A 54,351-nucleotide genomic window follows, 5' to 3' on the forward strand; every position below is an offset into this window, starting at 1 on the left:
AACATGGTTTCACACTCCTTTCCGCTGCGACAACGGTGCAATCATTGTGAACGAATGGCTCGCCAACGCCATCGATTCCTGTGGCTCCCACGCATCGAAGAAGCGTTCTGTTTCACTTGAGTCAGCCAGAATCGGCGGCGAAGAGAGAGGGTTCGATCACCGATGCACAAAGAGGTTCGCTTTTGTCTGGAATACCGGCTTGCCGCCGATGGCCCTGCGCATGCCGTGCAGACCGCCTGGATGGTGGATTCGCCGGCCACGCGCGCGCAGATCGACGAGATGATCGCCAACGCGCGCGCCATGAACGCCTTCGCGTCGAAGTGGTGGATCGAGGAGCGGCAGGGCGGCGAGGCCCCGCGCTGAAGCGGGAGGAAGTCAGTCGCGCATGTTCGCGAACTTCACCAGCGTTGCGTACTTCGCCGTGTCCTCGCGCATGATCTGACCGAGGTCTTCCCTGCCCGTGGCGGGAATGGAGCCGCCTTCTTCCAGCCGGCGGCGGATCGCCGGGTCGGCCAGGCCGGCCTGCAGTGCCGCGCGCAGGCTCTGCACGATAGGCGCAGGCAGGTCTTTCGGGCCTGCGAGCGCGAACCAGCCGCTCAGCTCATAGCCTTTCAGCTGCGGGTGTTCCCCGAGCGCCGGCACCTGCGGCAGGCCGGGAAAGCGCTTGGCCGACGAAACACCCAGCGGCACGATCCGCCCACCCTGGAGAAACGGCGCCGCGGCGGTGGGCGACACGATCGCGAAGTCGAGCGTGCCACCGACCAGGTCGCTCGTGAGTGGCGCGGTGCCGCGGTACGGAATGTGCGTGAGAAAGAGCCCCGCGCGCTGCTTGATCTGTTCGCCGACGAAGTGCAGCGTCGAGCCCACGCCCGAACTGCCGTAGCTGAACTTGCCGGGGTTGCGCTTGGCCAGGGCGATGAACTCGTCGAGGTTCTTCACGCCAGCCTTCGGGCTTGCCACCAGCAGCACGGGCGCGACGGCAAGCAGGCTGACCGGGGTCAGGTCTTTCACCGGGTCGTAGCGCTGCGCCGGGTTGACCAGCACCGTGGCCGCCATCTCGTTGCTGGAGCCGGCCAGCAGCGTGTAGCCGTCGGCCGGGCTGCTTACCGCGCGCTGCGCTGCGACCACGCCTGCGGCGCCGGTCACGTTCTCGACCACCACCGTCGCGCCGAGTTTGGCGGAGAGGATGTCCGCCGCCACGCGCGCGGCCATGTCGACCGAACCGCCCGGCGCGTAGCCGACCAGCAGCTTGATCGGCTTGGCCGGGTAGCTGCCCTGCGCGAACGTGGGTGCGGCAGCACAGAGGGCGGCGGCGCCGAGCGCGCTCCAGACCACGCGGCGCGAAACGGAAGAGGGAAGACGGGTCATCGCGGCTCCAGTAGAGGAAAGTGGAAAAGAGAAGGCCCGCTCAGGCCTGTGCGCTCAGGAAGCGCCGCACCAGCTGCACCCAGTAGCTGGCCGCGATCGGCAGGATCGCGTCGTTGAAGTCGTAGCCGGGGTTGTGGACCATGCAGCCGCCGGTGCGGTGGTGTTCGCCTTCGCCGTTGCCCACGATCAGGTAGCTGCCCGGGCAGCGCTCCAGCATGAAGGAGAAGTCTTCGCTGCCCGTGAGCGGGGCCAACGGCGGCAGCAGGCCGTCGTCGCCCAGCCAGTCGCGCGCGACCTGCCGCGCGAAGCGGGTGGATTCCTCGTCGTTGACCAGCGCGGGGTAGCGCCAGTGGTAGTCCACCTCGGCCTTCACGCCGAGCGTGGCGGCCTGTGCCTGCGCCAGCTGGGTGATGCGCTCGCGCAGCATGGCGCGGATCTCCGGGCGGTAGGCGCGCACCGTGAGGCGCATCTGCACGCTGTCGGCAATCACGTTGGGAGCGTCGCCGCCGTGGATCGCGCCCACCGAGACCACCGCCATCTCGCGCGGGTCCACGTTGCGCGACACGATGGTCTGCAGCGCCACGACGATGTGTGCCGCAGCCACCACCGGGTCCGCCGACAGATGGGGCGCCGAACCGTGCCCGCCGCGTCCTGTCACCGTGATCGTGACCGAGTCGGACGAGGCCATGAACGAGCCTTCCTTGAAGCCGAACTTGCCCGCGGGAAAGCCCGGCATGTTGTGCAGCGCAAAGATGGCATCGCACGGAAAGCGGTCGAACAGGCCTTCCTCCACCATGCGGCGCCCGCCGCCCAGGCCTTCCTCGGCCGGCTGGAAGATCAGGTGCAGCGTGCCGTCGAAGCTGCGCTCTTGCGCGATGACGCGCGCGGCGGCCAGCAGGATGCTGGTGTGGCCGTCGTGACCGCACGCGTGCATCTTGCCCGGCACCTGGCTGGCGTAGGGCAGGCCGGTCGCTTCCTGGATCGGCAGCGCGTCCATGTCGGCGCGCAGGCCGAGGCGCCGCGTGCCGCTGCCGCGTTTCAGCGTGCCGACCACGCCGGTGCCGGCCAGGCCGCGGTGCACCTCGTAGCCCCATTCGGCCAGGCGCGTGGCCACCAGCTCGCTGGTGACGTGCTCTTCGTAGGCCAGCTCGGGGTGCGCGTGGATCTGGTGGCGCAGGCCGACCATCTCGGGCGCGACCTCTCGCACGGCGGGCACCACGCTTTCGAGGGCGGCGGCGTTCTCGACAGTGAATGTCGTCATGGGGGATCTGTCTCCTTGCTTTCTTGCGGCGAGTCTAGGAAGTCCCCGTGCGCCGCGGCAGACAGGCGCCGCCATGCGGGGGCGGGCGGTGCCTGTCGCCGGTGGCGACTGCGGATAATCGGCCGCCATGAAGCTGCACCAGCTCCGCTATCTCGCCGCTGTCGCCTCGGAGGGCAGCATCCGCGCCGCCGCGCGGGCGCTGGGCGTCACCCAGGCCACGGTCACGCAGGGCCTGCGCGAGCTGGAGGCGCATGCGCAGGTGGCGCTGTTCACGCGCCACGGCGGCGGCATCGCCTTCACGCCGGCCGGCCAGGAGTTGCTGGTGCATGCGCGGCAGATGCTGGCCCAGTTGCGCCGGGCCGAAGACACGCTCTCGCGCCACCGCGATACCGGCGCGCAGCAGCGCCTGACCGTGGCCATCACGCCCTGGATCACGCAGACCCTGCTGCCGCGCGTGGTGTCGCTGTTTCGCGAAGAGCTGCCGCATGTGCAGCTGGAGATGTTCGACGGCCTTTCGGCGCTCAGCTATCCGCGGCTGCGCGAAGGCAGTCTCGACCTGATGATCGGCCGCATCGGTCCCGACGAGGCCATGCAGGGGCTGCAGGCGCAGCCGCTGTTCCGCTACGACATGACGGTGGTGGCACGCCGTGGCCATCCGCGGGCTGGCGCGCAGTCGATGGCCGAACTGCTGCAGGACGACTGGGTGCTCAACTTCACGCCGGGCGAGGGCGCGAGCTTTCTGGACAACCTGTTTCGCCAGCACGGCCTGGCCGCTCCCGTGCAGCGCATCCAGCTGGCCCATTCGCCCTCGATGATGCTCGGCCTCGTGCGCAAGAGCGACATGCTCACCTTCTGCCCCTGGCCGTTGGTGGAGACCGAGAGCCTGCGCCATGCGCTGGTGACGCTGCAGCTGCGCGAGCGCTTCCACAGCAACGTCGTGGGCATCGTACGCCGCGCCCAGGAAGCGCCGTCACATGCGGCGGCGCGCTTCATCGCGCACTTCCTGGCGCAGCTGCCCGCGTGGCAGGCTTCGGACGATCCGGAGATGCGGCGGGTGCTGCACTCGGTGGATTTCATCGAGGCCGTGCCGGACGCCTCGCCACCTCAGCCGTGATAGTCGCCCCACGACATCCGCACCATGCCCGGCGGCGTCGGCGCATCGGCTGAAGCCAGCGTCACCGGCGGGTCGTCGTCGACGCGGCTCCTGGCGCGCGAGTCCCAGTCGTCGAGAAAGACCTGCTGGTAGTACTGCGCCACTTCCTCGTTGTGGATGATCAGCCCGGCATCGCGGTTGCGCAGCACGCCATCGCCGGACCAGTTGGTGCTGCTCACGAGCACCGTGTGGCCGTCCGCGATGATCCCCTTGTTGTGGATGCTGCCCTGCACGCGGAACACGTCCTGGTTGCAGCCCGCCTCGACCAGCTTGCGGATGTTCTCGGCCGCGCTGGTGCTGCCCAGGATGATGCGCAGGTCGAGGTCCGGCTCGGTGCTGCGCTCGGCAACCTTGCGCAGCAGCGCGCGGAAGTCCGCGTCTTTTTCCGCATCGCTCCAGGTCATGTAGGCGAACTGCAGGTACAGCGAGGTCTGCGCGCTGTCGATGAGCGCGTTGATGTGCGGCAGGTAGTTGTCCGGCGTGAGCACGGGCTGGACCTTGACCGTGGTCTTCACCGACGGCAGCCGCGCCGGTTCGACCGGCACGACAGGCCCCGCGAAGGCCACGGCCTGTTCCAGCAGGCTGTCGAGCGGAACGAACACATCGGGCAGCGTGGGCCTGGCCGCCACGGCCAGCGCCGCATCGGCGGCGCCGTCGGCGTCTTCCTTCTCGGAGGCCCTGAGGTCGTGCCGGATGTACTTCTCGAAGACCTTCGAGAGCACGGCGTCGGTGCAGATCACATGCCATTCGCGGTTGCCCTTGCTGAACATGCCCTTGGCCTGCGCGGGCGTGGCCACGGGGTCGATGTCGGGCTGGCTGCGCCGGCTCCAGTTGCCACTGGAAAGCCAGAAGGCCTTGCCGTCGCGCACCGCCACCTTCTCGTGGTACGCGCTGGCGAAGCGGCGTCCCTTGCCGCACTGCACGAGCCAGGCCGTCAGGCCGCCTTCCTGCTGCAGCTTGCGCAGCTTCTTGCGGATGACCTGTTCTTCCTGCGTCATGCCGTCGTCCCAGCTCAGCGACGCCTGGATGCCGCCATCGCGCACGAGGTCGATGAAGACCTGGGCGATGTGGTCGGCATTGAAGTCGTACATCGCCACGGACAGCGATTTCGTCGTTCCTTCGAGAAAGGGCCGCAGCACCGGCCATCCGGCATCGGGGCCGACGTGGCACAGGAAGGGCTGCTTCACGTTGTAGGGCTTGTCGATGGGCTGGCCCGTGGGCGGTTTGTAGACGAGGTTGACGGCGGCTTCGGCGAGTGCGTCCACCGTGTCCTCGAAGTCCGCGCTGGCGGCCAGCTGTCGCTCGGGGGCGGCCTGCATCACACAGACGCGATAGGGCCCGAGCTGCCGGGGCACACGATCGGCCGTGGCCACTTCCGACAGGGGGCGCTTGCGGTCGACCAGCACGATCACGGCGGGTTCGCGCAGGAACCGGCCGTCGACCAGCGGAAAGCCCGGCTCCGCCGCCACAAAGCCGGGCAGGGCCGCCAGTTGCGCCTGGTGAGCCGCGATCACCGAACGGACCGCCGCGCGCGCGGCATCGTCGAGCACTTTCATGGATGTTCCTCAGGGCGGGTGGTGCACACGCACGCCGGCGCCTGCCGGTTCGGCGCGCGCGAAGGAGGGCGCCCCAGGGGGCGGCGTGTCAGGAGATGTTGGGCAGCCGGCGCGACAGCTCGACCGATTCGACGGCCGGGTCGGCTTCGAGCTGCTGGAGCTTGTCGAGCGGGATCTCCGCCGAGAACAGGCCCGGCGAGATGTCGGCGCGCGCGGCGATGTAGTCCGGGCGCTCGGCGCCCTCGCACAGCTTGACCAGCACGACGACCCGCTCGCCCGACACCGGCGCGGGGGCGGCCGAAAAGTCGAGCTTCTTGAGCGAGCGCAGGTCGATGGGCATGAGAGGGCAGATGGGGGTCGAAGCACAGATTACACCCCCCGTTCAGGTTCGGCACAACCGCGCCGGGTGTGGGGGACATGGCGCGTGCGTCGGGTCGAGTGTCAGATCGCGCCGCTGCCGGCACGGCCGTCACCGCGCTGCGGGTCCCAACCGGCCGGCCCTGCGCCGGGCTTGACGCCCGCCTTGAGCCTGGCGCGGATGTCGGCGATGGACAGGTTCTTGCCTTGCTTCCTGGCCTTGGCGAGCATCAGCGCGACCAGCCCGGTCACCGCCGGCGCCGCCATGCTGGTGCCCGACTTCTTCACCATGCCGTCCTTCGTGCGCGACTGCGCGGCCTTCACCTGCACGCCCGGCGCGCTGACCTCGGGCTTGGGCCGGCCGTCTCGGGTGGGGCCCGCGCTGGAGAAGCTGGCGGCCGGCTCGCCCGTCTTGCGGGCGTCGTACGCGCCGACCACGATCGACAGCTTCCCCGTCGACAGCGAGCCCAGCAGGTGCGACTTCACCGGGTTGCCGAAGTACGACTGGCCGCTGTCCAGGCGTTCGAGCCACGCATGGAACGGCACCTCGTCGGCGGCCAGGGCGTGCAGGCGCACCTTGAACTCGCCGTCGGGCCAGTTGGGGGCCAGCCAGATGCCGATCACGTTGTCCTTGTTGTTCGGGTCGGTGATGCGGCTGCTGAGGAACGCGGCGATCTCGCCGTTGCCTGCGCCGAGCGGAAAGTTTTCGCCCGGCGCCACGCTCGCGAGCACCTCGTTGTCGGGGCCCAGCAGTTCGGCGCGCAGGCGCTGGCTGCCGCCGTACCAGAGTTCGAACTCGCCGCCCTTGCCGTTGACCAGGGTCCACGACACGTCGAGGTGCCCGTTGCCGGGCACGGTGCCTGCCGTGTGGGTGTTGTCTTCCTGCGAGTTGCCGGCGGCCAGGACGATCGCGCGGTTGGGCTTTTGCGACACGAGCGCGTCGAAGCCTTGCTCGACCAGCGAGGTGCCGTCGTGCGGACCGCCGTTCGTGCCCAGGCTCAGGTTGACGACGCAAGGCTTGTCGCCCGCACGATCGAAGATGAACTTCACGGCCTCGAGCATCTGCACCGAATCGCCGAAGGAACTGAACACCGCGTTGTGCCCGGTCCATGCGATGTCCCGGGCCGACATCTCGACGAAGATCAGGTCGGCCTTGGGCGCCACGCCGGGTTGCAGCGAACCCCGGCCGTTGCCGCCCGCAATGTCCATGACGTGCGTGCCATGCGAGCCGGGGCTTCCGGGCTGGCCCGCGCCGGGGTCGTAGCCCAGCGCCTTGTACGGGTCGGCCTTCTTCAGTGCCTTGTCGATCTCGGCCGCTTCGAACAGCCGGCCGTAGCCATAGGGACTGTTGGCCTTGGCCGGCGCACCTTGCTGCCAGAGCGCCAGCAGGCGCGTCTTGCCGTTGGCCTTCAGGAAGTTCTGGTGCGCGAAGTCGCCGCCCGAATCGACCACGCCGATCACCACGCCGGTGCCGCCGGCCGTGCCGGCCAGCGCGGGGCTGTCGGCCTGCACGCCCATCGAGGCGATGGTATTGTTCAGGGCCGGCAGCACCGGCTGCGAGGCCTTCATGCTGAGCACGGCCGGATGCTGGCGAATGGCCTCGGCCTTGCCGAGCGGAATGCGGCCCGTGACGAGCACCGTGCCGTCGGGCAGGGTGCCGATGTCGGAGCCCGCATCGACATCGGGGATGTCCGCCCACTCGGCATGGCTGGTCACGCGCGCCACGACCGGCACCGAATCGCCGTCGGCGGACGAGATCGGCATGCTCTGCTTGCCCGCGCGCCGGTTCATCACCGCCAGCTGCAGCCGCGGGTCCATCGAGGTTTCCACATCCATCGGCAGGCGCTGGAGCTGCGCGAGCCCGAAGGCGGACACCGGCGAGAGCCGCGTGCACAGCGCATCGGCGGTGCCGGCGAGCGCGGCGGTCAGGGCAGGGGAGACTTCGCCCGGCAGGTGGCCCGCGGCGGGAGGATCGGCTTGCGTCGATGGGGCCACCATCGCGGCGGCCATCTCGGGCGGAAGGTCGACCCAGCTGTTGAGCAGCTTGATCTGCCCGCTCACGTGAAGCCGCACGTTGCCCGACGACAGCGCCGGTGTCAGCACCCCATGCGGCATCCTGGGGACTTTCGTATCAGCAGGCGATTGCTTCTTCGCGGCGACGCGCTTCTTGGCTGTGGCCATCTGTCGGATCTCCTTCCGCACGGGGTGCTGGGCGAGTACCGCGAGGTGTAGCAGATTGGCATGTCATCTGTCACCTCGGCCAGGAGGAAGGGCAGTCAGAATGGCCGCATGAAAGTCGTGTTCAAGCTCCTGCTCGCCTACCTGGTGGCGAGTTTCCTGGCAACGGGCCTCGCGCTGGTGCTCTATCCGTCGCACGCGCATGTGCCTGCGGTGGTGGTGCTGCTCGCATTCCCGCTGCTGCCGTGGACGCTGCTTGGCAATCTGGTGAGCGGAGGCGCCAGGGCGAGGGATGTGTGGCCGCTGGTCGTCTTCGTGCTGGCGTTTGCGGGTGTGGCCTGGCTGGCGTTTCGAAGGTCAGGAGCGCCGTCGAAGGAGACGGCGCGGCCGTAGCGACGCCGGACTTACTTCGCCACGATCTCGAAGACATCGCCGTTCGTCGGCGTCGCGTTCTCGTGATAGATGTCGTAGAGGTACTGCGCGAGGTCGGCCGGCGCCACGTCCGGCGGAATCGCGAGCTGGGCGGGGCCCAGTTTCCCATCGGCGCCGACCCAGAGGCCGCGCCAGCGGGCATCGGCCTTTTCGACACGAAGGGTTCGGCCGAACACATTGAAGAGGTAGCGCATCGTCGGGGCTCCGGTCGTGACGGGAACGAAAAAAGCGGGGAGAGGGTGGCTCCACTGTAGCGTTCCCGTCGTGTGCACAATGAACCGGATTCATCGCTCACAGCCTTCCGATCGACGCATGACGAGCCCTGACGTACGCAAGACCTACGAGTCGGCCGTGGCCGCACTCGGGCCCGCCGCCGAGCGCATGCTGGCCGAGGGGGCGAGTGAGGAACAGGTGGCGCGGTGGATCTTCGCCAAGCGGGACGATCTCAAGCTGCACTACCGCGCGCTGACGCCCCCGGACGAACTGGAGGCGCTCGAAGCGAGGTCGCACAGCCGCTATGGCAATACGTTGGGCCCGTCGATCGAGCAGCTGCGAAGCGCCGGAAAGTCGTGGCGGGACATCATCGATTCGGCAGCGCGGCCGGGAAATCACTACCACCAGGGCAGTCCGGGCGATTGATCGCGCATCAACCGCCGATGCGCCAGCGACCGGAGTTCGGGCAGACCTCGGCCTGCTCTCCGTTCACCCGGACCTGTTCCTCATCGAGCTGCGATGCGCCGATGGGATCGACATCGAAGCCGATGCCGAGCAGGCCCGCCACCTGCGCATCCTCGAGGGACAGCTCCCAGGTCAGGAACAGCTGCGAGTGGTCCTGCCCGTCCGGGAAATCGGCGGCGTCGAAGCCGTGGTGGCTGCCGCGCGGCACGACGGCGTGCGGCTGGCCGGTGTCGAACAGCAGCGCCGTGCCGCGCGTGAGCGCGACGCGGTGGCCCGTGACGGGGAAGTGCACGTCCAGGCCCTTGTCCTCGCTGAGGAAGAGATTGCAGAAGGCCGCGCCGCCGTACTGCGCGCCGTCGTGGTGGTAGCGGGCCCCGCGGCAGGCCATCAGGGCGACATCGCTGGCGGGCAGCAGCGTCGCGGGCAGGCCCAGCGCGCCCAGCCAGTCGGACATCGCCTGCACGCACTGCGCGTAGTCGGGCCAGCGCGTGCGCGCACGGGCCAGGGGCATGGTTTCGACATCGCCGGGTTCCAGGGGCACGTTCGTGGCGATTTCACGTTGCCAATCGGCCACGAGGCGCGCCGGAGGCTCGGGCACGTCGAGCAGGGCCGAGTGCACGACGCCGCTCACGCTGCGGCTGCGCAGCGTGTCGCCATGCCAGAAATAGGAGGTCAGCAGGTCTTGCATGCGGGTGGCTTTCAGGTCACGGAGGGTACACGCGGAGGTGCGCGCCATCCCCCGGGGGGCATGCCCGATGCGGCATACTCCCACCCCCTCCCAACTCGCCAGAATTCCGCTGAATGGACAAGGAAGTCGAACCCTCCGTGCTCACCGCCATCGATGAGATGCGGCTCTCCGGACCGCGCCTCACGCCGGTCGAAATCGTCGCCAAGATGGGGGTGTTCGACGCACGCGACAAGCCGTTCGAGCACGCCTGGCTCGCCACGGGCGACAACGTCATCGCCACCATCTGGGGCGAGTTCGTGAGCGTCGGGGCCGGCGGCCGCTGGTTCTACCTGGAGTCGCTCGACGCCCAGCGCCGCCCCGGCGGCGGCGTGCGCAGCGCCCAGCAGGCGCAGCGCGCCAAGGACCGCCTGGCCCTGCTCAAGCGCACCTTCGATGCCGGCCAGGGCTTTCGCGCCGTGCTGCAGACCAACCGCATCGCCATCGCCGAACTGGAGAGCAACAAGAACGCCAAGGTGTCGACGCGCGTGCGCGACGACGCCGAGTGGCATGTCGCGACCTGGGAACCCGAGCAGCAGCTCGCGGTGCTGGTGCGCGGCCCGCGCGGCTGGGTGCCCACCGAGGCCGACATCGCGGCCGCCAAGGCCCGTGGCGGCGTGGCGGCGGATGGCGAAGCAGATGCAGCCCCGGCCGGCCCTGTCACGGAAGACGCGGTGCAAGACGCCGCCATGGCCTACGTCATGGGCCACTTCAAGGGCTACGGCTACAACGCGGAAGACGTGACCAGCAAGGCGCTGGGCTTCGACATCGAAGTCTCGAACGCCAAGGGCGCGATGCTGCTCAAGGTGGTCGTGAAGGGCACCGCCCCGGCGCTGCCGACCTTCGCGCTCACGCCCGAGCAAAGCATGGCCGCCGTGCGCGAGCCGCTGTGGCGCTTGCTCGTGGTGTCCGATGCGGGCAGCGGAACCGCGGCGCACAAGATCTACAAGCCGACCGAAGTCGACCAGGCCCCGGGCTTCCAGCGGAAGGGCTGAGGCCCGAAGGGGAGGACGGCGCCCCTGCGCCGCGTCTTCGCCCGTCAGCCGCCGCGCGCGACGATGTGCGCGATGTTGCGCTCCGCCAGCGCGGCGATCGTGAGCGAGGGGTTGACCGAGCCCGTCGAGCCCGGCACCAGCGCGCCGTCCATCACGTAGAGGCCGGGGTGCCCGATCACGCGGCCATGGGCATCCGTTGCGCGCCCGATCACCGCGCCGCCCAGCGGGTGAGCGGTCCAGTTGCGGCCGTTCACCGATTCCACGAAGGGCCACGCGCCCGGCACCGTGCCCGAGGCGTGCGCGATGCGCTGGTTGATGCTCTGCATCGCCGTGAACGCGTCGCCGTTGCCGTTGGCGGCCCAGTCCAGCACCACCGCGCCCTTGCTGTGGTCGTAGACGAAGCGGCCCCGGTTCGTGTCGTCGTAGACCATGCCCAGGGTGCCGAGGATGCCGACATCGACGGGCACGCCCGGGACGTACCAGTTCTCGAAAGTCACCGGCATGCCGGTGCGGGTGTCGTGGATCTTGCTGGCACTCGGCGCGCCCTGGATGATTCCGCCGGGCTGCGAGAAGCTGCGTACCACGATCGCATCGCCGTTCGAACCCCAGCCCTCGCCCACGTGCTCGTTGAGGTTGCGCAGGCTGCCCTCGGCGCGCGCCTTCACCAGCAGCGACGAGCTGCCGACCGATCCCGCCGCCAGGTAGAGGCGATCGCAGCTCAGCACGTAGCGGCCGATCGTGGCGCCGGTGACGCTGCGCTGGATCACGTCGACCGTGTAGCGGCTGCCGTCCCAGCCGATGCCTTGTACTTCCTGTCCCGCGAAGACCCGGGCCTTGCCGCTGGCCTGGGCCCACTTGAGGTAGTTCTGGTTGAGGTCGAACTTGGCGCCGTTGCTGTTGCCGTGGTTGGTCAGGCCCGCGATGGCCGACTTGCGTGAGCGGCCGCTCAACTCGTCGCGGATCACGTTCCAGTTGAACAGCGAGTCGATGCGTGTCGGCTGGTAGCCGGCCTTGATCGCCTGCTGGTCCCACGCGCGCGAATGGCCGAAGGGGTGGCTGCGGTAGATGTCCTCCGGCATGGGGCTCAGGCGCAGCATCTGGCGCACGCGCGGGAAGTAGGTGCTGTTCATCTCCGCGAAGTCGACCGAGCCCTTGAAGATGTCCTCGAAGTAGCGCTGCTCGGGCTGGATCATCACGCCCGTGAAGATCACCGAGCCGTCGCCCACGCAGGCGCCGCGCCAGACGGTCATGTGCTCGAACTCGGTGGCGTCCATCACGCCGCCGAAGGAATCCATGTGCGCGGTCAGGCCGGTGATCATCCGGGCCTTGTTCTTGAACCAGAAGGTGCGTCCGTCCGGGAGCGTGTCGTTGCCGAAGATCTGGCGCGTCGGCGAGCTGGGCCAGGCGAAGCCGCGCTCGAGTACGGTGACCTGCTGTCCCGCTTCAGCCAGGCGGTGCGCCGTGATCGCGCCCCCGAAGCCGGAGCCGATCACCAGATGCGGGGTGTAGGTGGGAGGCCGTGGGCTGTTGACGAACACCTCGGGAACCAGGCTTCGGTAGTACAGCGCGCGCAGCAGCGGCGTTTCGCGCGAGGCATGGGCGGCGCCTGCACCGCCCGCCAGGGTTCCCATCGCCAGGCTCTGCTTGAGCCAGGTCCTGCGGTTCACATCGTTCGACACTGCCAATCGTTCCATCAAATTGCTTGCAAGAAATACCTCCCCGGGGGATGTCTGCATGGATTTCAAGGTGCGCAGAAACTCGATGCACGAATGAAGGAGCCATGAGGGGGACTTAGAGGTATATCGCTTCCTTGTATTTGCACCCAACGAAGCGCGATGGAAGGGCCTTGAAATCGGTTGAATACTTGCGCGGGAAAAAGTCCGATGTTCAAAAGGAGAACCTGGAGGGAATTGCCGTCTTCAACGTCGCACGTTTCGCGAAAACAAGGGTGCTTCCCGGCGGTGGTTAAGGCTTCGTCCTATTTCTTGATGAATCGAATTCCGGATGGCCACAGCGTCACCTGCAGGTGACCTCGAGGACATCGCCTTCGCCGGCGTCGCGCCCTTGTTGCAGATGTCATACAGGTCTGCGCAAGCTCCTCGCGCGGAACGGCTGGCAGGCGTGGGGAATCCGCCTCGGTACGCGAGGCGCCCTGTTGGATGCTGGGGGCGCCAAGGTCGGCACGGGCGCGATACGCCACAGGGCGGTAAAGGCTCGAACTCTTTCTTACAAGTCTCCCCACGGATTCCCGGTGTTTCCAACGGTAAAGTCCGCCGTCCGGCGCGAGTGGTTCGTGCCCGTTGCCCGTCTTTCCCCCGTTTTCATGTCCAACCTCATCGTGCACGGCGGTACGCCCCTTCGCGGCCGCATCATTCCCTCCGCCAACAAGAACGCGGTGCTGCCGGTGCTCTGCGCCACCTTGCTCACCGGCGAACCGCTGCGGCTGCACGGGGTGCCCGACATCACCGACGTGCGCAAGATCCTGGACATCTTCCGCACGCTGGGCAGCGAGGTGCGCATGGACCACGAGAGCGGCACGCTCGAGTTGCACCACCGCGAGACCGCCTTCGACGCGGCCCGCCACCGGCTGCCCGAGGAAATGCGCTCGTCGATCATGCTGGTGCCGCCGCTGCTGGCGCGCTTCGGCGTGGCGCGGCTGGAAGACAACGTCAAGGGCTGCACGCTGGGCGTGCGCGAGATCGATCCGCACGTCGAGGTGTTCCAGCGCTTCGGCGGCGAGGTGGAGCGCACCGAGGGTTCGCTGCTGGTGTACGCCCCCGGCCGGCTCACGCCCACCGACCACTGGCTCGACTACGCCTCGGTGACGACCACCGAGAACTTCGTGTTGTGCGCCGCTGCCGCAGGCGGCACCTCGACGCTCACCAACGCGGCCTCGGAGCCGCACGTGCAGGAGTTCTGCCGCTTCATGGCCATGATCGGCGTGCGCATCGAGGGCATGGGCACTTCGCGGCTCACGGTGCATGGCGGCGGCACGCTGGGCGGTGGCGAGTTCCGCTTCGACGAAGACTTCCACGAGATCACCACCTTCCTGGCGCTGGGCGCGATCACGGGCGGCGACGTGGTGGTGCGCAACACCGCGCCCGGCAACTTCCCGCTGATCGACCGCACCTTCGCCAAGTTCGGCGTGCAGATCGTGCACGAAGACGGCTGGTCGCGCGCCATCCGCAACGGCCCGCTGAAGGTGCAGACGCCCTTCACGAGCAACGTGCTGACCAAGGTGGAGGCCGCGCCGTGGCCGTACTTCCCGGTCGACCTGCTGCCGATCTTCATTGCGCTGGGCGTGCGCGCGCAGGGCAATGCGATGTTCTGGAACAAGGTCTACGACGGCGCGCTGGGCTGGACCGGCGAGCTGTCGAAGTTCGGCGCGCACGTGTTCTCGTCCGACCCGCATCGGCTCATCACCTTCGGCGGCCACGCGCTCACGCCGGCGGTGGTCGAGAGCCCGTACATCATCCGCGTGGCGATCGCGCTCTTCATGGTGGCCGCGAGCACCGAGGGCAAGTCCGAGATCCGCAACGCGACGCCGATCCGGCGCGCGCACCCGCGCTTCGTGGAGAACCTGCGCAGCCTGGGCGTGCAGGTGGAGTGGACCAGCGAGGAGTGATCACCCCGTGATCGTTTCCGTCTCGAACCGGGCCAAGTGGCTGCTGCAGCAGGTCGGGCAACTGGTGCTGATGGTCGGCCTGACCTCGCTGGTGTTCAACTACGCCTACCGTTTCACGGTCGACCGCACGATCAACACGCCGATGTTCTATGCGGTGACGCTGCTGCTGGCGCTGGCGACCATCGTCGCGTTGCGGCGCGATTACCTCTTCGTGTCGGCCTTCGAGTTCACGCCCGAGGCCATCGTCGTGCGCACGGCGCTCGGCTTCTCCAAGCGCTTCGAGACGCAAGACTTTCAGTTCGTGCCCAGCCTGCACAAGACGATCAACCTGCCGGAGCCGAAGGCCTCGCTGTCCTTCGATGTGCAGAACCGCAAGACGGGCCGCCGCGCCCGCAACTACGCCTGGACCGGCTTCCCGGTCGAAGACTTCCGCACGGTGTGCCGCCTGTACGGCTACAAGGACGACACCGATTTCAAGCTGAAGGATTTCGGCAAGTCGCGTTGAGCTTGCGGGCAGCCGCGCCCGCGATGACCCCGCAGCCGCAGCGCCCACCGGCTTGGCCGGAGAATGCCGTCATTCGACACACGGACACAGGAGCGCACCCCGAATGACCACGCTGCAACAGATCCTCGGCACCGAACTTCCATTGATCCAGGCGCCGATGGCCGGCGCGCAGGGCAGTGCGATGGCGATCGCGGTGTGCAACGAAGGCGCTCTGGGCTCGCTGCCATGCGCGATGCTCAGCCCTGATGCGATGCGCAGCGAGCTCGCGGCCATCCGCGCGGGCACCGACAAGCCCTTCAACGTCAACTTCTTCGCTCACACGCCGCCCACGCCGAGCGAGGCGCGCGAGGCGACCTGGCGCGCGGCGCTGGCGCCTTACTACGCGGAGTTCGGCATCGATCCGGCGGGCATCCCGACCGGACCGGGACGCAATCCCTTCAGCGCCGAGGTGGCCGACCTGCTGGCCGAATTCAAGCCGCCGGTGGTGAGCTTCCATTTCGGCCTACCGCCCGAGCCGCTGCTGGCCAAGGTGCGCGGCTGGGGCGCCAAGGTACTGGCCTCGGCCACGACGGTCGAGGAGGCGCTGTGGCTCGAGGCGCACGGCGTCGACGCGGTGATCGCGCAGGGGCTCGAGGCCGGCGGCCATCGCGGGCATTTCCTCTCTCACGACCTGACGAAGCAGCTCGGCACCTTCGCGCTGCTGCCGCAGCTGGTGCGCGCGCTGAAGGTGCCGGTGATCGCGGCCGGCGGCATCGTGGATGCCGACGGCGTGGCCGCGGCCATGGCACTGGGCGCGGCGGGCGTGCAGATCGGCACGGCCTACCTGCTGACGCCCGAGGCGACGATCAGCGCGCTGCATCGCGCGGCGCTGAAGAGCGAAGGCGCGCGCCACACGGCGCTGACCAACCTGTTCACTGGCCGGCCGGCGCGTGGCATCGTCAACCGCGTGATGCGCGAGCTGGGGCCCATCGGGCCGGCGCCGGAGTTTCCGCTCGCCACCTCGGGCATCGCGCCGCTGCGCGCCAAGGCCGAGGCGCAGGGCAGCGGCGATTTTTCTCCGCTGTGGTCGGGGCAGAACGCCACCGGCTGCCGCGAGGTGTCGTCGGCCGAGGTCACGCGGGCGCTGGCCCGGGGATTTCGCTGAACAGGGCGTGCGCTCCATCCATCTCATCTCGATCGACCCATGACCTCTCTTCATCTCCCCCTCCAGTTCCTGCATCACCCTGCGCAGCAGAGTGCGGGCGATCCGTGGCTGCTCGTGCTGATGCACGGCGTGGGCAGCAATGAGCAGGACCTGTTCGGTCTGGCGCGCATGATGCCGCCGCAGTTCCATGTGCTGAGCCTGCGCGCGCCGTATGTGCTGTCGCCCGGCGCCTACGCGTGGTTCGAGTTCCAGGTGCTGGCCGACGGCACGCGCCGCATCGACGAAGAGCAGGAACGTGAAAGCCGCTTTCTCATCGGCGAGATGGTCACGTCGGCGTCGCAGCAACTGGGCGTGCCGCCCGAGCGCGTGGTGGTCGGCGGCTTCAGCCAGGGCGGGATCATGTCGCTGTCGCTGCTGCTCACGCAGCCCGACAAGCTGCGCGCCGCGATGGTGTGGCACAGCCGGCTGCTGCCCGAGGTGGTGCCGCACATCGCACCGCCCGAGGCCTTCGCGGGCAAGGCGCTGTGGGTGAGCCACGGCAGCGCCGACAACGTGATTCCGCCAAGCGCCGCGCAGGCCACGCGCGAACTGGCGCGCGGGCTGCCGCTGGCGCTGTCGGGCTCGGACTTCCCGGGCGCGCACGAGATCCGCCCGGCCGAGCTGCAGGGCACGCTGGCGTGGCTGCAGGCGCTCAGCGCGCAGCCAACCGCGCCATGACCATCGCTTCCATCTCGCCGACCCACGCGTCATTTGCGTCGTCGGGCTGCACCAGCAGCCGGTAGCGGCGAGCGCCCCAGGCGGCGGTCAGCAGCGCCTGCACGGTGGCGGGCGAGGGCGGCGGTTGCAGGTCGCGGCAGGCTGCGAAGGCCTGCGCCCATCGCGCGAGCAGTTCGTCGTACACGCGCCGGTGGTGCTTGGGCTCCGCCACGCGGTGCTCGAGCATCAGCATCTCGTGGTCGAACGCGGGCAGTTCGGCCAGGCGCGTGTCGCAGGTGAGGCGCACGAGGCGCTGCGTGCGTTCGCGCCAGTCGATGCCTGAAGGCGCGATCACGTCCTCGTCGAGCCGCGCGAGCAGCGCCTCCACGCAGTGGCGCACATAGCCCGAAAGCAGGGCTTCCTTGTCGGGAAAGTAGTCGTAGAAGGTGCCGACGGCGATGCCGGTTTCGAGCGCCACGGCGCGCGTGGTCACGCCCTCCCAGCCCTGTGCGCGCCAAATCCGAACAAAGGCGTCGTAGATGGCCTGCACGGTGAACTTGCTGCGCGCCTGCGTGGGGCGTTTCAGGGGCTTGGAGCGGGGTGCTGCGGGCATGGACCGGGTTTCCGAACCCGCGGCAAGGCGGGCCGTCCTACAGTTTGCGAATGAACAACGCATTCACTTTAACCCGCCTCGAAACGCGCAAGAACGCGCTCGGGACCACCCGCATCGTCACCTCGCAGGAGACCGTCGAACTGCCCCCGGGCGAGGTGCTTGTGAAGATCGAGCGCTTCTCGCTGACCACCAACAACATCACCTACGCGGCCTTCGGCGATGCGGTGATGAAGTACTGGCAGTTCTTTCCCACCGGCGATGCCGACTGGGGCCACATGCCAGCCTGGGGCTTTGCCGACGTGGTGGCCTCGAACGTGGAGGGTGTGGCGGTGGGCGAGCGCTTCTATGGCTACTTTCCGATCGCGAGCCACCTGCGCATGCAGCCGGTGCGCGTGACGCCGCGCGGCTTCTACGACGGCGCGGCGCACCGCAGCGAGCTGGTGTCGGCCTACAACCAGTACATGCGCTGCAGCCACGATGCCGGCTACGTCGCCGCGCTGGAGGACTACCAGATGCTGGTGCGCCCGCTGTTCATCACCTCGTTCATGCTGGCCGACTTCCTGGAAGACAACGCCTTCTTCGGCGCGACACAGGTGGTGGTGTCGAGCGCGTCGAGCAAGACGGCGTTCGGCACGGCCTTCTGCCTCGGCCGTCGCGAGGGCGTGCAGCTGGTGGCGGCCACCTCGCAGGGCAACCGCGCCTTCGTCGACGCGCTGGGCTGCTACGACCGCACGGTGGCCTACGGCGAGATCGCCACGCTGGCGGCCGACGTGCCCACGCTGTACGTCGACTTCGCGGGCCACGACGACCTGCGCGCCACCGTGCACCACCACTTCGGCGAATCGCTGGTGTACGACTGCTATGCGGGCTCGGCGCAGAAGACCGAATTCCTCGGCGACACGAGCGCGCTGCCCGGCCCGACGCCCCAGCTGTACTTCGCGCCCGTGCAGATTCGCAAGCGCAATGCCGACTGGGGCCCGCAGGAGGTCAATCGCCGCTTCAACGAAGCGCAAGGCCGCTTCATCGCCGAGCTGAGCCGCCCGGGCAATCGCTGGATGACGCTGGCGCAGGGCCGGGGCTTCGCGCATGCGCAGGCGGTGATCGCCGATCTGCATGCGGGCCGCGTCGATCCGCGCGCAGCGCACGTGGTGCGCATCGGCACCGAATGACGCACTGACCGACTGAACTTCGGCGCGGTCGGGGCGTCACAGGGGGTTACGAGAACGTGGGCATCGTGAGGGTCTTGAAGGCCATCCTGGTGCACCATTGCTTTTCGTCTCCCCAATGCCACCCGCAAAAGGAAACCGCCCATGTCCGATGCCGACACCCCCCGCGACAACCCCGAGTTCCGACCCCGCCGGGAGGCCCCGATGGGCACCATCGTCGGCCTCGTGCTGGTGGTGCTCGCGGCTGCTTTCTTCGGCTGGCGCTGGTACCAGCAGCAACAGGCGCTGAAGGCGCCCGAGCCCGTGCCGGTGGCCGCGGCCCCGAACGACGCGCCCCCTGAGCCGCCCAAGGCCGAGGAGCCGAAGGGCCCGCAGAACCCGGTCGAGGCGCTGGCCCCGCCCGATGGTGCGTTGCCCGCGCTGGGCAATTCCGATTCCCGCGTGCTGAAGGCGCTCACCGACCTGCTGGGCGGCAAGGCCGTGGCCACCTATCTGCATTCGGAGGGCATGGTGCGGCGCTTCGTCGCCACGGTCGACAACCTGCCGCGCGAGCAGGCGCCCGCGAGCAAGTGGCCGGTGCAGCCCGCGCCGCAGCGCTTCATCACCGAAGGGCCGCAGCAGGGCGTGCAGACCATCGCGGCGAACAATTCGGCGCGCTACAACGGCCTGGTGCTGCTGGCCGAGTCGGTCGATCCCGCCAAGGCGGCTGCCGTGTATGCGCGCCTCTATCCACTGTTCCAGCAGGCGTATGAAGAGCTGGGCTATCCGGGCCGCTACTTCAACGACCGTTTCGTCGCCGTGATCGACCACCTGCTGCAGGCCCCGGAGCCGGCCGGGCCGGTGCAGGTGAGGCTGGTCGAGGTGAAGGGCGAGATTCCTTCGCAGCGCCCGTGGGTGCGCTATGAATACGTCGACCCCAAGCTCGAATCGCTCTCGGCCGGCCAGAAGATCCTGGTGCGCATGGGCCCCGAGAACGAGCGCCGCATGAAGGCCAGCCTGCGTGGGCTGCGCGCGCAGATCGCCACCGGCGAGATCGCGAAGAAGAAGCAACCGTAATCCGTAGGTGGCCCTCCCGGCCGCTTGGGCCACCTTTGTTCCTGCGGGGACAGTTCGCCGCCGCCTTCGTTCCTAGAGTTGCGTGCTTCGAGACACGCAACCTTGAGGAACCCGTACATGAAGGCCATCATTCGCGCCGCCGCATTGAGCGCGGCGGCATGCCTGGGCGCCGCGCTCTGCGCGCAGGCCGCCACAATCCAGCAACTGTCGACGCAGTCACCGGTGGCCGACCCGCTGGTGTCAGGTGCTGCAAGCACGACGGGCACGAAGGTCGCCTTCACGCTCTTCCTGCCCGACACCCAACCCGAAGGCGGCTACCCGCTGGTGCTGCACGCGAGCGGCTTCGGGCTCGGCCGGCTGCAGGCGATGCCGCCGAACGACACCGACCCCGGCGCGAACTACTGGACGCGACTCGACCGCCTCGTGCCCACGCTGGTGTCGCGTGGCTACGCGGTCATCAGCTTCGACCACCGCGGCCATGGCGACAGCGGCGGCGACAGCCGCATCATGGACCCGCAGGCCGAGATCGCCGACATCCGCAGCCTGATCGACTGGGCCGAGCGCGAGCTGCCACTGCGCAAGGGCGCCGACGGCAAGCCGCGCATCGGCAGCATCGGCGGTTCGTACGGCGGCGGCTACCAGATGCAACTGGCGCAGCGCGAGCCGCGCATCACCACCGTGATCCCGTCGATGACCTGGTACGACCTGCAGCACGCGCTGGCGCCGCAGGGTGTGCTGAAGCAGGGCTTCGTGCAGTTCGAATGCTTCATGGCCCAGCGCGGCAAGGTGCGCGACGGCGGCCTGCTGCGGCCGTTGTGCGAGCAGGCGCCCAAGCCCGGCGCCTGGGCATGGTCCGATCTCGGCGCCGACGCACCGCGCCTGCGCGATGCGTACCAGACGCACGGCCCCTCGGGCGCGAGCTGGGCCGGGCAACCGATGCGACGCGTCGATGCGCTCGTGGTGCAAGCCAGCGAAGACGTGCTGTTCGACATGGGCGACGGCCTGCGCAACTGGCGCCAGCTGGCTTCGGGTGGCGGCGACGTGCGGTTGATGGTGCTGCGCGCGGGCCACGTGAACCCGCGCGCCGGCCAGCGCGACAAGCCGGCACGCTGCGGCGACCTCGATGCGATGGACACGATGGCGCGCTGGCTCGATGCCAAGCTGCGCGACGAGACGGCCGGACTGTCGTCGGTGCCGGCCACGTGCGTCGCGCTGGACGACGGCACGGCGTATCGCGGCGCGATGCCGATCGCGCTGAACGCAAGCGCCGCATTGCCGCGCACCGAAGTGCCTGCCGGCACGGCGGCGCCGCGCTTCGTCGCATTGGCGTCCGTGCCAGCCGGCGCCGTGCTGGCCGGCGTGCCCGAAGCCGAACTCGACGTGCAGGGGCAGGCCGGGCCGGGCGTCGCGCTGGTGGGTCTGGCGCTGCGCAAGCGTGGCGGCGAGGTGGCGTTGCTGTCCGACCAGGTGGTGCCCGTGCCCACGGGTCGTCAGCGTGTGGCGCTCGGCGGCGTGGCCGCCCGCGTGCAGCCGGGTGACGAACTGGGCGTGGCACTGTTCGCGACGCATCCGCAGTACGTCTGGGCCCCGGCCTCGGGCGCACCCGCGGCTGGCATCACCGCCGTCAACGCCTATGCGGTTTCGGGCCGCGTGTGGCTGCCGCTGGCCGCCGACGCCGCGCCGCAGTAACTGCGCAGCGCGTCGAGCCGGGTCAGCGTGACGACCTGGTAGCCGAGGGTGAGCAGGCCCTCGGCTTCGAGCTGCTTCAGCGCCGCGTTCAGGCGCGGGCGCGACATGTTGCAGTAGATCGCCAGCTCCGCCTGCGACACCTGCAGCTCCAGCGAGCGCGGCGGAAAAGCCGACGGGCTGAACAGCGAGGCCAGGCTCTGCGCCACCTTGGCCACGGGATCGAGCGTGCGGTCCGACAGCGTGAGCACCATCGATTGCGTGAGCCGTTCGCTCAGCAGCGTCAGCACGAAGCGATTGAAGGCGGGGTTCGTGCCCAGCAGGTGGAAGAACGCGGCCTTGGGCATCTTGATGATCACCGCGTCGGACAGCGCGACGGCGTCGCACAGGCGCGGGATGTCGCGGATCAGCTCGATCTCGCCGACCCAGCTGAAGGCCTGCCCCATGAAGGTCACGGGCTTGCCCGAGGCCGAGGTGGTGCACAGCTTCATGCTGCCGCGCCCCATGCCGACCCAGTGGTCGGCCGCATCGCCCCGGTGCCAGATGGGCTGGCCCGCGGCCAGCTCGGCAAAGCGCAACTGCGGCAGCAGCGCCGCGCCTTCGGCATCGCTCAGCGTGTGGGCCCAGACGCAGCCGCGCCAGCGCGCCTTGAGCGATGCGACTTCGTCCGGGTTCATGCGCCGGGCACGACTGCCGCTGTCGTCAGGCCGTTTCGGTTTCCTGGTAGTCGCCCACCGGCACGCAGCTGCAGAACAGGTTGCGGTCGCCGTAGACGTTGTCGACGCGGCCGATCGGCGGCCAGTACTTGGCCTGCTTGAGTTCGGCCAGCGGGAACGCGCCGAGTTCGCGCGAGTACGGGTGGCTCCACTCGCTGCCCAGCAGGCTCGCGGCGGTGTGCGGCGCGTGCTTGAGCGGGTTGTCGTCCTTCGACCAGACGCCTTCTTCCACGCGGCGGATCTCGCCGCGGATGGCGATCATCGCGTCGACGAAGCGGTCGAGCTCGGCCAGCGGCTCGCTTTCGGTCGGCTCGACCATCAGCGTGCCGGGCACGGGGAAGCTCAGCGTGGGTGCGTGGAATCCGTAGTCGATGAGGCGCTTGGCCACGTCTTCCGCGGTGACACCGCTGGTGTCCTTGAGCGGGCGCAGGTCCAGGATGCACTCGTGCGCGACGTGGCCGTTGGGGCTCGCGTACAGCGTGGGGTAGTGGTCCTTCAGGCGGGCGCTGATGTAGTTGGCGCTCAGGATGGCCGTCTCGGTCGCGGCCTGCAGGCCCTTGGCGCCCATCATGCGGCAGTACATCCAGCTGATGGGCAGCACGGCTGCATTGCCCAGCGGCGCTGCAGAAACGGCGCCGACGCCGTTCGAGGGCACGCCGGCCGTCGCATGGCCCGGCAGGTAGGGCACGAGGTCTTCCACCACGCAGACCGGACCGACGCCCGGACCGCCGCCGCCGTGCGGAATGCAGAAGGTCTTGTGCAGGTTCAGGTGGCTCACGTCGCCGCCGAACTCGCCCGGCGCGGCCACGCCGACCAGCGCGTTCATGTTGGCGCCATCGACGTACACGCGGCCGCCGTGCTCATGCACGAGCTCGCACAGTTCCTTCACGCGGGTCTCGAACACGCCGTGCGTGCTGGGGTAGGTGATCATCACGGCGGCCAGGTGCTCGCTGTGCTTTTCGCAGGCGCGCTTGAGGTCGTCCATGTCGACGTTGCCTTGCGCGTCGCAGGCCGTCACCACCACCTGCAGGCCCACCATCTGGGCGCTGGCCGGGTTGGTGCCGTGGGCCGACGAGGGAATGAGGCAGATGTTGCGATGGCCCTGGCCTTTGGCTTCGTGGAAGGACTTGATGGCCAGCAGGCCTGCGTACTCGCCCTGCGAGCCCGCGTTGGGCTGCAGGCTGATGCCCGCATAGCCGGTGGCCTCGCACAGCCAGGCGCGCAGCTGCGCGTCGAGCTGGGCATAGCCCTGCAGCTGGTCGGCGGGCGCGAAGGGGTGGATGTTCGCGAACTCGGGCCAGGTGATGGGGATCATCTCGCTGGTCGCGTTCAGCTTCATGGTGCAGCTGCCCAGCGGGATCATGCTGCGGTCGAGCGCGAGGTCCTTGTCCGACAGGCTGCGGATGTAGCGCAGCATCGCGGTTTCGCTCTTGTGGGTGTTGAACACCGGGTGCGTCAGGAAGGCGCTGGTACGGCGCAGATCGTCGGGGATCAGCGGCGTGGTGTGGGCGGCCAGGTCGTCGAAGCGCGGCATCGCGGTGCCGGCGGGCACGAACAGCGCCCACAGGGTCTCGATGTCGGCGCGCGTGGTGGTCTCGTCCAGCGAGATGCCAAGGTGCTGCTGCAGGCGTTGGCGCAGGTTGACGTCGCCGGCCTGGGCGCGTTCGATGATCGCGGCGGTGTCGTCGCCGGTGCGGATCGTCAGCGAATCGAAGGCGGTGGTGTTCACCGGCTCGCGGCCCATCTGCGACAGGCCCTTGGCGAGGATGGCGGTGAGCACGGCCACGCGCTGCGCGATGCGCGTGAGGCCGTCGGGGCCGTGGTACACGGCGTACATGCTGGCGACCACGGCCGGCAGCACCTGTGCGGTGCAGATGTTCGAGGTGGCCTTCTCGCGGCGGATGTGCTGCTCGCGCGTCTGCAGCGCGAGGCGGTAGGCGGGCTGGCCGTGCGTGTCGACGCTCACGCCGACCAGGCGGCCCGGCAGCGAGCGCTTGAACGAATCGCGGCAGGCCAGGTAGGCGGCGTGCGGGCCGCCGTTGCACAGGGGCATGCCCAGGCGCTGCGTGGTGCCGCAGACGATGTCGGCATCGAACTCGCCGGGTGCGACCAGCAGCGTGAGCGCCAGCAGGTCGGCCGCGACGATGAAGGCGGCGTCGCACTGGTGCGCGTGGCCCGCGAGCGGGCGCAGGTCGTGCACGTGGCCGGTGGTGGCGGGGTACTGTGCGAGCACGCCGAAGAACTCGCCGCTCACCATCAGGTGCGGCAGCGTTTCCGACACGGTGCTCACCTTGACCTCGATGCCCAGCGGCGCGGCGCGCGTCTTGATGACCTCGATGGTCTGCGGGTGGCAGTCGCCCGACACCAGGAACACGTTGCTCTTGCTCTTCACGCTGCGCTTGGCCAGCGTCATGGCCTCGGCGGCGGCGGTGGCCTCGTCGAGCATCGAGGCGTTGGCGATGGCCATGCCCGTGAGGTCGCACACCATCGTCTGGAAGTTGAGCAGGGCTTCCATGCGGCCCTGCGAGATCTCGGCCTGGTAGGGCGTGTAGGCGGTGTACCAGGCGGGGTTCTCCAGGATGTTGCGCAGGATGACGCCCGGCGTGTGCGTGCCGTAGTAGCCCTGGCCGATGAAGCTCTTGAACACCTTGTTCTTCGACGCCAGTGCCTTCAGCTCGGCCAGCGCGTCGGCCTCGGTGACCGGCGCGGGCAGGCGCATCGGCCGGGCGCGGCGGATGGCTGCCGGCACGATGCCGTCGATGAGCTCCGCGCGCGTTTCCGAGCCGATCACCGGCAGCATGCGCGCCTCGTCCGCCGCATCGATGCCGATGTGGCGGGCGAGGAATTCTTCGGCGTTCTCTAGTTCTTGCAAAGAGGGAAGGGCGGGCGTCGGCATGGCGGTGAGGGCTCGGGAGGAAAAGACAAAGGTGCTGAAGAACTCAGCGGATCAGGATTCGGCGGCGAACTTGTCGTAGCTGGCAGCGTCCAGCAGGGCGTCGAGCTGTGCGGGTTCGCTCAGCTTGACCTTGAAGAACCAGCCGGCTGCCAGCGGATCGGTGTTGGCCAGCGACGGGTCGGCGCGCAGCGCTTCGTTCACTTCGGTGATCTCGCCCGACACGGGCATGAACACGTCGGCGGCGGCCTTCACCGACTCGACCACACCGGCAACCTCGCCCTGCGCGAAGGTCTTGCCGACTTCGGGCAGGTCGACGAACACCACGTCGCCCAGCGCGTCCTGCGCATGCACGGTGATGCCGACGGTGGCAGCGCCGCCTTCGGCCGCCACCCATTCATGGTCCTTGGTGTACTTGATGCTCATGAAAAAACTCCTCGTGGAAAAAATGAATCGGGGTGCAGAGCCTAGCCGGGTCGGCGAGGCGCTTGAAAAATCAGCCGCGGTAGTAGCGCGTCGGCACGAAGGGCATGGTCGAGACTTCCATCGGCACCGGCTTGCCCCGCACGATGGCCTGCACGCGCGTGCCGGGCTCGGCAAAGGCGGCGGCCACGTAGCCCATGGCGACGCAACGGTCGGCCGTGGGGCCGAGCAGGCCGCTGGTCACGGTGCCGATGTCGTGGCCTTCGAGCGATTGCAGCAGCGTGCCGTCGCGCACCGGAATGCGTTCCAGCGCCACCAGACCGACGCGCTTGCGCGTGAGCGTCTCGTGGTCGGTGTGACCGGCCGCGCCCGAGGCGACGGCGGCCAGCTGGGCCAGCACCTTGGCCGCGCCCGGAAAGCCGCCTTCGCGCGCGCCACCGGCGCGGCGCACCTTCTGGATCGCCCAGTTGAGCGAGGCTTCGACCGGCGTGGTGGTGGTGTCGATGTCGTTGCCGTACAGGCACAGGCCGGCTTCCAGCCGCAGCGAGTTGCGCGCGCCCAGGCCGACGGGCTTCACCTCGGGCTGCGCGAGCAGCAGGCGGGCCAGCGCCTCGGCATCCTTGGCGGCCACCGAGATCTCGAAGCCGTCTTCGCCGGTGTAGCCGCTGCGGGTGACGAAAGCGGGAATGCCGCCGATCTGCACCGCGCCGCCGGTCATGAACACGAAGCGCTCGATGCCGGGCGACAGCCGCGCCAGCGTGGCGGCGGCCTGCGGGCCCTGCAGCGCCAGCAGGGCGTGGTCAGGCAGGGGCTGCACCTCGCAGCGCGCGCCGATCCTGTTCTGGATGTGGGCGAGGTCGGCCACCTTGCAGGCGCCGTTGACGATCACGAAGAGCGAGCCGTTGCCTTCGTTGAAGAACATCAGGTCGTCGAGGATGCCGCCCTCGTCGTTCAGCAGCAGGCCGTAGCGCTGCTTGCCGGCGGGCAGGTCGACCACGTCGACGGGCATCAGGGTCTCGAAGGCGGCGGCGGCGTCGGGGCCGACCAGGCGCAACTGGCCCATGTGGGAAATGTCGAAGAGGCCCGCCGCGTCGCGCGTGTGCTTGTGCTCGGCCATCAGGCCGGCGGGGTACTGCACGGGCATGGCGTAGCCGGCGAAGGGCACCATGCGGGCGCCGAGCTCCACGTGGAGGTCGTACAGTGGGGTCTTGAGAAGTTGAGCGTCGGAAGCGGAAGAAGCAGCCACGGGGCACTCCAAAGGGGCAGTCGAAATCCATGGCTGCAACGCCACGGGCCACCCCTGCTGTCCGCTTTACCTGAGAGATTCGCCCCACGATCGGGGTTTGCTCCTTCGGTGGGCCATCGTTGCACCCGGGGTGCAGTGGCCTCTCTCCAGCAAGGAAACGCCGGTGGTTGCCGGCGTCTTGTCAGTCCTTTTGCCTGAGCGTTCGGGGAACCCCTGCGCCTTCGGCGGCCCCGTCGCGCGGGGCTCTCTCCTGACCCGACGAGTGTAGTGGATCGAGCGGCCGGGCCCGACGGCTCAGTGCACGGTTTCGGCCGGCGGCAGCAGCTTGTCGATGCGCTCGCGCAGCGAGTCGGCGCGCTCGGGGCCGGCGCTCTTCTCGATCTCGGAGAGCATCAGCGCGGCGATGGTCAGCATGGCCTCGCGGTCGCGGGCCTCGCGCAGGGCGTCGCGCATCTGGTTGGCGAAGCGCGGGTCGCGGCGCACGAACATGCGCTCGCAGATGTCGAACAGGAACATGCGCGTGGTGGCCAGCGAGCGCTTGCCGTCGAAGCTGTCGGCCGACGTGGCGACCTGGATCGGCTCCGCGGCCGGGACGGGCGTGGGGGCGGGAGCGGGTGGCACCGGGGCCGGCCGCGCCTCCTGCAGGTAGCCCCGCTGCATCAGCCCCTGGATCGCCTGCTCGGCCTCGACACGGCTGGGAAACAGGGGGCTGAAGTCGGTCAGCGTGCGCCGGCCGTCGGCCATCAGCAGCAGCGCGCGCTCACGCTGGCTGAGCGTGCGCTGCCCGGCCTGGAGTTCGTCGCGTGCCTTCTCGGTCTTGGTGGGGAACATGGCGGCCACAGCTTTCGGAGGTCGAAGGCTGCAGCATCGTTGCAAGTGGTGACATCTTCGTGAACCATTTGCCTACAGGGGGATTGGGGCGCGAATGCGTCCGTGTCAGGTGCCCGCGCTCTCCTTGCGGATCAGCCAGCGCGGGCCCACGCGCTGAAGTTCGAGGGTCTTGCGGTCGGTCTCGGTCAGCGCATCGGCGCGGTAGACCTGCCGGAACTGCGCGCTGGCGGAGGTGCCCTGGATGCTGATCACCAAGCCCTCGATGCCCACGCTGATGCGCGACTTGCCCGTGATGCGGGCGCGCCGGTCGGCCTCCCAGCGCTCGCGGGTCTGGCCGCGCGCCGGGGTGAAGTCGGGCGCGTAGGCCGCGAGGTAGCGCTCCACGTCACGCGCGGACCAGGCAGCAGCCCAGGCGCGCACGGCGGTTTCGACTTCGGCGAGGCTGGCGATGGGGTTCGCCGCAACGGCGGGCGCCGTGGCCGGTACCGCCGGTGCGCCCGGCGTGGCCGCGAAACCGGCCGTGGCCAGCAGGCCGGCGGCGGCGAGGCTGCAACCTTGGGCGGCGATTCGATGCATGGCGTCCTTTTCCTTCTTCTGCTCTGTCAGGCTCGACGTCGAAGCTTGCGTCGATTCTGGCAGTGAAAGAGGGGACGCGTGGCGTTGAATCGCCCACGGATTTCCGTGGTCTGTTGCTCAGAGCGCGAGGTCGAACTCAGGCCGCCGCAGCCTCACCCGTCATCACCTGCACCGTGCGGTTGCGAAGCCGCAAGGCCAGCACGGTCGCGACGCACAGCACGCACAGCACCACCGTGAGCGTCGTGCCGAGCCCGCGTGCGTCCGACAGCATGCCGAACAGCGGCGACACCAGCCCGCCGACCGAGAGCGCGAGCCCGAGCGTGATGCCGCTGGCGGTGGCCGGGTTGCGCGGCAGGTAGTCCTGCGCGAGCGTCACCTGCGCGGCGAAGGGCAGGAACATGCTCATGCCGAGCCACGCGGTGCAGGCCAACGCCATGCCGGGCGTCGATGCGAGCACGAGGCCCGCCATGGCCGGCAGCGCGAGCAGGTAGCCGCAGCGGATCGTGCCCATGCGCCCGATGCGGTCGCCGAGCCAGCCGCCGGCCAGCGTGCCCACGGCGCCAGCCGCAGTGAAAGCGGTGAGCGCCGCGGCGCCCTGGAAGCTGGTGCCGTGCAGGTCGCGCGTGATGCGCAGCGAGAGCATCGACAGCACCGTGACGTACGGGATCGACCAGCCCACGATGGTCGCCACCAGCAGGCCGAAGGCGCGCCAGTCGTTGTGGGGCTTGAGCACCGGGGCGCCCGCCTTCGAGCCGCGCGATGCCGACGACGTGCCGGCCGCCGCACCACGCCGCACGTTCGCCGCGACCCACACCACGCCCATCGCGAGCGCGGGAATGCCGAGCAGGTAGCTGCGCGACAGGCTGCCGCCACCGACCACCGTGGCCGCCAGCACGGGCGCGAACGAGGCGCCGATGGTGCCGCCCACCGAGAACACGCTCATCGCCTTCTGCGAGGCGCCGCCGGCCGCGCGCGCGGCCACGGTGGCCGGCGGGTGGTAGGCCGCGATGCCCAGTCCGCACAGCGCGACCGCGATCCAGGTCAGCAGGTAGCTCTGGCTCAGGCCCGCCAGCACCACGCCCAGCGCCGCCACCAGGAAGCCCACCGGCACCAGCCAGGCGCGCGGGTGGCGGTCGGCGTACAGGCCGAACAGCGGCTGCACCACGCTCGACAGCCCGGTGGCCGCCAGCATCAGGCCGCTCACGGCCGTGTAGCTGTAGCCGCGCTCCAGCACCATGAGGGGCAGCAGCGCGGGCACGAGGCCCTGGTAGAGGTCGTTGACGGCATGGGTGCCGGTGAGCAGCCCGAGTCGGCGCGAGTTCATGCGATGGCTTCTTTCTTCGATGTCCGGTTGGAGAAAAAGAGGGGGAAAGCCATCGTAGGAAGACACGAAAAGATGTTCTCGCCACGAATGTGCAAACATCGTCGTGAAATGGACAAACTGAATCTGCGCCCCGAAGAAGGCGAATCGACCCCCCGCGCCGTGGCCGTGCTGGCGACCGACCCGGCCGGCGACGCCTTCATTCCGCCGCATGCGCACCGGCGCGGGCAGCTCATCCACGCGATCTCGGGCGTGATGATGGTCAGCGCCGAGCCCGGCAGCTGGGTGGTGCCGACCGGACGCGGCGTCTGGGTGCCGCCGGGCATGACGCACCAGATCCGCATGGCCGGCGAGGTGAAGATGCGCACCGTCTTCGTCGAGCCCGGCACGCGCGCCGACCTGGGGGCCGACTGCCGTGTGATCCATGTGGGCGCGCTGCTGCGTGAGCTGATCGTGGCGGCGGTCTCGCTGCCGCTCGACTACCCGCCAGGCGGGCGTGACGAGCGCGTGATGGAGCTGATCCTGGACGAGATCGAGGCCGCGCCCGCGCTGTCATTGCATGTGCCGATGCCGCGCCACGCGCGCCTGGCTGCGCTGTGCGAGGCACTCATTCGCGACCCTTCGCAGCCCGCCACGCTCGACGGTTGGGCCGAGCGGCTGCACATGAATGCGCGCACGCTGGCCCGCTTGTTCGAACGCGAGACCGGCATGACCTTCGGTGCATGGTGCCGCCAGGCGCGGCTGCTGCTGAGCCTGCCGCGGCTGGCCGCGGGCGCGTCGATCCTGGAAGTGGCGCTGGCGCACGGCTACGAGAGCCCGAGCGCCTTCACCGCGATGTTCCGCCGCACGCTCGGCGTGCCACCGAGCCAGTACCTGCAACAGAAAAAGGAGCGCTGAAACGACAAGGCGGGCGGCCCGCGAAGGCCGCCCGCCTCAAGTGGCGTGCATGGCTGCGCGCTGCCGGCTACCTGGCGTAGACCAGGTCGCGCAGCGACAGCGAAATCCAGGGCACGTAGGTGATCACCATCAGGCAGGCCAGGATCACCAGCACGAACGGGATCAGGTGCCGCACGATCCGGTCGAGCGAGATGCGCGCCACCGTACAGGCGGCGAACAGGTTCACGCCGAAGGGCGGGGTGATCATGCCCAGCGCCAGGTTCACCACCATGATCAGGCCGAAGTGCACCGGGTCGATGCCGAAATGCACCGCCACCGGCGCGAGGATCGGTGCCAGCACGATGATGGCCGCGCTCGTCTCGATGAACATGCCGATCACGAACAGTGCCGCGTTCACGCCCAGCAGGAACATCGCGGGCGACTTCAGCACCTCCTGCAGCCAGTGGCCGATGGCATCGGGCACGCCGGCGCGGGTGATCAGGAAGGCGAACAGGCCTGCGTTGGCGATGATGAACATGATCACCGCCGACGACAGCACCGACTTGCGCAGGATCGCGAACAGGTCGGTGATCTTGATCTCGCGGTAGATCACCATGCCGACGACGAGCGCGTAGAACACCGCCACCGCCGAGGCCTCGGTCGGCGTGAAGATCCCGCCGTAGATGCCGCCCAGGATGATCACCGGCATCAGCAGTGCCCAGCCGGCCTGCCACAGCGCGCGGCCGAAGGGCATGCGACCGTCGCCGTCGTTCTTGCCCCAGCCCTTCCACTTGCAGTAGACCCACACGAAGAGCATCAGCGCGAGGCTGATCAGGATGCCGGGGCCGAAGCCCGCGATGAACAGCTCGCCGATCGAGACTTCGGCGCTCACGCCGTACAGGATCATCGGGATCGAGGGCGGGATGATCACGCCCAGCTCCGCGCTCGTGGCCTGCAGCGCCGCCGCGTACGAGGTGGGGTAGCCGTGCTTGATGAGCGCCGGGATCAGGATCGCGCCGATCGCGAAGGTGGTCGCCACCGACGAGCCCGACACCGCCGCGAAGATCATGCAGGTCAGCACGCAGGTCATCGGCAGGCCGCCCTGCACGCCGCCCACGATGCTCTTGGCGAACTCCACCAGGCGGCGCGAGATGCCGCCGGTCTCCATCAGGTTGCCGGCCAGGATGAAGAACGGGATGGCCGCCAGCGGAAACTTGTTGATCGAATTGAACATCTCCTTCACGGAGATCAGCATGTTGGCGTTGGTGACCTGGATGCCCAGGATCGACGCCAGACCGATGGACACGGCCACCGAGATCGACAGTGCAAAACACAGCACCATCGTTGCAACCATCACCACACTCATTGCGCAGTCTCCAACTCAAGCCGCTTCGGATCAAGGAAATTGCCCGCAATGCCGAACAGGCAGAACACGGAGCCGACGGGCAACGCCAGGTAGGCCCAGACCATCGACAGGCTTTCGAGACCGGCCATCGACTGCACGCGCCCGCGCATGGCGTAGTCCCAGCCCCACCAGAGGATGACCAGCATCAGCACCAGCGCAGCCAGTGCCACCACGGCGTCGAGCACGCGGCGCACGCGTGGCGGGCTCCAGCGGTAGAGCACGTCGACGCTCACCATCGCGCCTTGGCGGAAGGCCATCGGGATGCCGAGGAACACCATCCAGATCAGGCTCACGCGGATCAGGATCTCGCTCCACTCGGCGGGCTGCTCGAGCACGAAGCGGGTGACGATCTGGAACACGCCCAGCGCGGAGGCGACCACCAGCATGAGGCAGGCGCCGATCATCGAGACGCCGGTGGTCCAGCGCTCGATGCCGAGGAATTTTTCTTTCATACGCAACGACTCGCGTTTCTCGAATTTCTCAGGTTTCCCAACAAAAAAAGCCCGCCAGCCAGGGGCTGCGCGGGCGTCGGCGCCGTCGGGGACAGGCGCCGGTTCATCACTTGTAGTTGCGGATCTTGTCGAGGTTGGCCTTGCCGAAGTCCTTCTCGAACTGGGCGTTCACCGGCGCGAGCGCGGCCACGAACTTGGCCTTGTCGACGTTGTCGATCACGGTCATGCCCTTGGCGCGCAGGTCGGCCACGCCCTTGGCGTCGTCCTCGTCCACGCGGGCGCGGTTGGCCTTGGCGCCTTCCTTGGCGGCGTCGATGAAGGCCTGCTTGTCGGCCGCGCTGAGCTTGTCGAAGGTGGCCTTGTTCATCACGAAGATGCAGGGCGAGTAGACGTGGCCGGTCAGCGAGAGGTGCTTTTGCACCTGGTCGAACTTGGCCGAGATGATCACCGGCAGCGGGTTCTCCTGGCCGTCGACCGTGCCCTGCTGCAGCGCCGTGAACACCTCGGGGAAGGCCATCGGCGTGGTCACGATGCCGAAGCCCTTGTAGGCGGCGATGTGCACCGGGTTTTCCATCGTGCGCATCTTCAGGCCCTTGAGGTCCTCAGGGGCCTTCACGTCGCGCTTGCTGTTGGTCATGTGGCGAAAGCCGTTCTCGGCCCATGCCAGGGCCTTGAAGCCCTTCGCATCGAACTTGGTCAGCAGGTCCTGGCCGATGGGGCCGTCGAGCACGGCGCGTGCGTGCGCCTTGTCGCGGAACAGGAAGGGCACGTCGAGGATCTTGGTCTCGGGCACGAAGTTCGGGATCGGGCCAGTCGAGGAGAACGCCAGTTCCTGGGTGCCCAGCTGCACCGCCTCGATCGACTCGCGCTCGCCGCCGAGCGCGCCGTTGTAGAAGGTCTGGACCTTGTAGCGGCCGCCGGTGCGCTTCTCGACTTCCTTCGCGAAGGTGTCGATGGCCACGCCCTGGTGCGAGTTCTGCGCCACGGAAATGCTGATCTTCATGGTCGTCTGCGCAAAAACGGCGCAGGCCATGCCCATGCCCAGCACCAGGCCAGCGGCCAGTCGGGTCAACTTCATTTGTCTGTCTCCTCGGTTGGAAAAAAGGATGCGCGAAAGAGGCCTGAGACCGGTTTCATGCAAAAGAAATGACTATGCACCAATAACCAGTTTCACCGCGTCGGGATTTTCACGGACGTAGGCGCGGATCACCGCATCGAAGCTCTCGTCGGCCGCCAGGCCCAGGGCCCGGGCGCGGGGCGTGTCGAAGCGGCCCGGCCAGGTCTTCACGATGCGGCGGATGGTGGCGTCGGGCGTGCGGTCGAGCAGGGCGGTGGCCGCCGTGCCGGCCACGCGTTCGAGCGCGGCGGCCATCTCGCCCACCGTGGTGGCGAGCGAGGGCAGGTTCAGCGCGGTGCGCGGGCCCCAGTCGGCGTCGCTCGCCTCGGCGGCGCGCACGATGCCCTCGATGGTCCGGGCCGGCGAGGCGATGGCCACGGGCGTCTCCTCGGGCACGGGGCAGGCCGCGCGCAGGCCCGCGAGCGGTTCGCGGATCATCCCGCTGAAGAAGCCCGAGGCCGCGCCGTTCGGCCGGCCGGGGCGCACGCTCACCGTCATGAGGCGCACGCTGCGCCCCTGCACGAAGCCCTTGCGCGTGTAGTCGGCCACCAGCTGTTCGCCGATGAATTTCTGGATGCCGTAGCTGGTCTGCGGCGTGGGCAGCGTGCGGTCGTCGATGAGCGCGGGCAGCGGCTGCTCGGGCGAATCGCCGAACACGGCGAGCGAGCTGGAGAACACCAGCACCGGCCGCGTGCCGAGCGCACGCAGCTTGTCGAGCAGGCCGTGCGTGGCGGCGAAGTTGCTGCGCATGCCGAGGTCGAAATCGGCCTCGCATTCGCCGCTGACGGCGGCGGCTAGGTGAAATACCGCATCGGCTTCGCGCCAGAAGGCGGCGCCGTCGTCGGCCAGCTGGGCATTGAGGTCGCCGATGGTCGCCGCGATGCGGGCGTCGGCCGCGAGGTCGGGTGGCGGCGCAGCGCGGTCGACCAGCGTGATGCGTGCGATGTCGCGGGCGGGGGCGCCGGCGAGCGACAGCCGACCCTGGGCCAGCAGGGTGCGCGCGAGGCGTGCGCCCAGGAAGCCGGCGCCGCCGGTGATGACGATGTGCATGAGGTCTTGTCTCCTTGTGCCGCGAGGATAGCGTCGGCGGGTGCCGCACAATTTGCGCATGCCCATGCTGCCTCCCGATCTCCTCGCCACGCTGCGCTTGCCTGTCCTTCAAGACACCGACCTCGACACCCAGGCTTCCTTCTTCAAGCGGCCGGAGGTCCGTGCGCTCTACTTCCAGGTGGTGGAGGGTTCGGCGAAGGACGAGGTGCTGCGCGCCGCCATCGCACAGCTCGGCGACCTGCATCCGCACCGCGCCGCCTTGCTGGCGGTGTTCTGCGGCGCGCTGGTGGAAAACGGCGCCGACCCGCAGCTCATGTTCGATGCCGTGCGGCAACTGGCGGGGCGCCTGCTGGCGTCGCTGGCGCCGTATTGCGCGGCGCAGCCCTACGAACCCGACGAGGACGACGACGAACCGCAGGACCAGGAAGAACTCGCCGCCTGGCAGGCCGCCGAGGTCGCGCTCGCGTCGCTGTCGCCGCAGGCGCGCTTCGAGGTCGATGCGCTCCAGCGCGCGGTCGATCTGCTGGTGTTGCCGCTCATGACGATGGTGGTGCGCGATGTGCGCAATCACCAGTCGCTGCTGGCGGACGAAGCCCTGCTCGCGCACATCGAGGCCATGTATGCCAACGACTCGCTGCCTTTCGAGGCGCTGCACTTCCTGCGCGCGGCGGCCCAGCTGTCGTACGAGGACGAGCTGGTGGTCCTGCTGCCGGCGTCGCGCGCGGGCATGGTCGTTCGCGCCCAGGGCATCAACAACAACTTCCACGCGTTCTCGCTGCTGCAGGACCTGATGGAAACGCACGCCCAGACGCTGGGCATCCGGCAGCCGCCGCGTGCGCGCCGCGACGAGGACAGCGATTCAGCCTCCTTTCTCTGGCTGCAGGCGACGGCCTTCGCCAAGGGCGAGCTGGTGGACCGCATGGCATGGTCCTGGGGCGAGGGCACGCTGCGCGAGAACGCGCGCAAGCAGGGGCGTCTGGTGCTCGTTGCGCTGGAAACGGACGACAAGCCCGCCCGCGGCTGGAACGGGTTCACCCACGTGCTGCATGCCGAGCAGAACCCGCAGGTGTCGCTGGTGCACTTCCTCACGCCCGACGAGGTCACTGCGTACCTCGACTGAAGCCCCATGAAAAAAGCCCTCCGGAGAGGGCTTCCAGGGCGTTGCCTGAGAACGCGGGCGTGTCTTACATGCCCACGTAGTTCGGACCGCCGCCGCCTTCGGGCGTGACCCACACGATGTTCTGCGTCGGGTCCTTGATGTCGCAGGTCTTGCAGTGCACGCAGTTCTGCGCGTTGATCTGCAGGCGCTCCTTGCCGGCATTGGCTTCGTCGGGCACGAACTCGTACACGCCCGCCGGGCAGTAGCGGCTCTCGGGGCCCGCGAACTTCGAGAGGTTGACGTTGACCGGCACCGACGCGTCCTTCAGCGTCAGGTGGGCCGGCTGGTGCTCCTCATGGTTCGTGTTGCTGATGAACACGCTCGACAGGCGGTCGAAGGTGAGCTTGCCGTCCGGCTTCGGATAGACGATGGGCTTGCACTCGGCGGCCGGCTTCAGGTACTGGTGGTCGGGCTTGTTGCGGCGCAGGGTCCATGGGATGTGGCCCTTGAGCAGCCATTGCTCGACGCCGTTCATGACGGTCGCGATGCCCAGGCCCTTCTTGAACCAGGCCTTGAAGTTGCGTGCCTTGTTCAGCTCGGTGTAGAGCCAGCTCTTTTCGAACGCGGCCGGGTAGGCCGTGAGTTCGTCGTGCTGGCGGCCGGCCATGACGGCGTCGAACGCGGCCTCGGCGCACAGCATGCCGGTCTTGATGGCGGCGTGGCTGCCCTTGATGCGGCTCACGTTGAGGTAGCCGGCCTCGCAGCCGACCAGCGCACCGCCCGGGAACACCGTCTTGGGCAGCGACATCAGGCCGCCGGCCGTGATCGCGCGCGCGCCGTAGCCGATGCGCTTGGCGGGCTTGATGCCCTTGGCTTCGTCGCCTTCGAGGTACCAGCGGATGTTGGGGTGCAGCTTCCAGCGCTGCATTTCCTCGAACGGGCTCAGGTACGGGTTGCTGTAGTCCAGGCCGGTGATGAAGCCCATCGTGACCTTGTTGTCCTCCATGTGATAGAGGAACGCGCCGCCGTAGGTGTTGTTGTCCATCGGCCAGCCGGCCGTGTGCAACACGAAGCCGGGCTGGTGGCGCTTGGGGTCGATTTCCCAGACTTCCTTGACGCCCAGGCCGTAGGTCTGCGGGTCCTTGCCGGCGTCGAGCTTGAATTTGGCGATGAGCTGGCGGCCCAAGTGGCCGCGCGCGCCCTCGGCGAACACCGTGTACTTGCCCAGCAGCTCCATGCCGAGCTGGAAGTTCTCGGTGGGCTCGCCGTCCTTGCCGACGCCCATGTTGCCGGTGGCCACGCCGCGCACCGAGCCGTTCTCGTTGTAGAGCACTTCGGCGGCCGGGAAGCCGGGGAAGATTTCCACGCCGAGGTTCTCGGCCTGCTGTGCCAGCCACTTGGTGAAGGCGCCCAGGCTGATGATGTAGTTGCCGTGGTTCTGGAAGCAGGCCGGCAGGAAGGCGTTGGGCGTGCGCAGGCCGGACTTTTCGCCCAGGAACACCATGGCGTCGTCGGTGACGGGCTGGTTCAGCGGGGCGCCGAGTTCCTGCCAGTCGGGCAGCAGTTCGTTGAGCGCGCGCGGGTCCATGATGGCGCCCGACAGGATGTGCGCGCCCGGCTCGGAACCCTTCTCGAGCACGACGACGGAGATCTCTTTCTCCTGCTGGGCGGCGAGCTGCTTCAGGCGGATCGCGGTCGAGAGGCCGGCGGGGCCGCCGCCGACCACGACCACGTCGTATTCCATGGCTTCGCGAGGGCCGAACTGGGCGAGGATTTCGTCGTGCGTCATGTGGGTTGGGTCGATAATGATTTTTCGAGGCGCGGGGGCTTCCCGGTTCGCGAAACATTTTATGCGGCGTCCGGTGGGGGCCTTGTCGCCAGCGGGCGGGGGGCGCCATGCCGGGCCTTTGCGTCACCTGCGTGACTCCACAGGATTGTGTTCATGGCTTACAGCATCGATCTCTCCGGCCGCGTGGCCTTCGTCACCGGCGCCTCCAGCGGTCTGGGCGCCCAGTTCGCGAAAACGCTGGCCCGTGCCGGCGCTGCCGTGGTGCTGGCCAGCCGCCGCGTCGAGAAGCTCAAGGAACTGCGTGCACGCATCGAAGGCGAGGGCGGCGACGCCCACGTGGTCGAGCTCGACGTGACCGACTTCGGCAGCATCAAGGCCGCCGTGGCGCGCGCCGAGACCGAGGTGGGCCCCATCGACATCCTCGTCAACAACTCGGGTGTGAGCGCCACGCAGCGCCTGCAGGACGTCACGCCCGACGACTACGACTACATCTTCGACACCAACGTGAAGGGCTCCTTCTTCGTCGCGCAAGAGGTCGGCAAGCGCATGCTGGCGCGCGCGCAGGGCACGGCGCCGGGCACCTACATCGGCGGGCGCATCATCAACATCGCCTCGGCCGCGGCGCTGAAGGTCATGCCGCAGATCGGCACCTACTGCATGAGCAAGATCGCCGTCGTGCAGATGACCAAGGCCATGGCCCTCGAGTGGGGCCGTTTCGGCATCAACGTGAACGCGCTGTGCCCGGGCTACATCACGACCGAGCTCAACGAGGAGCACTGGAGCACCGAGGGCGGCGCCAAGCTGGTCAACATGCTGCCGCGCAAGCGCGTGGGCAAGCCCGAAGACCTCGACGGCCTGATCGTGCTGCTGGCCAGCGGCCAGAGCCATTTCGTGAACGGTGCGGTCATCGCCGCCGACGACGGGTTCGCGCTCTGAGCCCCCGGGCCTGGATCGGCATTGCCGCCGGCCTCGGCGCCGGCGCGCTCTGGGGCCTGGTGTTCGTGGCGCCGCGCATGGTCGGCCACTTCGGCATGGTCGACATCACGGCGGCGCGCTTCGCGGTGTTCGGCGCGGTGTCCGCGCTGGCGGTGTTCGCACGGCCTGCGGCCGTGCGCTGGCCCACGGGCCCGCAGGCGCTGGCGGCGCTCGGCCTCAGCGTGCTGGGCTTCAGCGGCTACTACCTGCTGCTGGCCTTCGGCATCCAGGCCGCGGGCACCGAGGTGCCCAGCCTCATCATCGGCACCATTCCCGTCTGGATGATGTTGCTGGGCCGACCTGCCGGCCTGCACATGCGGGCCTTGCTGCCCGGCCTGCTGCTCACCGGCGCGGGCATCGCGCTGATGATCTGGGGCGCGTGGTCGGCGCAGCACGGCGCGGGCGGTGGCGGCGGCGCGCGCTTCGGCTGGGGCATTGCGCTGGCGCTGTGTTCGATGGTGAGCTGGACGGTCTACGGCCTGCTCAACGCCGCCTGGCTGCAGCGGCACCGCGAGGTGCATGCGGCCGACTGGGCCAACTGGCTCGGCATCGCGACCGGCCTCGGCGCCTTGCTGCTGTGGGCGGTGGCGGGCAGCGATGTCGCGACGCTGCAGTCACAGCCCGACGGCATGCTGTTCATCTGGATCGCCTTGGCGGGCGGCTTCGGCTCGTCGTGGCTCGCGACCATCCTGTGGAACGTGGCGAGCCAGCGCCTCTCGGCGAGCTTGTGCGGCCAGCTGATCGTGAGCGAGACGCTGTTCGCCTTGCTCTATTCCTTCCTCTGGGATGGCCGCTGGCCGCAGGCCACCGAATGGGTGGCTGCCTTGCTGTTCGTCCTGGGCATCCTCGCATCCATCAAGGCCCACCGATGAGAATCGAAATCCCCGAAAAGAAGAAGCTCGTGTATGAGATGTCGATCCCCATCCGCTGGGGCGACATGGACGCCATGGGTCACCTCAACAACGGCACCTACTTCCGCTACCTCGAGACCGCGCGCATCGACTGGATCCGCTCGCTGGGCGTCGAGCCCACGCCGGGCGGCGAGGGCATGGTGATCGTCAACGCCTTCTGCAACTTCTACCGGCAGATCGAGTACCCGGGCAACGTGCGGATCAAGATGTACGTGAGCGATCCGGGCCGCACCACCTTCGAGAGCTGGGCCACCATGGTCCGCGAGGACGCGCCCGACCTGATCTGCGCCGCCGGCGGCGCCACCACCATCTGGGTCGACTTCCCGAAGCAGAAGGCGCTGGCGCTGCCCGACTGGCTGCGCGAGATCGTCAGCGATTGAAGACGCGCTGACGAAAAAAGCTCAGGCCGGCTGCAGCACGATGCGCGCCTCGAAGCCGCGCGCCGCGCCGGGCGGCGGCGAGGCCAGTTCCAGCGTCGCGTGGTGCTTCTCGACGATGGTGCCCACGATCGACATGCCCAGGCCGTAGCCGGCGCGGTCCGAGCCGTGGCGCACATGGCGCTTGCGCAGCGTCTGCAGCTGCTCGGCGCTGACACCCGGACCGGCATCGCGCACCGCAAGCACGCACGGCGCCGCGACCTCGATCGTCACGCGGCCGTCGCCGCTGTAGCGCAGCGCGTTCTCCACCAGGTTGCGCAGCGCGATCGCCAGCGCATCGACGTCGCCGAAGGCCACGGGCGCCGTGCTGTCGGGCACCTTGAGCTTCAGACGTTCGTTGATCTGCGGGTCTTGCCAGAACTCCTGCGCCACCGTGCCCGCCAGCTGCACCAGGTCGACGCGCGCCCGCGCGAGCGAGGCGCCCGACTCCGCGCGCGACAGCTGCAGCAGTTTTTCCGCGCGATGGCTGAGCATCTGCAGCGCCTGCAGCGCGCCTTCGACGTCGGTGCGCTTGAGGTCGTGGTCGAGCGCGGTCTGCAGCCGCAGCCGCGCGGCGGCCAGCGGCGTGCGCAGCTCGTGCGCGGCGTTGGCGGCCAGCGCGCGTTCCACGTCGAGCGACTGCGACAGCCGCTCCAGCAGGCGGTTGACATCGTCGCCCACCGCGCGCAGTTCCTGCGGCAGGCCGGGCAGGGTGATCGGGCGCAGGTCGGCGCCGTTGCGCTTCTCGATCTCGGCGGCCAGCTGCTGCAGCACGCGCAGCTCGGTGCGCGCCACGCGGCGCAGCACCAGCGCCAGCAGCGGCAGCACGGCGCCGAGCGGGATGATCAGGCCGAACAGCGTGCGGTTCAACGCGCGGCGGCGCTCGTCGAGCGGGTCGGCCACCTGGAAGTACAGCCCCAGCGTCGGGTGCCGCACGGTGTAGATGCGCCAGGTCTGGTTGTTGGCGAAGCCGGCGGCCAGCGGCACGTCGAAGGCGTCGTCGGGGGCTTCGGCCGAGCGCAGCAGCACGTGCTCGTGCACGTCGACCACCTGGTACATCACGGCGTCTTCGGAAAAGAGCTGCTTGGGCGCGATCAGCGGCGTGTCCTGGTTGCCGTTCTCGTGATGAAGGCGCAGCTTCTCGAGCTCCTGCACGGCCATGTCGAACATGCGATGCGACACCTCCACCAGTTCGTTGTCGAAGTTGTGGTTGATCTCGCGGTCCACATACCAGACCACGGCGAAGACGCACACCAGCCACACGCCGCCGACCCACAGGATCAGCGTGCGGGTGAGCCGGCCGGCGAGCGAGTCGCGGCGGTCGCGCAGCAACGAGCCGCTCATCATTCCTCGTCGTCCGCCGAGAACGACAGCCGGTAGCCCAGGCCGCGCAGCGTCTGGATGTGGCTGCGCCCCAGCTTGCGCCGCAGGCGGCTGATGAACACCTCGAGCGTGTTGCTGTCGGCCTCGTCGCCGAAGCCGTAGAGCGCATCGGCCAGGTTGTCGCGCGTGTGGATGCGCTCGGGCCGCGTGGCCATCACGCGCAGCAGGGCCCACTCCTTCTGCGTGAGCACGACGGGCGTGCCGTCCTTGCGCACGCGGTCGTGGGCGAGGTCGATTTCGAGCGTGCCCAGCTGCAGCACCGGCGACGTGTTGGCACTGCGCCGGCGTTCCACGGCACGCAGCCGCGCGAGCAACTCGGCGGGGTCGTAGGGCTTGATGAGGTAGTCGTCGGCGCCCGCATCGAGACCGCGGATGCGGTCGGTGACCTGGTCGCGCGCCGTGAGCACGATCACGATGGGCGGCTCGCGCAGTGCGCGCACCTGCGGCAGCAGCGAGAGACCGTCGCCGTCGCCCAGGTGCAGGTCGAGCAGCACCGCCGCGTACTGCACCGAGAGCAGGGCGCCGCGCGCTTCGGAGAGGCTGGGGGCCACGTCGACGACGAACGCCTTGGCGACGAGGTAGCTGCAGACCGCGTCTGCCAACGAACTGTCATCTTCGACCAGCAAGATTCGCACGCGGTGGCCCTTACAAAAACTCGAAGTCTAGCGCCGCCCCCTGGCCGGATCGGCGCGTCAGGAATCGTTCAGGTCGCTTCAGACTGGGTTCATCCCGCGTGCGTAGGCTCGCGCCAGTCTGTTCCGAGGCCTGTTTTTCTTCATGACCCGTCGTACCGCGAACCTCCGTCTCGGAGCCCTGACCTTGCTTGCCCTGGCCTTGTTGATGACCTGGGACGCCCTTGGCGGCGACCTGCCGCTGGCCCGCCTGGCAGGCACACCGATGGGCTTTCCCTGGCGCGAGAACCCCTTCCTGGTCCACGTGATGCACGAGGGTGCGCGCAACCTGAGCTGGCTGCTGGTGGCCGGGCTGTTCGCGGCCATCCGCTGGCCCGTGGGCGTGCTGCGGCGGCTCGACATGCCCACGCGGGCGCGCCTGGCGCTGACCGTGCTGGCGTCGGTGGTGGCCGTCAGCCTGCTCAAGCACGCGAGCGCCACGAGCTGCCCGTGGGACCTGCAGGAGTTCGGCGGCGTCGCGCGCCATGTGTCGCACTGGGCATGGGGCGTGAGCGACGGCGGCCCGGGCGGCTGCTTCCCGGCGGGCCATGCGTCGGCCGCCTTCGCCTACCTCGGCGGGTACTTCGTGCTGCGGCGCGTCGCACCACGCGCGGCTGCGATCTGGCTGGGCGTGACGCTCGCTGCCGGGTTGGTGCTGGGCCTCACGCAGCAGATGCGCGGCGCCCACTACATGAGCCACACGCTGTGGACCGCCTGGATCTGCTGGACCGTCGGTTTTCTCATCGACCTGGTGGCCACGCGCCGCCGGCCTTCCCTTCCTCACGAGCGCCCCGCGCCCCTGCATGCAAGCCCTTGATTTCGCCCTGTTCAGCTGGGTCAACGCCTCGGCGTCGGCGCCGGCGTGGAGCATCCGGTTCGCGATGTTCGCATCCGACGTGCTGCCGACGCTGCTGGCGCTGTCGATCGCGGCCGCGGCGGCCGTCGACCGCCGCTGGCGCCATGCCTTCTTCACGGCGCTGGTCAGCGTGCTCGTGGTGTGGCTGGTGGTGAATACCTTCCGCTCGCTGCTGCCATTCCCGCGGCCTGCGTTCTACGGACTGGGCATCCAGTGGGTGCCACAGGGCGTGCGGCCGGGCTTTCCCAGCCTGCATGCGGCCGGCACCTTTGCCGCCGCCTTCTCGCTGTGGTGCCTGCCGTGGCGTACGCCCATGCGGCTCGCGCTGCTGGCGGCGGTGGTGGTGGCCTGGAGCCGGCTGTACCTGGGCCTGCATTTCCCCACCGACGTGACGGCCGCCGCGATCCTGGCGGCATTGGTCTCGATCGTGGTGGAGCGCGGCATCAGCCGTCCGGCCGGCCGCGCGGTGTCGCGCAGCCCGCGCCTTCGGCTGCTGCGCCGCGCGCGCATCGGCCGAGCCTGAATGCGCTCTGAATGAACTGTTCAGGCTCTCTTCAGGCGCGCTGCCTACATTGGCCGCATGTCTGTTTCGCGTCTCGAATCCGCGCTGGTAGCGCGCGCCACCAACCGCTCTGAATCCAGTCCCGCGCCGCTGGCGGATTCAGGCGCTGCGGGCACTCTCTGGCAACGCATCGACCGCTGGATCTCGCAGCCCCGCTCGACCCGGCAGGTGATCGTCTGGCTGAGCCTGTACCTGGGCCTCACGACCAACTGGCCGCTGCTGAACGACCTGGCCCGCCTGGGCGGTGCGCCCAGCACCTACCTGCCGACCGTCTTCGGGCTGGGGATGTTCACCTTGTGCGGCACCGTCGCGATGCTGTCGCTCACGGCCTGGTCGCGCTGGATGAAGCCGCTGTGGCTGCTCGTGGTCGTGATCGCCGCGGTGGCGCAGCACTACATGCTCCAGTACCGCGTGGTGATGGACCCGAGCATGATCGCGAACGCGTTCCAGACCGACCCCAACGAAGCGCGCGACCTTCTGAGCTGGCGCATGGCCCTCAACGTCTCCCTGGTGGTGCTGCCGGCGGCCTGGGCGATCTGGCGCGTGCGCATCGTGCCGATGGGGCTGCTGTCGCACTTCTGGCGCAACGCATTGCTGCTGGCGCTGGCCGCCGTCGTGGCGGTGGTCACGGGCGTGGCCATGAACCGGCAGCTGGCGCCGCTGATGCGCAACAACGTGCACCTGCGCTACATGATGAACCCGATCGCCAGCCTGTACTCGGCCGGCGCCGTGGTGCTCAAGCCGATGTTCAAGCGCAGCGGCAAGCTGATCCCGATCACCGCCGGCACCGCGCTGGGCCCGAGCTACGCGGCGCAGAAGCGGCCGCCGCTGTTCGTGGTGGTGGTGGGCGAGACCGCGCGCTCCGATCACTTCGGACTGAACGGCTATGCCCGCGACACCACGCCCGAGCTCGCCAAGCGCGACGTGCTGAGCTACCGCGAGGTGCGCTCGTGCGGTACCAACACGCTGGCCTCGGTGCCCTGCATGTTCTCGGCCTTGGGCAAGAGCGGCTACGAGTCGCGCAAGAACGAGTACGAGAACCTGATGGACGTGCTGCAGGCCTCGGGCCTGGCGGTGTTCTGGCTCGACAACCAGGCCGGCTGCAAGGGCGTGTGCGCGCGCATCCCGAACGCCTCGGCCTTCGACGGCCTCGACGCCGCCACCAAGAAGGCGCTGTGCGATGGCGAGGAGTGCCTGGACAACGTGATGCTCAAGGGCCTCGACGAACGCATTGCCGCGCTGCCCGCCGAGCGCCGCGCCAAGGGCGTGGTGCTGGTGATGCACCAGATGGGCAGCCACGGACCGGCCTACTACAAGCGCTCGGCGCCCGAGCTGAAGCGCTTCACGCCCGAATGCAAGACCAACGCGCTGGCCGAATGCGCGCATGCCGAGCTGATGAACGTCTACGACAACTCGATCGCCCAGACCGACCATTTCCTCGGCCAGACCATCGACTGGCTCAAGACCCAGTCGAAGCAGTACGACCCGGCGCTGCTCTACGTGAGCGACCACGGCGAGTCGCTGGGCGAATACGGGCTGTTCCTGCATGGCGTGCCGTACAGCTTCGCGCCCGATGCGCAAAAGCACGTGCCCATGGTCACGTGGTTCGGCGACGGCATGAGCGAGCGCCGCAAGCTCTCGCGTTCGTGCATGGAAGCGGGGCTGGATGCGCCGCTCACGCACGACAACCTGTACCACACGGTGCTGGGCCTGATGGACGTGACCACGCCCACCTACAAGCCGGCGCTCGACGCGCTGGCCTCGTGCCGCGGCAAGGCCTGAGCCTGCTGCCGGTAGCCGCGCCTTCTTCTCTTCTTACTTCTTCTCGCGCGGCAGCCGGCCCATCAGGAAGAACTCCGGGTTCGGCTGCATGCCGCTGAAGCTGGCCAGCCGGTTGCTCAGCCCGAAGAAGGCGGTGATGGCCGCGATGTCCCAGATGTCTTCGTCGTCGAAGCCGTGCGCGTGCAGCGGCGCGAAGTCGCGGTCTTCGATGGCGTGCGAGTTCTCGCAGACCTTCATCGCGAAGTCGAGCATCGCGCGCTGGCGCTGCGTGATGTCGGCCTTGCGGTAGTTCACCGCCACCTGGTCGGCCACCAGGGGCTTCTTCTCGTAGATGCGCAGCAGCGCGCCGTGCGCCACCACGCAGTACAGGCACTGGTTGGCCGCGCTGGTGACGGTGACGATCATCTCGCGGTCGCCCTTGGTGAGCGAACCTTCCTCCTTGAGCATCAGCGCGTCGTGGTACGCGAAGAAGGCGCGCCATTCGGCGGGACGGCGCGCAAGGCCGAGGAACACGTTCGGCACGAAGCCGGCCTTTTCCTGCACGGCGAGGATCGCGGTGCGGATGTCGTCGGGCAGGTCCTTGAGTTCGGCGAGGGGGTAGCGAGCGGTGGTCATCTCTTTGTCTCCTGGGGATCGGTCCCGGGATCATAGGCAACGGCGTGCGGGTCTGCTGCGAGCACCGCCAGATCGCTCTCGTCCTTCAGCGCCACGCCGCTCAGCCCCCGGCGCACCGATTCACGCACCAGCCACGCGAGCTTGAAGGCGGCCAGCGTGTACGACAGCCCCTCGGGCCGTACGTTCGAAATGCAGTTGCGCTCGGCGTCGTGCCGGCCGCGCCGTGGCGCGTGGGTCAGGTAGATGCCGAGGCTGTCGGGCGAGCTGAGGCCCGGGCGTTCGCCGATCAGCATGACCGACAGCGCCGCGCCGGCCGCTGCGCCCAGTTCGTCGGCCAGCGCGACGCGCGCCTGGGTGGCGATGAACACGGGCGACAGGCGAATGCCGGTCGGCAGTTGCGTACGCAGGGCCGCGAGCAGCGGCACCGCGTGGCGCGCGACGGCCAGCGAGGAGAGGCCGTCGCCGATCACGAGGCAGAGGTCGCAGCCACCCGCGGGCCGATCATCGCGCAGGCGCGCGGCGTCTTCGGCGTCGAGCTGGCGACCCAGGTCAGGGCGGCGCAGGTAGGTGGTGCGGTCGGGGGCGCGGCTGCGCACGCGATTCACATCCCACTGCTCCGCGCGCAGTGCGGCGTCGAGCGCATCGACATCGAGCGCCGCGTGGATCGCGTCGCGCGCCATCGCGTGGGCCCAGCCGAAGCGCAACGTCTCGTCGGTGGGCATGCCGGCACCAGCGCGACCCAACGCGAGCCGTGCGGGTGTGGCGGCGCGCCATTGCGTCCAGGGATTGGGCGTGACCGGTGAATCGCTCATGGCGCCAGTGCGGACAGCCCGCCCATGTCGTTCAGCAGCCGGTTGGCCGATGGCGGCGCGAGTCGTCCGGCGGTGTCGGTGATCTGCATGCGTTGCAGCCAGGCCTCGAATTCGGGTGCGCGCTTCAGGCCCAGCGTCTCGCGCAGGAAGAGGGCGTCGTGGAACGAGGTGCTCTGGTAGTTGAGCATCACGTCGTCCGCGCCCGGAACGCCCATGATGAAGTTGATGCCCGCCGTGCCCAGCAGCACGAGCAGGTTGTCCATGTCGTCCTGGTCGGCCTCGGCGTGGTTGGTGTAGCAGATGTCGCAGCCGATGGGCAGCCCGAGCAGCTTGCCGCTGAAGTGGTCTTCGAGCCCGGCGCGGATGATCTGCTTGCCGTCGTACAGGTACTCGGGGCCGATGAAGCCGACGACGGTGTTGATGAGCAGCGGCTGGTAGCGCCGCGCGAGCGCATAGGCGCGCACCTCGCAGGTCTGCTGGTCGACGCCGAAGTTGGCATTGGCCGAGAGCGCGCTGCCCTGGCCGGTCTCGAAGTACATGAGGTTGTGGCCGACGGTGCCGCGCGCAAGCGACTGCGCGGCGGCGTGGGCCTCGTCGAGCAGCGCGGGCGTCACGCCGAACGACAGGTTCGCCTGCTCGGTGCCCGCGATCGACTGGAACACGAGGTCCACCGGCGCGCCGGCTTCAGCCAGCTTCAGCGTGTTCGTCACGTGCGTGAGCACGCAGCTCTGCGTGGGGATCTCGAAGCGCTGGATGACTTCGTCGAGCATGTGCAGCAAGCGCCCCAGCACGGGCAGGCTGTCGGACACGGGGTTGATGCCGATCACCGCGTCGCCCGCGCCGTAGAGCAGGCCGTCCAGCGTGGAGGCGGCCACGCCGCGCAGGTCGTCGGTGGGGTGGTTGGGTTGCAGGCGCACCGCCAGGTGGCCGGGCAGGCCGAGGGTGTTGCGAAAGCGCGTGACCACGCAGCACTTCTTCGCCACCGCCACGAGGTCCTGGTTGCGCATGAGCTTGGACACCGCCGCGACCATCTCGGGCGTGAGGCCCGGCGCCAGTGCGGTGAGTGCGTCGGTGGTGGCCTGCCCGGAGAGCAGCCAGTTGCGGAAGTCGCCGACCGTGAGGTGCGCGACCGGCGCGAAGGCCTGCGCGTCATGCGTGTCGATGATGAGCCGCGTGATGTTGTCCTGCTCGTAGGGAATCAGCGCTTCGTTCAGGAACTGCTTGAGCGGCGTGTCGGCCAGCACGTGGCGCGCCGCCATGCGCTGCTGCGCGGTGGCCGCGCCCAGGCCCGCGAGGTAGTCGCCCGAGCGCGCAGGGCTGGCGCAGGCCAGCACCTGCCGCAGGTCGTCGAAGGCGAACACCTGCGCGGCGATGGTGGTGCGGTAGGGCATCGTGTCGTGGGAGGGTTTCAGGGCGTGGAAGACAGCATCTCGTCCGGTGCGGCGGCGTCGCGCTGCGCCGAGGTGAGCAGGAAGTAGCCGTAGGCGGCCGCCATCAGTACGAGGAAGAGCGCCGTGAGCATGGTGTTGAACCAGACCATCGCGCCCAGGCACACCAGGCCGAGGCCGAGCGCGACGGCCGGGAACACGGGATAGAAGGGCGCGCGGTAGGTGCGCAGCAGGTTCGGCTCGTTGCGGCGCAGCTTGAACAGCGCGGCCATCGAAACCAGGTACATCACGATCGCGCCGAGCACGGCCATCGTGACGATGTTGGCCGTGAGCGTCTGGCCGCCGAACTGAATCCACTCGTCGCTGAAGATGGCGACGATGCCCACCACGCCGCCGGCCAGCAGCGCGCGATGCGGCGTGTCGAAGCGCGGGCTCAGGCCGGCGAAGTAGCGCGGCAGGTAGCCGGCGCGCGCGAGCGCGAAGATCTGGCGCGAGTAGCCCATGAGGATGCCGTGGAAGGAGGCGATCAGCCCGAACAGGCCGATCCACACCAGCATGTGCAGCCAGCCGCTGTCGCCGCCCACCACCGCTTTCATGGCCTGTGGCAGCGGGTCGTTGATGTTGGCGAGCTGGCGCCAGTCGCCCACGCCGCCCGCGAAGATCATCACGCCGAAGGCCAGCAGCACCAGCGTGACGATGCCGGTGGTGTAGGCCAGCGGAATGGTGCGGTGCGGGTCGCGCGCCTCTTCGGCAGCCATGGCCGCGCCCTCGATGGCCAGGAAGAACCAGATCGCAAACGGGATCGACGCGAAGATGCCCGACACCGCCGCGCCGTTCAGCACATTGCCGCCGGCCCATCCGTTGGCCACGAAGTTCGCCATCGACCAACCCGGTGCGACCACGCCCATGAACACCAGCAGCTCGAAGATCGCGAGCACCGTGACGAACAGCTCGAACGCTGCCGCGATGCCGATGCCGATCCAGTTGAGCCCGATGAAGATCACGTACGCGCTCACCGCGAACCACTTCGGGTTGATGCCCGGGAACTGCACGTTGAGGTAGGCGCCGATGGCCAGCGCGATGGCCGGTGGCGCGAAGACGAACTCGATCAGCGTCGCGAAGCCCGCCACGAAACCGCCGCGCGGACCGAAGGCGCGCCGTGCATAGGCAAAGGGGCCGCCAGCGTGCGGGATGGCGGTCGAGAGCTCGGTGAAGCTGAAGATGAAGGTGGTGTACATCGTGGCCACCAGCACCGTGGCGACCAGGAAGCCGAGCGTGCCGGCCGTGTTCCAGCCGTAGCTCCAACCAAAGTACTCACCCGAGATGACGAGGCCGACGGCAATGCCCCACAACTGGACGGGACCGAGGACTTTCTTGAGATGGCCGGTGCCGGCAACAGGGGCCGGCGAAGCGTCGCTGGAGCGCATGGGGGCTTCCTCTCTTTGCGGATGGTGACAGTGCGTCAGTCCCGAAGCAAGGGCCGTTCCATCGGATACATCGGCGTACAGGCGGCTTCACGGGGGCTGTCCATAATCGGCAGCTTTTCAACCACCGAGGTGTTTCGTGAAGTCTTATGTCTGTGCCGCGCTCGTGTCCGTCTTTGCCATTCCCGCAGCCTTTGCGCAATCCGCCGCGGTCACCACGCCCAGCGGCCTGATCTACCAGTCGCTCAAGGAAGGCACCGGCGCCTCGCCGGCCGCCACCGACGTGGTCAAGGTGCACTACCGCGGCACCTTCCCCGACAGCGGCAAGGAGTTCGACAGCTCGTACAAGCGCGGCGAGCCGACCGAGTTCCCGCTCAACGGCGTGATCCCATGCTGGACCGAAGGCGTGCAGAAGATGAAGCCGGGCGGCAAGGCCAAGCTGACCTGCCCGGCATCGATCGCCTATGGCGCGCGCGGCGCGGGCAACGGCCTGATCCCGCCGAATGCCACGCTGAATTTCGAAGTCGAGCTGGTCTCGGTCACGAAGCGCTGAGGCTTCGCGAGGCTCAACCTGGCTGGTACTGGTACAGCCAGGTCTCCGTCAACGTCTGGTCGCCGTTCTTCAGGTACAGCCGCATGTCGACCGGCTCCGTGCCTTCGGGCGTGAAGTCGAACTGGGCGCGCCAGTGGCCCGGCACGCCGTTGGGCACGGCCTCGGCGAAGACGTAGGAGAACTTGCCGCGCGATGCGGTGAGCACCAGTTCGGGCTTCACACCGAAGCGCACCGTGGTGAGCGGCTGTCCGATGAACTCCACCATGAACTTGCGCACGCCCTGCGGGCGCGGCTGGCCCGGCTGGCCGCCGCGGCCGATGCGCGTGGCCACGCAGCGCGCGAGCGGCGACGGAAAGGGTTCCTGGTCGGTCCAGTGCAGCCGGTACTGCAGGCTGTAGCTCGCGCCGGCCTTGGCATCGGCCTTGGGCACCCAGAAGGCGACGGTGTTGTCGTGGATCTCGTCGTCGGTCGGGATCTCGATGAGCTGCACCGAGCCTTCGCCCCAGTCGCCCAGCGGCTCGATCCACAGGCTCGGGCGCTTCTCGTAGTTCACGCCGTCCTGGTAGTGGTCGAAGTTGCGGTCGCGCTGCAGCAGGCCGAAGCCGCGCGGCTTCGTGTCGGCGAACGCGGAGGCGCGTGTCTGCGTGGGGTTGTTCAGCGGGCGCCAGATGCGCTCGCCCGCGCCATTCCAGATCGCGAGGCCATCGGAGTCGTGCACCTCGGGGCGCCAGTCGATGGCGGTGGGCTTGGTGGTTTCGGAGTACCAGTACATCGACGTGAGCGGCACCAGGCCCAGGCGCGAGACATCGCGGCGCAGGAAGATGCGCGCATCGATGTCCATGAGGACGGCCTTGCCGCGCTGCATGACGAACTTGAACACGCCCGTGACGCTCGGCCCTTCGAGCAGCGCATAGACCGTCATCGAGGTGGTGTTGCCCGCGGCGGGTGTCTCGAAATAGAAGCGGGTGAAGTTCGGGAACTCCTCGGGCTTGTCGGGCACCGCCACGTCGAGCGCGATGCCGCGCGCCGACAGGCCGTACTGGTACAGCTCGCCGATGGCGCGGAAGTACGAGGCGCCGAGAAAGGCGACCCAGTCGTTTTTCTGCCAGTCGAGCTTGCCCTGGTCGCCCAGGCGGCTTTCCTGCAGGCGAAAGCCCGCGAAGCCGGCGCCTTCGGGCAGCGAGCGCGCCGGGCTGTCGGCGGGCATCGAGAAGTACGAGGGGCTGTAGAGCACCTCGCGCGCGAAGCTGTCGCCGCCGGCGTTTTCCAGCACATGCATGCGCACCGGGGTCTGGAAGAAGCGGCCGAGGTGAAAGAACGTCACCGGAAAGGCGCCGGGTCCGTCGCGGAAGAGGGCGTTGGCGGGGTCGAAGCGGATCTTGCCGTGCGCGTCGTAGTCGATGCGCTCCAGCACCTGCGGCGCCAGCGGCGCGGCGGCGGTGTAGGGGCGGGCGGCCAGGCGCTTGGCCTGCGCGACGAGCGCATCGAAAGAGAAGGGCGCCGGCTGGCTCAGTTGCAGGCCGTTGGCGGCCAGCGCCTCTTCGGGCAGTCCCAGGGCGGCGAGTGCGGCGGCGGCACTGCCGGCGGCGAGGAAGGATCGGCGATCAAGCATGTGTTCTTGAGGGGGCGAAAGCCTTTGGAGGAGAAGGGGAAAGAAGGACCGGGTGGCGGCGGGGAAAACGTCGAGCATGCCCCGAGCGGCAGGGTACGGCGCGTCAGCCATTCCGCGCAAACAGGGCCGGACAAGGCCCCGCGTCGTGCGACGGCAGCGGGTGCAGATCGGACGCTTTCCGACGCATCGCCGGGTATTCTCGCGCCATCGAAAGTGCCTGGAGACAACAAGATGTACACGGAACAAGGCGGCGAAGGCCGCGATCTGCTGGTGCTGCTGCACGGCATGGGCGCGACAGGCGCGGTGTGGTCGCCGCTGTGTGCGCAAGCCGGGGCGCGATGGCAGGGCCGTTGGCTCGCGCTCGATCTGCCCGGACACGGCGCATCGGACCGGCAGGCGTCCTACGTCATCGGCCAGCACGCGGCCACGGTGGCGCGCGCGGTGCTGCCGCATCTGGAGCCTGAAGGCCGCCTTGTGGTGCTCGGCCATTCGCTGGGCGGCGTGATCGGCCTGGCCCTGGCGACCGGGTGGTTCGGCGTCGTGCCGCACCGCGTGTTCGCAGCCGGCATCAAGGTCGCGTGGAGCGATGACGAGGTCCGTCGCATGGAGATGCTGGCAACGCAGCCCGCCAAGCGTTTCGCAACGGAAGACGAGGCGCGGGATCGCTACCTGAAGGTGTCCGGCCTGGCGGGAATCGCCGATGTGGCGTCGCCTGTCGTGGCGCGCGGCGTTGCGCACGAGAACGAGGGCTGGCGCCTCGCGATGGACCCGCGCGCGAATGCGGTAGGCAAGCCGCCGCTGTCCGAGTTGGTGGCCCTGGCGCGCTGCCCGGTTCACCTGGGCCAGGGGCGCCACGATGCATTGGTCACCCTCGAGCAGACCCGCTCTCTCGATCCCGAGGCCCGCGACCTGGGGCCGCATGGCCACAACGTGATGGTCGAGGCGCCCGTAGCCGTGTGGGACTGGATGGACTCGCTCAGCTGAGCCGGTCGTCGGCGCGGCGGATCGGCACCGTCACCCGCGCCTCGACCGCGCGCGCCCGCAACTGGCCGCAGCCGCCATCGACGTCCTGGCCGGCCGAGTAGCGCAGCTTCGTCAGGATGCCGCGCGCGTGCAGCGTGCGGGCCATCTGCTCGCAGCGTTCGCGCGACGGGCGCCCGAAGGCCACGCCGTCCACCGTGTTGAACGGGATCATGTTCAGCACGCCGTATTTGCCGGACAGCAGCCGCACGATGCCCTCGATTTCCTCGGGCCCGTCGTTCACGCCTTCGAGCAAGGTCCATTGGTACTGGATCGGGTAGCCGGTGGCGCGGGCATAGCGCTCGCCTGCGTCGATGAGTGCTTCGGGCGTCAGGTTCGGCGCGCGCGGCAGGAGCTTGCGGCGCAGCTCGGCGTCGGTCGTGTGCAGCGAGAGCGCCAGCGCGGGCCGCACGCGCGCCTGCAGCAGCCGCTCGAACACGCGCGGATCGCCCACGGTGGAGAACACCAGGTTCTTGTGGCCGATGTTGCCCACCGTGCCGAGCAGCTCGATGGCCTCGATCACGTTGTCCAGGTTGTGGGCCGGTTCGCCCATGCCCATGAACACCACCTTGCGCACCGGCCGGCGCAGACGTGCAAGCGCCACCTGCGCAATGATCTCCGCGCTTTCGACCTGGCGCAGCAGGCCGTCGCGGCCCGTCATGCAGAACTGGCAACCGACCGCGCAGCCGACCTGCGACGAGACACACAGTCCATCGCGCGGCAGCAGCACGCTCTCGACGGTCTGGCCGTCGGCCAGCGCGACGAGCAACCGCTCGGAGCCGTCCGCGCCGGGATGGATGGCATGGATGCGTGCCAGGCCCGCCAGCTCGGCCTCGATGGCCGGCAGCACCTCCATCAGCGACGACGGGAAGAACGTGGCCGGCAGGCGCCGACCGCTGTTGCGCGGCAGCGCATGCGACCACAGCCGCAGGATGCGCTGCTCGTGGCTGGGGCCGGCCCCGGCCTCGCGGAGTCGTCGTTTCAGTTCGTGGATTCGCATGCGCGCGTGGGGCAAAAGGGGCTCAGAAGGTGTGAATGAATCCGGCGTGGCCGAGCAGCCCGCGCAGGCGCGCCCCCTCAAGGCGCAAAGCGCAGTCATAGCTCGGGCTATGGCGAGCATTTGCAACGCGGAGGGGGCGTGTCTGGGCGGGATGAGCGGACATGGCGGGTTCGTTCACACCTTCTCCGGACTCGGGGAGCGCCGATTGTGCACGGCAGACGTGCGAAGGCGCAGCGCGCCGGGGGCGGTGCGCTGCGCCTTCTGCGCGGAAAACGAAACAAGAAGAGGAGGGCCGTTGCCGGCCGCTCCCTCCTTCGCCCTCGATCAGCCCAACAGGCCGTGCAGGATGTTCGTCACGGGTGCCAGCGGCGAGCCGCTGGTGCCGTGATCGAGCAGGCTGGTGATCGGGGCCACGACCTCGTTGACCAGCGGCGTGACCGCATGTTCGACCGTGCCCACCACCTGTGCGACCACCGGGGCGACCGTCGATACCGCGCCGGCCAGGATGTCGGTCGCGGGCGCCGTGGCACCCGACACCGCCTGCGTGGCCTCGCACGCGACCGGCGCGACGGTATCCGTCACATGGTCGAGCACAGACGACACCGGCTCGAGGATGTCCGCGGTCGGGCCCTTGCCTCCCAGCAGACCGCCGAGCAGGCTGCCGACGAGTCCGTCCTCGCCGACGATGCCGCCGAGCACACCGCCCAGCACGCCGTCTTCACCGAGCACGCCGCCGAGCAGACCGCCTTCGCCGCCACCGAGGACGCCGCCCACAAGGCCGTCGTCGCCCAGCACACCGCCGAGCAGACCGCCTTCGCCACCGCCGAGGACGCCACCCAGCAGGCCGTCGTCACCCAGCACGCCGCCGAGCAGACCACCTTCGCCGCCGCCGAGGACGCCACCCAACAGGCCGTCGTCACCCAGCACGCCGCCGAGCAGACCGCCGTCGCCACCGAGGACACCGCCCAACAGGCCGTCGTCACCCAGCACGCCACCGAGCAGACCACCGTCGCCGCCGAGGACGCCGCCCAGGAGGCCGTCGTCACCCAGCACGCCGCCGAGCAGACCGCCGTCGCCACCGAGGACGCCGCCCAGGAGGCCGTCGTCACCCAGCACGCCACCAAGCAGACCACCGTCGCCGCCGAGGACGCCACCCAGGAGGCCGTCGTCACCGAGCACACCACCCAGAAGACCGCCATCGCCGCCACCGAGCAGGCTGCCCAACAAGCCCTCGTCACCCAGCAAACCGCCGAGCAGGCCGCCTTCGCCACCGAGCACACCGCCCAACAGGCCGCCATCGCCGCCAAGGACGCCGCCCAGCAGGCTGCCGACCGGCCCTTCGGCACCGAGGATGCCGTCGTCGGCCAGGACACCGCCGAGCAGG

At 68.9% G+C, this 54,351-nt stretch carries 53 protein-coding genes and 2 riboswitches (2 of these 55 only partly in view); of the genes, 22 read left to right on the forward strand and 31 right to left on the reverse strand.

The annotated features are described in order from the left end of the window. Positions 1-5: the 5' portion of a hypothetical protein gene (locus D3H34_RS06210; protein ID WP_119552568.1), read on the reverse strand. The gene continues 280 nt to the left of window position 1, outside the view; only the first 5 of its 285 coding nucleotides appear in the window; its start codon is at positions 3-5; its stop codon lies beyond the left edge, outside the window. A 157-nt stretch (positions 6-162) separates the two neighbouring features. On the opposite strand from D3H34_RS06210, the gene D3H34_RS34200 reads away from it, so the two are divergent. After that, a complete protein-coding gene (locus tag D3H34_RS34200) occupies positions 163-363 on the forward strand; it encodes a hypothetical protein (protein WP_119552569.1) in 201 nt (66 codons plus the stop codon). A gap of 12 nt (positions 364-375) precedes the next feature. On the opposite strand, the gene D3H34_RS06220 is transcribed toward D3H34_RS34200, so the two are convergent. Then, positions 376-1,368, reverse strand: coding sequence for a Bug family tripartite tricarboxylate transporter substrate binding protein (locus tag D3H34_RS06220; protein ID WP_119552570.1), 993 nt, complete (start codon positions 1,366-1,368; stop codon positions 376-378). 40 nt (positions 1,369-1,408) lie between these two features. Beyond that, on the reverse strand, positions 1,409-2,554 hold the full coding sequence (locus D3H34_RS06225; RefSeq protein WP_434057680.1) for a M20 aminoacylase family protein: 1,146 nt from the start codon (positions 2,552-2,554) through the stop codon (positions 1,409-1,411). A gap of 202 nt (positions 2,555-2,756) precedes the next feature. Between D3H34_RS06225 and D3H34_RS06230 the strand changes: the two genes are divergently transcribed. Then, positions 2,757-3,743: a LysR family transcriptional regulator gene (locus D3H34_RS06230; protein WP_119552572.1), complete on the forward strand. Its 987-nt coding sequence runs from the start codon at positions 2,757-2,759 to the stop codon at positions 3,741-3,743. Here the strand turns inward: D3H34_RS06230 and D3H34_RS06235 are convergent. From D3H34_RS06235 to D3H34_RS06245, 3 genes are all read right to left on the reverse strand, one after another. Next, the gene (locus D3H34_RS06235; protein WP_119552573.1) at positions 3,734-5,338 is read right to left on the reverse strand and encodes a phospholipase D-like domain-containing protein; all 1,605 of its coding nucleotides are present in this window, start codon (positions 5,336-5,338) and stop codon (positions 3,734-3,736) included. The two genes, D3H34_RS06230 and D3H34_RS06235, sit on opposite strands and share 10 nt — an antisense overlap. A gap of 88 nt (positions 5,339-5,426) precedes the next feature. Further along, positions 5,427-5,678, reverse strand: a complete 252-nt coding sequence (locus D3H34_RS06240; RefSeq protein ID WP_070095020.1) for a cell division protein FtsQ/DivIB — start codon at positions 5,676-5,678, stop codon at positions 5,427-5,429. Between the two features lie 101 nt (positions 5,679-5,779). Beyond that, positions 5,780-7,876 (reverse strand): S8 family serine peptidase, encoded by a 2,097-nt coding sequence (locus D3H34_RS06245; protein ID WP_119552574.1) that lies wholly within the window; start codon positions 7,874-7,876, stop codon positions 5,780-5,782. Positions 7,877-7,984: 108 nt separating this feature from the next. On the opposite strand from D3H34_RS06245, the gene D3H34_RS06250 reads away from it, so the two are divergent. After that, positions 7,985-8,266, forward strand: a complete 282-nt coding sequence (locus D3H34_RS06250) for a hypothetical protein (RefSeq protein ID WP_119552575.1) — start codon at positions 7,985-7,987, stop codon at positions 8,264-8,266. A gap of 11 nt (positions 8,267-8,277) precedes the next feature. On the opposite strand, the gene D3H34_RS06255 is transcribed toward D3H34_RS06250, so the two are convergent. After that, positions 8,278-8,499 carry a DUF7661 family protein gene (locus D3H34_RS06255; protein WP_119552576.1) on the reverse strand — a complete coding sequence of 74 codons (222 nt, stop codon included), beginning with the start codon at positions 8,497-8,499 and terminating at the stop codon, positions 8,278-8,280. A gap of 118 nt (positions 8,500-8,617) precedes the next feature. Here D3H34_RS06255 and D3H34_RS06260 point away from each other — a divergent pair, with 118 nt between their 5' ends. After that, positions 8,618-8,944: a hemagglutinin gene (locus D3H34_RS06260; RefSeq protein WP_119552577.1), complete on the forward strand. Its 327-nt coding sequence runs from the start codon at positions 8,618-8,620 to the stop codon at positions 8,942-8,944. Positions 8,945-8,951: 7 nt separating this feature from the next. Here D3H34_RS06260 and D3H34_RS06265 read toward each other — a convergent pair whose 3' ends face one another. Beyond that, entirely contained in the window at positions 8,952-9,671 is a 720-nt protein-coding gene (locus tag D3H34_RS06265; RefSeq protein ID WP_119552578.1) for a hypothetical protein, read from the reverse strand. A gap of 113 nt (positions 9,672-9,784) precedes the next feature. Between D3H34_RS06265 and D3H34_RS06270 the strand changes: the two genes are divergently transcribed. Continuing rightward, the gene (locus tag D3H34_RS06270; protein WP_119552579.1) at positions 9,785-10,702 is read left to right on the forward strand and encodes a protein NO VEIN domain-containing protein; all 918 of its coding nucleotides are present in this window, start codon (positions 9,785-9,787) and stop codon (positions 10,700-10,702) included. 44 nt (positions 10,703-10,746) lie between these two features. On the opposite strand, the gene D3H34_RS06275 is transcribed toward D3H34_RS06270, so the two are convergent. Continuing rightward, the gene (locus D3H34_RS06275) at positions 10,747-12,396 is read right to left on the reverse strand and encodes a GMC oxidoreductase (RefSeq protein ID WP_286185481.1); all 1,650 of its coding nucleotides are present in this window, start codon (positions 12,394-12,396) and stop codon (positions 10,747-10,749) included. Between the two features lie 629 nt (positions 12,397-13,025). On the opposite strand from D3H34_RS06275, the gene D3H34_RS06280 reads away from it, so the two are divergent. The 4 genes from D3H34_RS06280 (at position 13,026) to D3H34_RS06295 (ending at position 16,693) form a co-directional block, all read left to right on the forward strand. After that, positions 13,026-14,327 (forward strand): UDP-N-acetylglucosamine 1-carboxyvinyltransferase, encoded by a 1,302-nt coding sequence (locus tag D3H34_RS06280; RefSeq protein WP_119552580.1) that lies wholly within the window; start codon positions 13,026-13,028, stop codon positions 14,325-14,327. A 7-nt stretch (positions 14,328-14,334) separates the two neighbouring features. Beyond that, entirely contained in the window at positions 14,335-14,832 is a 498-nt protein-coding gene (locus tag D3H34_RS06285) for a hypothetical protein (RefSeq protein ID WP_119552581.1), read from the forward strand. Positions 14,833-14,935: 103 nt separating this feature from the next. Continuing rightward, a complete protein-coding gene (locus D3H34_RS06290) occupies positions 14,936-15,976 on the forward strand; it encodes an NAD(P)H-dependent flavin oxidoreductase (RefSeq protein ID WP_119552582.1) in 1,041 nt (346 codons plus the stop codon). 39 nt (positions 15,977-16,015) lie between these two features. After that, complete coding sequence (locus D3H34_RS06295) at positions 16,016-16,693, forward strand: alpha/beta hydrolase (protein WP_119552583.1); 678 nt, start codon at positions 16,016-16,018, stop codon at positions 16,691-16,693. Here D3H34_RS06295 and D3H34_RS06300 read toward each other — a convergent pair. Then, complete coding sequence (locus tag D3H34_RS06300) at positions 16,668-17,285, reverse strand: TetR/AcrR family transcriptional regulator (protein WP_119552584.1); 618 nt, start codon at positions 17,283-17,285, stop codon at positions 16,668-16,670. The genes D3H34_RS06295 and D3H34_RS06300 overlap by 26 nt on opposite strands. 50 nt (positions 17,286-17,335) lie before the next feature. Between D3H34_RS06300 and D3H34_RS06305 the strand changes: the two genes are divergently transcribed. The 3 genes from D3H34_RS06305 (at position 17,336) to D3H34_RS06315 (ending at position 21,196) form a co-directional block, all read left to right on the forward strand. Beyond that, positions 17,336-18,454, forward strand: coding sequence for a DUF2855 family protein (locus tag D3H34_RS06305; RefSeq protein ID WP_119552585.1), 1,119 nt, complete (start codon positions 17,336-17,338; stop codon positions 18,452-18,454). 141 nt (positions 18,455-18,595) lie between these two features. Then, positions 18,596-19,507 carry a DUF3014 domain-containing protein gene (locus D3H34_RS06310; RefSeq protein WP_119552586.1) on the forward strand — a complete coding sequence of 304 codons (912 nt, stop codon included), beginning with the start codon at positions 18,596-18,598 and terminating at the stop codon, positions 19,505-19,507. 117 nt (positions 19,508-19,624) lie between these two features. Continuing rightward, positions 19,625-21,196, forward strand: coding sequence for an alpha/beta fold hydrolase (locus D3H34_RS06315; RefSeq protein ID WP_119552587.1), 1,572 nt, complete (start codon positions 19,625-19,627; stop codon positions 21,194-21,196). Here D3H34_RS06315 and D3H34_RS06320 read toward each other — a convergent pair. From D3H34_RS06320 to D3H34_RS06350, 7 genes are all read right to left on the reverse strand, one after another. Beyond that, complete coding sequence (locus D3H34_RS06320) at positions 21,139-21,870, reverse strand: Crp/Fnr family transcriptional regulator (protein ID WP_119552588.1); 732 nt, start codon at positions 21,868-21,870, stop codon at positions 21,139-21,141. The genes D3H34_RS06315 and D3H34_RS06320 overlap by 58 nt on opposite strands. Positions 21,871-21,895: 25 nt before the next feature. Further along, positions 21,896-24,805, reverse strand: a complete 2,910-nt coding sequence (gene gcvP / locus D3H34_RS06325; RefSeq protein ID WP_119552589.1) for an aminomethyl-transferring glycine dehydrogenase — start codon at positions 24,803-24,805, stop codon at positions 21,896-21,898. A 51-nt stretch (positions 24,806-24,856) separates the two neighbouring features. Then, positions 24,857-25,228, reverse strand: a complete 372-nt coding sequence (gene gcvH, locus D3H34_RS06330; protein ID WP_119552590.1) for a glycine cleavage system protein GcvH — start codon at positions 25,226-25,228, stop codon at positions 24,857-24,859. A 70-nt stretch (positions 25,229-25,298) separates the two neighbouring features. Further along, positions 25,299-26,471 carry a glycine cleavage system aminomethyltransferase GcvT gene (gene gcvT / locus D3H34_RS06335; protein ID WP_119552591.1) on the reverse strand — a complete coding sequence of 391 codons (1,173 nt, stop codon included), beginning with the start codon at positions 26,469-26,471 and terminating at the stop codon, positions 25,299-25,301. A gap of 47 nt (positions 26,472-26,518) precedes the next feature. Beyond that, positions 26,519-26,631: riboswitch (glycine riboswitch) on the reverse strand. A 12-nt stretch (positions 26,632-26,643) separates the two neighbouring features. Beyond that, positions 26,644-26,734, reverse strand: a riboswitch (glycine riboswitch). 31 nt (positions 26,735-26,765) lie between these two features. Then, positions 26,766-27,302 (reverse strand): hypothetical protein, encoded by a 537-nt coding sequence (locus tag D3H34_RS06340; protein WP_119552686.1) that lies wholly within the window; start codon positions 27,300-27,302, stop codon positions 26,766-26,768. A 105-nt stretch (positions 27,303-27,407) separates the two neighbouring features. Further along, positions 27,408-27,878 carry a L,D-transpeptidase Cds6 family protein gene (locus D3H34_RS06345; protein ID WP_119552592.1) on the reverse strand — a complete coding sequence of 157 codons (471 nt, stop codon included), beginning with the start codon at positions 27,876-27,878 and terminating at the stop codon, positions 27,408-27,410. A gap of 136 nt (positions 27,879-28,014) precedes the next feature. Then, positions 28,015-29,202 carry an MFS transporter gene (locus D3H34_RS06350; protein WP_119552593.1) on the reverse strand — a complete coding sequence of 396 codons (1,188 nt, stop codon included), beginning with the start codon at positions 29,200-29,202 and terminating at the stop codon, positions 28,015-28,017. Between the two features lie 108 nt (positions 29,203-29,310). On the opposite strand from D3H34_RS06350, the gene D3H34_RS06355 reads away from it, so the two are divergent. Continuing rightward, positions 29,311-30,096, forward strand: coding sequence for an AraC family transcriptional regulator (locus D3H34_RS06355; RefSeq protein ID WP_119552594.1), 786 nt, complete (start codon positions 29,311-29,313; stop codon positions 30,094-30,096). A gap of 67 nt (positions 30,097-30,163) precedes the next feature. Here D3H34_RS06355 and D3H34_RS06360 read toward each other — a convergent pair whose 3' ends face one another. The 4 genes from D3H34_RS06360 to denD all read right to left on the reverse strand — a co-directional run bounded on the left by D3H34_RS06360 (position 30,164) and on the right by denD (position 34,099). Beyond that, on the reverse strand, positions 30,164-31,441 hold the full coding sequence (locus tag D3H34_RS06360; protein WP_119552595.1) for a TRAP transporter large permease: 1,278 nt from the start codon (positions 31,439-31,441) through the stop codon (positions 30,164-30,166). Continuing rightward, positions 31,438-31,932: a TRAP transporter small permease gene (locus D3H34_RS06365; protein WP_119552596.1), complete on the reverse strand. Its 495-nt coding sequence runs from the start codon at positions 31,930-31,932 to the stop codon at positions 31,438-31,440. Before D3H34_RS06365 ends, D3H34_RS06360 begins: the two co-directional genes overlap by 4 nt. Before the next feature lie 106 nt (positions 31,933-32,038). Further along, entirely contained in the window at positions 32,039-33,010 is a 972-nt protein-coding gene (locus D3H34_RS06370; protein ID WP_119552597.1) for a TRAP transporter substrate-binding protein, read from the reverse strand. A 72-nt stretch (positions 33,011-33,082) separates the two neighbouring features. Next, positions 33,083-34,099 (reverse strand): D-erythronate dehydrogenase, encoded by a 1,017-nt coding sequence (gene denD / locus D3H34_RS06375; protein WP_119552598.1) that lies wholly within the window; start codon positions 34,097-34,099, stop codon positions 33,083-33,085. 58 nt (positions 34,100-34,157) lie between these two features. Here denD and D3H34_RS06380 point away from each other — a divergent pair, with 58 nt between their 5' ends. After that, a complete protein-coding gene (locus D3H34_RS06380; protein ID WP_119552599.1) occupies positions 34,158-35,219 on the forward strand; it encodes a hypothetical protein in 1,062 nt (353 codons plus the stop codon). Positions 35,220-35,283: 64 nt separating this feature from the next. Here the strand turns inward: D3H34_RS06380 and D3H34_RS06385 are convergent, their stop codons facing one another. Beyond that, complete coding sequence (locus D3H34_RS06385; RefSeq protein WP_119552600.1) at positions 35,284-36,987, reverse strand: electron transfer flavoprotein-ubiquinone oxidoreductase; 1,704 nt, start codon at positions 36,985-36,987, stop codon at positions 35,284-35,286. 153 nt (positions 36,988-37,140) lie between these two features. On the opposite strand from D3H34_RS06385, the gene D3H34_RS06390 reads away from it, so the two are divergent. From D3H34_RS06390 to D3H34_RS06400, 3 genes are all read left to right on the forward strand, one after another. Further along, on the forward strand, positions 37,141-37,923 hold the full coding sequence (locus D3H34_RS06390) for an SDR family oxidoreductase (RefSeq protein WP_119552601.1): 783 nt from the start codon (positions 37,141-37,143) through the stop codon (positions 37,921-37,923). A gap of 77 nt (positions 37,924-38,000) precedes the next feature. Then, positions 38,001-38,834 (forward strand): DMT family transporter, encoded by an 834-nt coding sequence (locus D3H34_RS06395; RefSeq protein ID WP_286185483.1) that lies wholly within the window; start codon positions 38,001-38,003, stop codon positions 38,832-38,834. Then, positions 38,831-39,253: an acyl-CoA thioesterase gene (locus D3H34_RS06400; protein ID WP_119552603.1), complete on the forward strand. Its 423-nt coding sequence runs from the start codon at positions 38,831-38,833 to the stop codon at positions 39,251-39,253. The genes D3H34_RS06395 and D3H34_RS06400 overlap by 4 nt, the downstream gene beginning before the upstream one ends. Positions 39,254-39,274: 21 nt before the next feature. Here D3H34_RS06400 and D3H34_RS06405 read toward each other — a convergent pair whose 3' ends face one another. Beyond that, positions 39,275-40,633, reverse strand: a complete 1,359-nt coding sequence (locus tag D3H34_RS06405; RefSeq protein WP_119552604.1) for a sensor histidine kinase — start codon at positions 40,631-40,633, stop codon at positions 39,275-39,277. Then, a complete protein-coding gene (locus D3H34_RS06410; RefSeq protein ID WP_119552605.1) occupies positions 40,633-41,307 on the reverse strand; it encodes a response regulator in 675 nt (224 codons plus the stop codon). Before D3H34_RS06410 ends, D3H34_RS06405 begins: the two co-directional genes overlap by 1 nt. Before the next feature lie 142 nt (positions 41,308-41,449). On the opposite strand from D3H34_RS06410, the gene D3H34_RS06415 reads away from it, so the two are divergent. The 3 genes from D3H34_RS06415 to D3H34_RS06425 are packed head-to-tail and all read left to right on the forward strand — an operon-like array spanning position 41,450 to position 44,543. After that, positions 41,450-42,160, forward strand: coding sequence for a phosphatase PAP2 family protein (locus tag D3H34_RS06415; RefSeq protein ID WP_119552606.1), 711 nt, complete (start codon positions 41,450-41,452; stop codon positions 42,158-42,160). Continuing rightward, a complete protein-coding gene (locus D3H34_RS06420; protein WP_119552607.1) occupies positions 42,147-42,722 on the forward strand; it encodes a phosphatase PAP2 family protein in 576 nt (191 codons plus the stop codon). The genes D3H34_RS06415 and D3H34_RS06420 overlap by 14 nt, the downstream gene beginning before the upstream one ends. 57 nt (positions 42,723-42,779) lie before the next feature. Beyond that, positions 42,780-44,543: a phosphoethanolamine transferase gene (locus D3H34_RS06425; RefSeq protein ID WP_119552608.1), complete on the forward strand. Its 1,764-nt coding sequence runs from the start codon at positions 42,780-42,782 to the stop codon at positions 44,541-44,543. A gap of 33 nt (positions 44,544-44,576) precedes the next feature. Here the strand turns inward: D3H34_RS06425 and D3H34_RS06430 are convergent, their stop codons facing one another. Genes D3H34_RS06430 through eat form a run of 4 tightly spaced genes read right to left on the reverse strand, consistent with a single transcriptional unit; the run spans position 44,577 to position 48,785 of the window. After that, entirely contained in the window at positions 44,577-45,158 is a 582-nt protein-coding gene (locus tag D3H34_RS06430) for a peroxidase-related enzyme (protein ID WP_119552609.1), read from the reverse strand. Beyond that, a complete protein-coding gene (eutC, locus tag D3H34_RS06435; RefSeq protein WP_119552610.1) occupies positions 45,155-45,970 on the reverse strand; it encodes an ethanolamine ammonia-lyase subunit EutC in 816 nt (271 codons plus the stop codon). The genes D3H34_RS06430 and eutC overlap by 4 nt, the downstream gene beginning before the upstream one ends. After that, entirely contained in the window at positions 45,967-47,361 is a 1,395-nt protein-coding gene (locus D3H34_RS06440) for an ethanolamine ammonia-lyase subunit EutB (protein WP_119552611.1), read from the reverse strand. The genes eutC and D3H34_RS06440 overlap by 4 nt, the downstream gene beginning before the upstream one ends. Positions 47,362-47,378: 17 nt before the next feature. Then, positions 47,379-48,785, reverse strand: coding sequence for an ethanolamine permease (gene eat, locus D3H34_RS06445; protein WP_119552612.1), 1,407 nt, complete (start codon positions 48,783-48,785; stop codon positions 47,379-47,381). A 136-nt stretch (positions 48,786-48,921) separates the two neighbouring features. Here eat and D3H34_RS06450 point away from each other — a divergent pair, with 136 nt between their 5' ends. After that, positions 48,922-49,335 carry an FKBP-type peptidyl-prolyl cis-trans isomerase gene (locus D3H34_RS06450; protein WP_119552613.1) on the forward strand — a complete coding sequence of 138 codons (414 nt, stop codon included), beginning with the start codon at positions 48,922-48,924 and terminating at the stop codon, positions 49,333-49,335. Positions 49,336-49,348: 13 nt separating this feature from the next. On the opposite strand, the gene D3H34_RS06455 is transcribed toward D3H34_RS06450, so the two are convergent. Next, positions 49,349-50,947 carry an OpgD/OpgG family glucan biosynthesis protein gene (locus D3H34_RS06455; RefSeq protein WP_119552614.1) on the reverse strand — a complete coding sequence of 533 codons (1,599 nt, stop codon included), beginning with the start codon at positions 50,945-50,947 and terminating at the stop codon, positions 49,349-49,351. A 231-nt stretch (positions 50,948-51,178) separates the two neighbouring features. On the opposite strand from D3H34_RS06455, the gene D3H34_RS06460 reads away from it, so the two are divergent. After that, positions 51,179-51,931, forward strand: coding sequence for an alpha/beta fold hydrolase (locus D3H34_RS06460; protein WP_119552615.1), 753 nt, complete (start codon positions 51,179-51,181; stop codon positions 51,929-51,931). On the opposite strand, the gene D3H34_RS06465 is transcribed toward D3H34_RS06460, so the two are convergent. Both D3H34_RS06465 and D3H34_RS06470 read right to left on the reverse strand, forming a co-directional pair. Further along, complete coding sequence (locus D3H34_RS06465; RefSeq protein ID WP_119552616.1) at positions 51,924-52,967, reverse strand: RNA methyltransferase; 1,044 nt, start codon at positions 52,965-52,967, stop codon at positions 51,924-51,926. The genes D3H34_RS06460 and D3H34_RS06465 overlap by 8 nt on opposite strands. A gap of 324 nt (positions 52,968-53,291) precedes the next feature. After that, positions 53,292-54,351, reverse strand: the final stretch of a protein-coding gene (locus D3H34_RS06470) for a hypothetical protein (protein ID WP_119552617.1). Its footprint extends 2,174 nt past the window's final position; 1,060 of the gene's 3,234 nt are visible here — the last part of the coding sequence; its start codon lies off the right edge, out of view; the stop codon is at positions 53,292-53,294.

The sequence above is a fragment of the Acidovorax cavernicola genome (assembly GCF_003581445.1).

Excerpts from the sequence above, each read along its gene's own strand:
- D3H34_RS34200 (WP_119552569.1), top strand. The coding sequence starts at position 163 with ATGCACAAAGAGGTTCGCTTTTGTCTGGAATACCGGCTTGCCGCCGAT.
- D3H34_RS06220 (WP_119552570.1), bottom strand. The coding sequence starts at position 1,368 with ATGACCCGTCTTCCCTCTTCCGTTTCGCGCCGCGTGGTCTGGAGCGCG.
- D3H34_RS06225 (WP_434057680.1), bottom strand. The coding sequence starts at position 2,554 with ATGGTCGGCCTGCGCCACCAGATCCACGCGCACCCCGAGCTGGCCTAC.
- D3H34_RS06230 (WP_119552572.1), top strand. The coding sequence starts at position 2,757 with ATGAAGCTGCACCAGCTCCGCTATCTCGCCGCTGTCGCCTCGGAGGGC.
- D3H34_RS06235 (WP_119552573.1), bottom strand. The coding sequence starts at position 5,338 with ATGAAAGTGCTCGACGATGCCGCGCGCGCGGCGGTCCGTTCGGTGATC.
- D3H34_RS06240 (WP_070095020.1), bottom strand. The coding sequence starts at position 5,678 with ATGCCCATCGACCTGCGCTCGCTCAAGAAGCTCGACTTTTCGGCCGCC.
- D3H34_RS06245 (WP_119552574.1), bottom strand. The coding sequence starts at position 7,876 with ATGGCCACAGCCAAGAAGCGCGTCGCCGCGAAGAAGCAATCGCCTGCT.
- D3H34_RS06250 (WP_119552575.1), top strand. The coding sequence starts at position 7,985 with ATGAAAGTCGTGTTCAAGCTCCTGCTCGCCTACCTGGTGGCGAGTTTC.
- D3H34_RS06255 (WP_119552576.1), bottom strand. The coding sequence starts at position 8,499 with ATGCGCTACCTCTTCAATGTGTTCGGCCGAACCCTTCGTGTCGAAAAG.
- D3H34_RS06260 (WP_119552577.1), top strand. The coding sequence starts at position 8,618 with ATGACGAGCCCTGACGTACGCAAGACCTACGAGTCGGCCGTGGCCGCA.
- D3H34_RS06265 (WP_119552578.1), bottom strand. The coding sequence starts at position 9,671 with ATGCAAGACCTGCTGACCTCCTATTTCTGGCATGGCGACACGCTGCGC.
- D3H34_RS06270 (WP_119552579.1), top strand. The coding sequence starts at position 9,785 with ATGGACAAGGAAGTCGAACCCTCCGTGCTCACCGCCATCGATGAGATG.
- D3H34_RS06275 (WP_286185481.1), bottom strand. The coding sequence starts at position 12,396 with ATGGAACGATTGGCAGTGTCGAACGATGTGAACCGCAGGACCTGGCTC.
- D3H34_RS06280 (WP_119552580.1), top strand. The coding sequence starts at position 13,026 with ATGTCCAACCTCATCGTGCACGGCGGTACGCCCCTTCGCGGCCGCATC.
- D3H34_RS06290 (WP_119552582.1), top strand. The coding sequence starts at position 14,936 with ATGACCACGCTGCAACAGATCCTCGGCACCGAACTTCCATTGATCCAG.
- D3H34_RS06295 (WP_119552583.1), top strand. The coding sequence starts at position 16,016 with ATGACCTCTCTTCATCTCCCCCTCCAGTTCCTGCATCACCCTGCGCAG.
- D3H34_RS06300 (WP_119552584.1), bottom strand. The coding sequence starts at position 17,285 with ATGCCCGCAGCACCCCGCTCCAAGCCCCTGAAACGCCCCACGCAGGCG.
- D3H34_RS06305 (WP_119552585.1), top strand. The coding sequence starts at position 17,336 with ATGAACAACGCATTCACTTTAACCCGCCTCGAAACGCGCAAGAACGCG.
- D3H34_RS06310 (WP_119552586.1), top strand. The coding sequence starts at position 18,596 with ATGTCCGATGCCGACACCCCCCGCGACAACCCCGAGTTCCGACCCCGC.
- D3H34_RS06315 (WP_119552587.1), top strand. The coding sequence starts at position 19,625 with ATGAAGGCCATCATTCGCGCCGCCGCATTGAGCGCGGCGGCATGCCTG.
- D3H34_RS06320 (WP_119552588.1), bottom strand. The coding sequence starts at position 21,870 with ATGAACCCGGACGAAGTCGCATCGCTCAAGGCGCGCTGGCGCGGCTGC.
- gcvP (WP_119552589.1), bottom strand. The coding sequence starts at position 24,805 with ATGCCGACGCCCGCCCTTCCCTCTTTGCAAGAACTAGAGAACGCCGAA.
- gcvH (WP_119552590.1), bottom strand. The coding sequence starts at position 25,228 with ATGAGCATCAAGTACACCAAGGACCATGAATGGGTGGCGGCCGAAGGC.
- D3H34_RS06340 (WP_119552686.1), bottom strand. The coding sequence starts at position 27,302 with ATGTTCCCCACCAAGACCGAGAAGGCACGCGACGAACTCCAGGCCGGG.
- D3H34_RS06345 (WP_119552592.1), bottom strand. The coding sequence starts at position 27,878 with ATGCATCGAATCGCCGCCCAAGGTTGCAGCCTCGCCGCCGCCGGCCTG.
- D3H34_RS06350 (WP_119552593.1), bottom strand. The coding sequence starts at position 29,202 with ATGAACTCGCGCCGACTCGGGCTGCTCACCGGCACCCATGCCGTCAAC.
- D3H34_RS06355 (WP_119552594.1), top strand. The coding sequence starts at position 29,311 with ATGGACAAACTGAATCTGCGCCCCGAAGAAGGCGAATCGACCCCCCGC.
- D3H34_RS06360 (WP_119552595.1), bottom strand. The coding sequence starts at position 31,441 with ATGAGTGTGGTGATGGTTGCAACGATGGTGCTGTGTTTTGCACTGTCG.
- D3H34_RS06365 (WP_119552596.1), bottom strand. The coding sequence starts at position 31,932 with ATGAAAGAAAAATTCCTCGGCATCGAGCGCTGGACCACCGGCGTCTCG.
- D3H34_RS06370 (WP_119552597.1), bottom strand. The coding sequence starts at position 33,010 with ATGAAGTTGACCCGACTGGCCGCTGGCCTGGTGCTGGGCATGGGCATG.
- denD (WP_119552598.1), bottom strand. The coding sequence starts at position 34,099 with ATGCACATCGTCATCACCGGCGGCGCCGGCTTCCTGGGCGCACGCCTC.
- D3H34_RS06380 (WP_119552599.1), top strand. The coding sequence starts at position 34,158 with ATGCCCATGCTGCCTCCCGATCTCCTCGCCACGCTGCGCTTGCCTGTC.
- D3H34_RS06385 (WP_119552600.1), bottom strand. The coding sequence starts at position 36,987 with ATGACGCACGACGAAATCCTCGCCCAGTTCGGCCCTCGCGAAGCCATG.
- D3H34_RS06390 (WP_119552601.1), top strand. The coding sequence starts at position 37,141 with ATGGCTTACAGCATCGATCTCTCCGGCCGCGTGGCCTTCGTCACCGGC.
- D3H34_RS06395 (WP_286185483.1), top strand. The coding sequence starts at position 38,001 with ATGGTCGGCCACTTCGGCATGGTCGACATCACGGCGGCGCGCTTCGCG.
- D3H34_RS06400 (WP_119552603.1), top strand. The coding sequence starts at position 38,831 with ATGAGAATCGAAATCCCCGAAAAGAAGAAGCTCGTGTATGAGATGTCG.
- D3H34_RS06405 (WP_119552604.1), bottom strand. The coding sequence starts at position 40,633 with ATGAGCGGCTCGTTGCTGCGCGACCGCCGCGACTCGCTCGCCGGCCGG.
- D3H34_RS06415 (WP_119552606.1), top strand. The coding sequence starts at position 41,450 with ATGACCCGTCGTACCGCGAACCTCCGTCTCGGAGCCCTGACCTTGCTT.
- D3H34_RS06420 (WP_119552607.1), top strand. The coding sequence starts at position 42,147 with ATGCAAGCCCTTGATTTCGCCCTGTTCAGCTGGGTCAACGCCTCGGCG.
- D3H34_RS06425 (WP_119552608.1), top strand. The coding sequence starts at position 42,780 with ATGTCTGTTTCGCGTCTCGAATCCGCGCTGGTAGCGCGCGCCACCAAC.
- D3H34_RS06430 (WP_119552609.1), bottom strand. The coding sequence starts at position 45,158 with ATGACCACCGCTCGCTACCCCCTCGCCGAACTCAAGGACCTGCCCGAC.
- eutC (WP_119552610.1), bottom strand. The coding sequence starts at position 45,970 with ATGAGCGATTCACCGGTCACGCCCAATCCCTGGACGCAATGGCGCGCC.
- D3H34_RS06440 (WP_119552611.1), bottom strand. The coding sequence starts at position 47,361 with ATGCCCTACCGCACCACCATCGCCGCGCAGGTGTTCGCCTTCGACGAC.
- eat (WP_119552612.1), bottom strand. The coding sequence starts at position 48,785 with ATGCGCTCCAGCGACGCTTCGCCGGCCCCTGTTGCCGGCACCGGCCAT.
- D3H34_RS06455 (WP_119552614.1), bottom strand. The coding sequence starts at position 50,947 with ATGCTTGATCGCCGATCCTTCCTCGCCGCCGGCAGTGCCGCCGCCGCA.
- D3H34_RS06460 (WP_119552615.1), top strand. The coding sequence starts at position 51,179 with ATGTACACGGAACAAGGCGGCGAAGGCCGCGATCTGCTGGTGCTGCTG.
- D3H34_RS06465 (WP_119552616.1), bottom strand. The coding sequence starts at position 52,967 with ATGCGAATCCACGAACTGAAACGACGACTCCGCGAGGCCGGGGCCGGC.